Source organism: Mesorhizobium sp. M0771 (assembly GCF_040320155.1).
Taxonomy (GTDB): Bacteria; Pseudomonadota; Alphaproteobacteria; order Rhizobiales; family Rhizobiaceae; genus Mesorhizobium.
Window position 1 is genome coordinate 1 of record NZ_JAMYPC010000035.1, and the last position, 40,557, is coordinate 40,557.

Sequence of the window (40,557 nt, forward strand, 5' to 3'; positions counted from 1 at the left end):
CAACCAATCCGCTTGGCGCTGCGGCGGACGCATAGGGGGAGAGAAGTGTCACCTATGTATCCGGTTCAAAGTGTTACCCATCTATCGGCTGGACATCGTGAAGCGAGGCGGGTGGGGTCGCCTCAACTGCCTCAACGTGAGTTGAGCTGCCTCGACTTGTAAAGAAATAGCGTCGAGCGTGTCACCGCGGACCCCACCCGGCCCTTCGGGCCACCCTCCCCTCAAGGGGGAGGGATATCCGAGCTACTCGAACACGATGTTCGGCACCGCCGCTTCGGCCGCGCCGCGTTCTTCGTTGACCCGGTCCCAGACCTTCGAAGCAATGCCGCGATAGATCTTCGCCTCGGCGCTGTCTGGCTTCGACGCCACCACCGGAGCACCTTCATCAGAACTTTCGCGAATGCCCATTTCCAGCGGCACTTCGCCGAGGAAGGTCACGCCGAGTCGCTCGGCCTCGCGCCGCGCCCCGCCATGGCCAAAGATGTCGTAGCGCTTGCCGGTATCGGGGGCTATGAAATAGCTCATGTTCTCCACGATGCCGAGCAGCGGCACGTCGACCTTCTTGAACATATTCAATCCTTTGCGGGCGTCGATCAGCGCCAGGTCCTGCGGCGTCGAGACGATGACGGCGCCGGCCAGCGGCACCTGCTGGGCCATGGTCAGCTGGGCGTCGCCGGTGCCGGGCGGCATGTCGACGACGAGCACGTCGAGGCGGCCCCATTCGACCTCGCGCAGCATCTGCGTCAGCGCCGACATCACCATCGGACCGCGCCAGATCATCGGCGTCTCCTCGTCGACGAGGAAGCCCATCGACATCACCTTAAGGCCGTAATTCTCCATCGGTTTCAGGATCTTGCCGTCGACGGTCTGCGGCCGGCCATGGATGTTGAGCAGCCTGGGCATGGACGGGCCATAAATATCGGCATCGAGCACGCCGACACGCAAACCGTTGGCGGCGAGGCCAAGCGCGATGTTGACAGCGGTGGTCGACTTGCCGACGCCGCCCTTGCCGGACGCCACCGCGATGATCGCCTCGATGCCGGGCACGCCGCGCTTGCCCGAGCTTTGCGAGGCCGGGGCGTGCGGGGCTGGGGAGTGTGGAGCTGGGCGCGGCGCGGCGGGCGCGGCCGTCGGTGCCGGCCTGGGCGCGGGGTGCGATGCAACCGGAGCCTCCATGCCGCCGCCCTTCTTCTCCGCCGTCAGCGCGACGACGGCGCCGGCGACACCAGGGATCGCCTTGACGACACGCTCGGCTGCGGCGCGCAGCGGCTCCATCTCCTGTGCGCGGGCGGCGGGAACGGTGATCGAGAAAAACACTTTCGAATCGGCGATGAAAATCTCCGAAACCATGCCGAGGTCGACGATGTTGCCGGTGAAGTCCGGCCCGTTGACCGTCTTCAGACGCTCGGTGACGATTTCCTTGGTGACGGACATGCATTATTCCCTAAGGCGTTTGGCTGCGGCTCAGATAGTGCAGATTGGCAGCGACTCCAAGCACCACGGTGTCCACCTCACCTTGCCAGGCCAACCGCAAGGTAGGTGAGCGCCGAAATTGCAGCCGTGGCCGGCAAGGTGACGATCCAGGCGATGACGATGTTGCCGGCAATGCCCCAGCGCACGGCCGAGACGCGGCGGGCGGCGCCGACACCGATGATGGCCCCGGTGATGGTATGGGTGGTCGACACGGGGACGCCGAGCCAGGTGGCGGCAAACAGGGTGATGGCGCCGCCGGTCTCGGCGCAGAAGCCCTGCATCGGATTCAGCCGGGTGATCTTCGAGCCCATCGTGTGAACGATGCGCCAGCCGCCGAACAAAGTGCCGAGCGCCAGTGCTGTCTGACAGGTGAGGACGACCCACAGCGGCACGTAGAACGTCCCGCCGAGCATACCTTGCGAATAGAGCAGCACGGCGATGATGCCCATGGTTTTCTGGGCGTCGTTGCCGCCGTGCCCTAGCGAATAAAGCGAGGCCGAAAAGAACTGCATGACGCGGAAGGTGCTGTCGACGGCGAACGGTGTCTGGCGCACGAACAGCCAGGAAACGGCCAGGATCAGGACCAGCGCCAGAACAAACCCTGTCGCCGGCGACACGACGATTGCGGCGACCGTCTTGCCAAGCCCGGTCCAGACGATGGCGCCGGGCCCAGCCTTTGCAACGCCGGCGCCGACGAGCCCGCCGATCAGGGCATGCGAACTGCTGGACGGGATGCCGGCAATCCAGGTGACGATGTTCCAGACGATGGCGCCAACGAGCGCCGAGAAGATCACCGCCGGCGTGACGATGCTGACGTCGACGATACCTTTTCCCACAGTTTCAGCCACGTGAAGGCCGAAGAACATGAAGGCGATGAAATTGAAGAAAGCCGCCCACAGGACCGCATATTGCGGTCTCAGCACGCGGGTGGAGACGATGGTGGCGATGGAGTTCGCTGCATCGTGCAGGCCGTTGAGAAAATCGAAAAACAGCGCGACGGCGACAAGGCCGATCAGCACGGGAAAGGCGATGGTGGCTTCCATTGCCTAAACGTTCTCGATGACGATGCCGCTGATCTCGTTGGCGACGTCCTCAAAGCGGTCGACCACCTTCTCCAGCTGGCCGTAGATCTCCGAGCCGATCAGGTAGGCCATCGGATCGCTGCGGCCATGCCGCTTGAACAGGTCCTTCAATCCCTGCTCATGCAGATCGTCGGCGCGGCTTTCGACGCGCATCACCTCTTCGGCGATGGCGTTGAGGCGTACCGTGTGCGTGCCGACCTTGCTGAGCAGCGGGATTGCTTCGGCAACCAGCCTGGAGGCGGCAACGATGACGCCGCCCATCTCCTGCATCAGCGGGTCGAATTCCTTCTTTTCGAACAGCTTCACCGTCTTGACGGTCTTGTGCATCATGTCGATGGCGTCATCCATCGACTGGATCAGGTCCTTGATGTCGCCGCGATCGAAGGGCGTGATGAAGGAACGCCGCACCGCCAGCAGCACTTCGGCCGTGATATGATCGGCCTCGTCCTCGAGATCGATGATCTTCTGGCACCAACGATCGATGTCCTTGCCCTGCAGGAGCTGCTCCAGCGCCTCGGCGCCGCCGACCACGGTGCGGGAATGCCGTTCAAAGAGGTCGAAGAAGCGATCTTCGCGCGGCAAAAGCTTGCGGAACCAGCCCAGCATGTCCGATCTCCTCGTATTCCATCCAACCACATAGCGCCGTGTTCGGCCGGGGGAAACAGCCAGCCGGCCCAAAGATGTGGATGCATGGCCAATTGCGGGTAGAGCTTGCGGCGAAAGGCAATTTCCCCGACCTTGCGCGCAACGAACGGACGGATGGTATGATCGACAAGCTCGAATTCTTCATCGCGCTGGCCAAGGAGGAGCATTTCGGCCGGGCGGCGGAAGCGTGCGGCGTCACGCAGCCGACCTTGTCGGCCGGGATCAAGCAGCTGGAGGGCCAGCTCGGCGTCATGCTGGTCAATCGCGGTTCGCGCTTTCAGGGGCTGACGCCGGAAGGCAAGCAGGTGCTGGTGTGGGCGCGTCGCATCGTCGGCGATTCCAGGACCATGCGCGAAGAGATGCGGGCGGCGCGACATGGCCTGTCCGGGCGTATCCGTATTGCCGCCATCCCAACCGCCCTCGCCATGGTGGCGCGGCTTACGACGCCATTTCGCGAGAAGCATCCGGGCGTCACCTTCTCTATCCTGTCGCGCACCTCGATCGAGGTGTTGTCGCTGCTCGGCAATTTCGACGTCGATGCCGGCATCACCTATCTCGACAACGAGCCTCTCGGACGGGTGACCAGCGTGCCGCTCTATGACGAGCGCTACCAGCTGATCACGGCGGTCGGAAATCCCTATTCGGATCGCGACAAAGTGACATGGGCCGAAATCAGCCAGCTGCCGCTCTGCTTGTTGACGCCGGACATGCAGAACCGCCGCATCATCGACCAGCATCTGGCCGAGGCCGGCGTGCAGGTGCGGCCGACACTGGAATCCAACTCGATGATCGTGCTGTTCTCCCACATACGGACAGGCAAATGGTCGTCGATCATGCCGCTCAACCTGGCGGAAACATTCGGTTTTTCCGAGCCGATCCGGGCCATTCCGATCGTCGAACCGGATGCCAGCCACACGGTCGGGCTGGTCGCCGCGCCGCGCGAACCGCACACGCCGCTGGTGCAGGCGCTGCTGGACGAGGCGATGGCGCTGGCAGAGGATTTCCGCGCCAATCGCTGAGCTAGTCATAACTGGTCAATCGGCGCGATAGAAATTTTCTATCGTGCAACGAAACCGCTTTATTGATTTCAGAGGTTTTCTCTGATTTCTTAAGCACTTAGCGATTAAGCGGCGTAGGCATGTCGTTGTTCCAAAACTGCTTCATGCTTTTGGACGATTATATGCATCGATCGCTACGATAGGGAGGGCGCTGCGTGACGATGCAGCCTGCAAGTACCGAGATACAGTCGCGCACGGCGGCGATCATCCAGGAGTTGAAGGGCCTCGAAGGCCCCCTGCTGCCGATCCTGCACGAGATCCAGGAAGAATTTGGCCACGTGCCGCAGGACGCCGTGCCCGTCATCGCCGATGGGCTGAACCTGTCGAGGGCCGAAGTGCATGGCGTCGTGACCTTCTATCATGATTTCCGTGCCCGGCCGGCTGGCCGGCATGTGCTCAAGCTTTGCCAGGCGGAAGCCTGCCAGTCGATGGGTTCGGATGCGATCGCCGCAAAGGTCAAGCAGTTGCTCGGCATCGATTTCCATGAGACCACCCGCGACGGATCGGTTACGCTTGAGCCTGTCTATTGCCTCGGGCTGTGCGCCTGTTCACCGTCGGCGATGCTGGATGGTGAGGTGATCGGGCGGCTCGATGACGAGAAGATCGAAGAGATCGTCGCGGAGGTACGCTCATGATCCCGCGCATCTACATTCCAGGTGACTCCGGCGCGCTGGCGCTCGGCGCCGAAAAAGTCGCCAAGGCTGTTCGTGCGGAACTGGCCGAACGGGGTGTCGAGGCCAAGATCGTCCGCAACGGCTCGCGCGGCGCCTATTTCCTCGAACCGATGGTCGAGGTCGCGACCGAAAAGGGCCGCGTCGCTTACGGGCCGGTCAAGCCATCGGACGTCAAGAGCCTGTTCGACAGCGGCTTTCTCACCGGCGGGCATCACAAGCGCTGGCTGGGCGCGCCCGACAAAATCCCGTTCCTGGCCAAGCAGACGCGCCTGACCTTTGCGCGTTGCGGCATCAACGACCCGCTATCGCTCGATGCCTACAAGTCACTGGGCGGGCTCAAGGGCCTGCAGAACGCGGTGGCCATGGCGCCGCTCGACATCGTCAAACAGGTCACGGAATCGGGCTTGCGCGGCCGAGGAGGCGCCGGCTTCCCGACCGGCATCAAGTGGAAGACGGTGCTCGATACGACATCTGACCGCAAATACATCGTCTGCAATGCCGACGAGGGCGACAGCGCCACCTTTGCCGACCGCATGATTATGGAGGGCGACCCCTTCGTGCTCATCGAAGGCATGACGATTGCCGGCATCGCCACCGGCGCGACCAAGGGGTTCGTCTATATCCGCTCGGAATATCCGCATGCGGTGGCTGTCATGAACAAGGCTGTCGAGGTCGCCCGCAAGGCAGGCGTGCTCGGCGTCAGCGTGCTGGGTTCGCCCAACGCCTTCGACATGGAAATCCGCGTCGGCGCCGGCGCCTATGTCTGCGGCGAGGAAACTTCGCTGCTGAACAGCCTTGAAGGCAAGCGCGGCGTGGTGCGAGCCAAGCCACCGCTGCCGGCAATCCAGGGTCTGTTCGGGAAGCCGACGGTGATCAACAACGTCATCAGCCTGGCCTCCGTGCCCATCATCATGGACAAGGGTGCTGCCTTCTACAAGGATTTCGGCATGGGCCGCTCGCGCGGCACGATCCCGATACAGATCGCCGGCAACGTCAAGTTCGGCGGCCTGTTCGAGGCGGCGTTCGGCATGACGCTGGGCGAGATCGTCGACGATATCGGCGGCGGTACGGCCACAGGTCGCCCGGTGAAGGCGGTGCAGGTCGGCGGCCCGCTCGGCGCCTATTTCCCGCGCGGCCTGTTCGACACGCCGTTCGACTACGAAGAGTTCGCGAAGCGCGACGGGCTGATCGGCCATGCCGGCATCACCGTGTTCGACGACACGGCCGACATGCTGAAGCAGGCGCGCTTTGCCATGGAGTTCTGCGCCATCGAAAGCTGCGGCAAGTGCACGCCCTGCCGCATCGGCTCGATACGCGGGGTGGAGACCATCGACCGGCTTGCCGCCGGCATCGAGCCGGAGAAGAACCTGGCACTGGTCACCGATCTCTGCAACACGATGAAGTTCGGATCGCTCTGCGCGCTGGGCGGCTTCACGCCCTATCCGGTGATGAGCTCGATCACCCATTTCCCCGAAGATTTCAAGCCCGCGCCGGCGCGCGTGGCTGCTGAATAGGAGCTGGCAGATGAATATCAAGGCCGACTTCCCGACACTCATCGAAGAACTCGATTACGGAACCCCGGAATCGAAGGCGCAAAAGCAGGTTACGCTGATCGTCGACGGCCGCAGCATCAGCGTGCCGGAGGGTACGTCGATCATGCGCGCGGCGATGGAAGGCGGGGTCGAGATCCCAAAACTCTGCGCCACGGACATGCTGGACTCGTTCGGCTCCTGCCGCGTCTGCCTGGTCGAGATCGACGGGCGCGGCGGCACGCCGGCATCCTGCACGACCCCCGTCGGCGAAGGCATGGTGGTGCGCACGCAATCCGAGCGGCTCGACGCCATCCGCCGCGGTGTCATGGAGCTTTACGTCTCCGACCACCCGACCGGCTGGAACGAGAAGGCCGGCACCGGCGCCAGCGAGTTCGACGTTGTGGCGAAATCGGTCGGCCTGACCGAGAACCGCTTCGGCATTGAGGGCCGCAACCACGTCAAGCAGGAAAACGGCGTCGCGCCCGGCCATGGCTCGCTGGCGGTCGACTACATCGCCCGCGACGAGTCCAACCCCTATTTCACCTATGATCCGGCGCAATGTATCGTCTGCTCGCGCTGCGTGCGGGCCTGCGAGGAGGTGCAGGGCACCTTCGCGCTGACGATCGAGGGCCGCGGTTTCGAATCGCGCATGGTCGCCGGCATGCACGAGGATTTCATCGCCTCCGAATGCGTGTCCTGCGGCGCCTGCGTGCAGGCCTGTCCGACCGATGCGCTGCGTGAAAAGACCGTGCTTGAGAAAGGCATGCCCGAGCGTTCCGCTGTCACCACCTGCGCCTATTGCGGCGTCGGCTGCTCGTTCAAGGCAGAAGTGAAGGACGACGAAGTCATTCGCATGATGCCCTACAAGGACGGCAAGGCGAACCACGGCCACTCCTGCGTGAAGGGCCGTTTCGCCTATGGCTATGCCACCCACAAGGACCGCATCCTGTCGCCTATGATCCGGGAAAAGGTCAGCGATCCCTGGCGCGAGGTGAGTTGGGAAGAGGCCATCGCCCATACGGCCAAGGAATTCCGCCGTATCCAGTATCAATACGGCCGCACCTCGATCGGCGGTATCACGTCCTCGCGCTGCACGAATGAAGAGACCTATCTCGTCCAGAAGCTGGTGCGCCAAGGCTTCCGCAACAACAATGTCGACACTTGCGCGCGCGTCTGCCACTCGCCGACCGGCTACGGCCTCGGCCAGACCTATGGCACCTCGGCCGGCACGCAGGATTTCGATTCCGTCGATTTCACCGATGTCGCCGTCATCATCGGCGCCAATCCGGCTTCCGCGCACCCGGTGTTCGCCTCGCGGCTGAAAAAGCGGCTGCGCCAGGGCGCCAAGCTGATCGTGCTCGATCCGCGCCGCACCGAAATGGTCAAGTCGGCGCATATCGAGGCCGACTATCACCTGCCGCTGAAGCCCGGCACCAACGTGGCGGTGCTGACGGCGCTGGCGCATGTCATCGTTACCGAAGGGCTTTTCGACGAAGCCTTCATCCGCGATCGCTGCGACTGGGCGGAGTTCCAGGATTGGGCTTCTTTCGTCGCCTTGCCGGAAAACAGCCCCGAAATCGTGGGCAAGCTGTCCGGCGTCGATCCCGAACTGATCCGAGGTGCTGCACGGCTCTATGCCAAGGGCGGCAATGGCGCGATTTATTACGGCCTCGGCGTGACCGAACACAGCCAGGGTTCGACCACGGTTATGGCTATCGCCAACCTTGCCATGGCGACCGGCAATATCGGCCGCCCGGGCGTCGGGGTGAATCCGCTGCGCGGCCAGAACAACGTGCAGGGTTCCTGCGACATGGGCTCGTTCCCGCATGAACTGCCGGGCTACCGCCACATCTCCGGCGAGGCGGTGCGCGACATCTATGAGACGTTGTGGGGGGTGAAGCTCGACGACGAACCGGGCCTGCGCATCCCCAACATGCTGGATGCCGCCGTCGACGGATCCTTCAAGGGCATCTACATCCAGGGCGAGGACATCCTGCAATCCGACCCTGATACCAAGCATGTCGCGGCCGGCCTGGCGGCGATGGAATGCGTCGTCGTGCACGACCTGTTCCTCAACGAGACAGCTAACTACGCGCATGTCTTCCTGCCGGGCTCGACCTTCCTGGAAAAGGACGGCACCTTCACCAATGCCGAGCGCCGCATCAACATGGTGCGCAAGGTGCTGGAGCCGAAGGCGCGCTATGCCGACTGGGAAGCGACACAGGAGCTTGCCCGCGCGATCGGGCTGGATTGGAACTACCAGCATCCCTCCGAAATCATGGACGAGATCGCCAAAACGACGCCAAGCTTCGCCGGCGTCTCTTTCGATCTGCTCGACCGTGTCGGATCGGTGCAATGGCCCTGCAACGAGAAGGCGCCGCTCGGCACGCCGATCATGCATATCGACGGCTTCGTGCGCGGCAAGGGCAAGTTCATCCGCACAGAATATGTGGCGACCGACGAGCGGACCGGGCCGCGTTTCCCGTTGCTGCTGACCACCGGTCGCATCCTCAGCCAGTACAATGTCGGTGCACAGACAAGGCGCACCGAAAACGTCATGTGGCACTCGGAGGACCGGCTGGAGATCCATCCGCACGATGCCGAGAACCGCGGCCTGCGCGATGGCGACTGGGTGCGGCTGACCAGCCGTTCGGGTGAGACGACGCTGCGTGCGCTGATCACCGACCGGGTGTCGCCAGGTGTGGTCTACACAACGTTCCACCATCCCGACACGCAGGCCAACGTCATCACCACCGACTTCTCGGACTGGGCGACCAACTGCCCGGAGTACAAGGTGACCGCGGTGCAGGTCGGCGCCTCCAACGGGCCTTCGGACTGGCAGCGCGATTATAACGAGCAGGCCGAGCAGAGCCGCCGCATCGCAAAGCTGGAAGCGGCGGAGTAGTCTTGCCACGGCGTTCGACAATAAGAGCTTCAATCTTGACGGTTGGTCGACCCCTACTCCGTCAGGAAGGACGCGAGCTTATGCCGCCTGGCGCCTTTCTTCTCCCTCCGGAGGGGGGAGAGGTGGCGCCGCGAAGCGGCGACGGAGTGGGGGAAGCCGGCCCCGCAACACGCAGCCGTCGAAAGTCGCGCACAACCCAAAGAGCAGGCAAACCAACCTATCTGGCGAGCAGTCGACCTCCACTCCGTCAAGCTTCGCTTGACACCTCTCCCCCGGTCGACGGGGGAGAGGAAAGGCGCGAGCCTCCACAGCTACTGCTAAGGACGAACAGGGCAGAGGGGCGCGCCTCGTGACCCGCAAACGCCAAGCCACCACCCAAATCTCTCGCCTTGCCCACCGCGCCAGCGGCACGACATCGGCCAACCGCATGGTGCCGGAGGAGACGCCGGTGGCGTTCTCCTTTGCCGGCACCACCCATGCGGTGATGATGGCGAGCCCGGCCGATTTCGAGGATTTCGCGCTCGGCTTCTCGCTGACCGAAGGCATCATCGCGTTGCCTGACGAGATAGAGGCGATCGAGGTCGAGGACCATGGCGCCGGGATCGATATCCAGATCCGGTTGAAGGACCAGGCCAATACGCGCTTCGAGGCGCGACGCAGGCGATTGGCCGGTCCGGTCGGCTGTGGGCTATGCGGCATCGAATCGATCGAGGAAGCGATGCGCTCGGTCGACAAGGTTGGTGCGTCCAAGCTTACGCTTGAAGCCGACGATATCACCCGTTCGGTAAAGCTTTTGTCCAAGGTGCAGCCTCTGCATTCAGAAACCGGCGCCGTGCATGCAGCGGGCTTCTACATTCCCGGCAAAGGCATCGTCATGGCGCGCGAGGATGTCGGCCGGCACAATGCGCTGGACAAACTGGCCGGCGCGCTGGCCAAGGCCGGCATTGACGGTGCATCGGGCGCGGTGGTGGTGACATCACGCGTCTCGGTGGAGATGGTGCAGAAAACGGCGACGATCGGCTCCGCCTTCATCATCGCCGTGTCGGCGCCGACAGCGCTCGCCATCCGCACCGCTGATGAGGCCGGCATGACGCTGGTAGCGCTGGTGCGCGGCGATGATTTCGATGTTTTCACCCACCCGGAACGGGTGGTCTTGGGAGTTGCCCAGCATGTCGCATAACGAAGAACACATCACGAGCACCGGGGAAAAGCTGGTGCGCATGGCCAACCAGATCGCCGCCTTCTTCCATTCAAGGCCCCGCGAGGAAGGTGTGGCGGGCGTGGCCGAGCACATCAACAAGTTCTGGGAGCCCAGGATGCGCCGGCAGTTCTTCGAGATGCTGGACAGCGGCGGCGAAGGTTTTGACGAACTCGTCGTCGTGGCCTCGGCCAGGATCAAGCGGCCGAAGACCGAGGAGCAGGCCGATGTGAGCATCGGCTACGTCCAACCCACGGGTGCAGAGAGCGCCGCTCCCCAGAAATAGCCTCCCCCAGAAATGGCGGGCGAACACGGCTCGCCGCGGGCTATATCTAAAGTTTGGCTGCCGCATCCGCCGGGCGTCTGCTATGGTCGGCGATCAGAAATCGTCTGGCCGGGCGGGATAGCAACGTGAGGCCGATCGAGACGCGATATGCCCTCAGCGGCGACGTGCGGATCGCCTATCAGGTGGTCGGCCAGGGATCGTTCGACCTGGTTTTCGTGCCCGGCTTCATCTCCAATCTCGACCTGCATTGGGAAGACGAGGGCTACGCCAGGCTCTTGAAACGGCTCTCGGCGTTCTCGCGGCTTATCCTGTTCGACAAGCGCGGCACCGGCCTGTCCGACCGCGTCGACCCACGCCACCTGCCCAGCCTCGAAACCCGCATGGACGATGTGCGCGCGGTGATGGATGCCACCGGCAGCGGCCGCGCGGCCTTGCTCGGCGCTTCGGAAGGCGCGCCGATGGCAATGTTGTTTGCCGCCACCTATCCGGAACGGACACGAGCGCTGGCGCTCTATGGCGGTTATGCGCATTTCCACAAATGGGTGATGTCGCCGGAGCGCCTCGAGGCCTTCATCGCGACGGCCGGCACGGAATGGGGCACGGGCGCCACACTGCCCAACTTCGCTCCCGGCCGGGTAGATGATGCGCATTTCACCCAGTGGTGGGCCCGCTTCGAGCGGCTGTCGGCCAGTCCGACGGCAGCGGCAGCCCTTGCCCGGATGAATGCCGGAATCGATGTGCGCGGCGTGCTTTCGGCGATCGGCGCACCGACACTGCTCATTCATCGCCGCAACGACGCGCGGGTCGACCCGGACGCCAGCCGCTTCCTGGCGAAAGAGATCGCCAATGCGCGATTGGTCGAGGTCCCCGGGCGCGACCACCCGATCTGGACCGGCGATGTCGACCGGGTGGCCGACCTGATCGAGGAATTCCTGACCGGCGAGCGTGCCGTGGCCGAAGCGGAGCGCGTGCTTGCCGCTCTTCTGGCGACACGCATCTACGACACGGCGCGGGTTGGCGACCGCATGTGGAGCGAACGTAGCGAGCGCTTCCAGGAGAGCTGGCAGCAGCTGGTCGGCCGTCATGGCGGACGCGTCGCCGGCATCCATGGCGAATTGATGATCTCGCGCTTCGACGGGCCGGCGCGGGCCATACGCTGCGCGGCGGCACTGCGCGATGCGGCGCAACATATGGGCATTGCAAGCGCCCAGGGCGCCCATGTCGGTGAGGTCGAAATGCGCGGGCCGCCGGTGGGGCTGATGGCACGGGTGACGATGCAGATCGCCGCCCATGCCGGGCGCGGCGATATTCTGGCGTCGCGGCTGGCCGCCGATCTGGCGGCGGGGTCCGGCCTGCATTTCATCGATGCCGGGCGTGTCACGGTGGATGAGCTGGACGAGCCGCTGGCGCTGGTCCAGGCAACGTCGGAACAGCACCTGGAGCCGGCCTGCCGCCCCAAGGCGAAACCCGCCGAGCCGGCTCAACTGACGGCGCGCGAAAGCGAGGTGGTGATCCTGATCGCCGACGGCAAGAGCAATGCCGCGATCGCCGCCGAGCTGAGGCTCAGCGAGCATACGGTCAAGCGTCATGTCGCCAACATATTGCTGAAGCTCGATTTGCCGTCACGGGCGGCGGCAGCGGCATTTTCCGCCAGGCAGGCTGGCCCGGACGGGCCATAGGGACCATGGCGCTTTCGGGCGAAGCGGCCAGGTGGGGTCGAGGCGTACCAATTCTCTCCATGCAGGCCAGGCGGATGTCGCCGGGAAAGGCACTGCGGATGGAGGATGCAATGCTGAAGTCAAACAGGTCGATCAAATCGCTGGTGATAGCGGCAGGCGTTGGCGCGTTGTTCACGATCGCTCCCGCCAGAGCCGAGGATGCCTCGGCGGCCGCCGCCTACAAGGACATCGAGGCGACGCTCGGCTCAGTGCCGGACATGTTCAAGACGCTGCCCGATGTCGCGGTTGCCGGCGCCTGGGCCGAGATCAAGGGTGTGCAGCTCAACCCCAAGACCGCGCTCGACGGCAAGACCAAGGAACTGCTGGGGCTGGCCGTCGCCTCGCAGATCCCCTGCCAGTACTGCATCTATTTCCACACCGAGGCCGCCAAGCTCAATGGCGCGACCGATGAGGAGATCAAGGAAGCGATCGCGATGGCGGCCATCGTGCGCCACTGGTCGACGATGCTCAACGGCAGCCAGGTCGACTTCGCGACCTTCAAACAACAGACCGACGGCGTGTTCGCAGCCGTCAAAGCCAAGTCGCAGTGAAAGACAAACGCCCGGCGGTGCGCGCCGGGCAGTGCTTGATCATCAACCGCCCGATCGACGGGCCATGGAGGAGAAGATGCTGACCAAGACGCAGAGCGTGGACGGCGCGGCGATCAAGAAAGCGATCGAAGGACGGGACGGCAGGATGCTCGCTAGCTTCTATGCCGACGACGCACTGGTGCGGGTGATCGACCGCAACAATCCGCCGAGCAAGCCGCGCGAGATCCGCGGCCGGGCGGCGATCAGCACCTTCTGGGACGACATCTGCAGCCGGGCGATGACCCACAAGGTCGACACCACCATCGCCGATGGCGACAATCTCGCCTTCACCCAGGCCTGCGCCTATCCGGACGGAACGAAAGTGTTCTGCGCGGCGATGCTGGAGCTGAAGAATGGGCGGATTGCACGACAGACCGTCGTGCAGGCCTGGGACGAGTAGTTCCACCGCGGAAAGATCAACCGCGGTTTGGGCCGCAAAACTGGAGGAGACAAAAATGTTCAGCGCCAGATGGCAGATCGACGCCAAGTTCGGGCACAAGCAGACCGTGCTCGACCTGTTGAAGAAATGGGAACGCGAGATCGGCTCTCAGGTCGGCATTGCCGATCTCGAGTTCCAGATCATGACCGGTTCGGTCGGAGCTCGGGAAGCGACGGTCGAATCGCATCATCAGGTCGAAAGCCTTGCCCAGCTGGAGGGATTCTTCGCCAGGATTGGCAAGATCGACGCGCACGCCAAATGGGGCAAGGAGATGGAGCCCTACGTCGTGTCGGGCACCAGCCTTTGGAACATCTACCGCATCGTGGAGTAGCCGTGGCAGGTGCAGCAGTTTTCGGCCATCAGTTGCGGCGGCCGAAACTCGTCCGCTGCCCGGAAAACCGCCCTTCCCTGGCCGATCCGGCAGCCGCGACACGTGCCGGGTGATTGGGCAATGTGGCCTGCTTGGCCAGGGCCGCCGCTATCAAGGCGTCGGCCTGGCGCGCGCGCTGGTCCGCGCCGGCATTTCCGGCAGGGTTGCCCGCCACGGCGGAGGTCGACATCCGCCGGCGGGGTTTGAAAGCAAGATAGAGAAGCAACGCGCCGAGCAGTCCAGCCCCAATGACGATCGTCAAACGCGTGCCGGTCATGCCGGTGCGTTCGATCTGGGTGGGGTTGGCGGGGTTCTGGACGACGGTGAGCTTGTCGCCGACCTGCGGTTCGCGGGCACCGTTCTTGTTCAGCTCCATCGTGGCCTCGACGGCATCGGCGCCGGTGCCGACGCACAAGGTGCCGGTGAATTTCTGGGTCACCTTCCACTCTTTGTCAGCATGAACCGTCTTGAACGCATCAACCAGTTCGCACGGGATCGTGGCGGTGCTGACGGTCTTGTAGACAATCTTGTGGGCGGTCGATTCCATGTCGCATTCGACATTGACCGCGAGGATTTCAGCAGGCGCCTCGGGCCAGCCGCTCTTCTTGATCATGTCCTTGCCGCCGAACACAGCGATCAGCAGACAGAAGCCGCCAATGAGTACCAGCTTGATCTTGGTCGTGTTCATGCGCAAACCCCTCGCCGCGCAGTTTCCCGGCAAGAGGCTGCTCGTTCAGGTTGAATATTCAGTAAATCGTGAACTCCCGCCGTACCGCAAAGGTAACTCACGCTTAATATACAGAAAACGCGGTGGCGAATATTTTAGAGATAGTGGCGGCCTCTACCCATGCGCCACCATCACATGACGAACGGCGGTATAATCCTCCAGCGCATAGAGAGACATGTCCTTGCCGTAGCCGGACTGCTTCAGCCCGCCATGCGGCATCTCGTTGGTCAGCATGAAATGGGTGTTGATCCAGGTGCAGCCATATTGCAGACGGGCGGCCGTCGCCATGGCGCGCGAGACGTTCTTGGTCCACACCGAGGATGCCAGGCCGTAGTCGCTGTCATTGGCCCAGTTCACGGCTTCATCGACTTCGGAGAAGCGGGTGATGGAGACGACCGGACCGAACACTTCGCGGCGCACGATCTCGTCTTCCTGCAGCGCGCCGGCAACCACCGTCGGCTGGTAATAGAAGCCGGAGCCTTCGCCGGGCTTGCCGCCGGTGGTGATCTCGACGTGCTTCAGTTCCGAAGCGCGCTCGACGAAGCTCGAGACGCGATCGCGCTGGCGGCGCGAGATCAGCGGCCCGATCTCGTTTTTGGTGTCATCGGGCTGGTTGTATTTGATGGTCGAGACGGCAGATGAGAGATCGGCGACGAGCTTGTCGTAGATCTTCTTGCCGGCATAGATGCGGCAGGCGGCTGTACAATCCTGCCCGGCATTGTAGTAGCCGAAAGCGCGCAGGCCGTTTACCACGGCGCCGAGGTCGGCGTCGTCGAAAACGATGACCGGCGCCTTGCCGCCGAGTTCCAGATGCGTGCGCTTGACCGACTTGGCGGCGGCCTGCAGCACCTTCTTGCCTGTGGCGACGTCGCCGGTGATCGAAATCATGTTGACCTTGGCGTGATTGATCAGCGTGTTGCCGACGCTGTCGCCGCGGCCGAGCACGACATTGACGACGCCCTCGGGCAGAACCTCGGCCAGGATCCTGGCCAGCTTCAGCGCCGTCAGCGGCGTCTGCTCCGACGGCTTGAAGACGACGGTGTTGCCGCCGGCAATGGCCGGCGCCAGCTTCCAGGCCATCATCATCAGTGGATAGTTCCACGGCGCGATGGAAGCGACGATGCCGATCGGGTCGCGCCGCACCATCGAGGTGTGGCCGGGCAGATATTCGCCGGCGACCACGCCCGGCATCGAACGTACCGCGCCGGCAAAGAAGCGATAGCAGTCGACGATCGCCGGGATTTCGTCATTGAGCACGGCGTTGATCGGCTTGCCGCAATTCAGCGCCTCGAGCGCCGCGAACTCCCGCGCGTTGGCCTCGATGCGGTCGGCGATCTTGAGGAGATAGCCGGAGCGCTGCGCCGGCGTTGTGCGTGACCACAAGACGAACGCTCGCCCGGCGGCAGTAACAGCCGCCTCGATCTGCGCCTGGCTGGCTTCAGGCAGGTTGAGAATGGTCGCCCCGGTCTTTGGATTCAGAATCGGCTCCTCGGTGTCGGTGCCGTTCTCGAACTTCGAGCCGATCAGCATCTGGGTGTCCATGCGGGTTCTCCTTGGTCAGGAGCGAGTAGCGAATAGCGAGTAGCGAATAGGGCTGGTCGTGCAATCTCCCTATTCGCTATTCGCTACTCCCTATTCGCTGTTCTTCATTTGCCCGAACCGGCGATCTGGTCGCCGTCGCGGGTCAGGTAATAGGCGGCAAGGATGGGCAGCAGCGTCACCAGCACCACGACCATGGCGACGACATTGGTGACCGGACGCTGGCGTGGGCGGATCAGCTCTTCCAGCATCCAGATCGGCACGGTCTGCTGCTGGCCGGCGGTGAAGGTGGTGACGATGACCTCGTCGAAGGAGAGCGCGAAGGCGAGCATCCCCCCGGCAAGCAGAGCGGTAGCGATGTTGGGCAGCACGACGTGCCGGAAGGTCTGGAAGCCGTCGGCGCCGAGATCCATCGAGGCCTCGATCATTGAGCCGGAAGTGCGGCGGAAACGGGCGACCGCATTGTTGTAGACGACGACAACGCAGAAGGTGGCGTGGCCGAGCACGATCGTCCAGAACGAGAACGGGATGTCGGCTAGCGAGAAGGCCGAGCGCAACGCGATGCCGGTGATGATGCCGGGCAGCGCGATCGGCAGGATGACGAGCAGCGAGATCGTCTCGCGGCCGAAGAATTTCGTCCGTGACACGGCGGCGGCGCACAGCGTGCCCAGTATCAAGGCAATCGCGGTCGAGATGGCGGCGACACGGACCGAAAGCGACAGCGCCTGCCAGACATCCGGCCGGTTCCAGGTGACGGCGAACCATTGTGTGGTCAGCCCCGGCGGCGGCCAGACGAAGCTCTTCTCTTCCGTGGTGAAGGCGTAGACGAAGATCAACAAGATCGGCAGATGCAGGAACAGCAGGCCGCAGGCGGCAGCGATCTTGAGGCCGAGCGGAGCGGATTGCGAACCGTCAGAGCGCATCGAAGGCCCCCATGCGCTTGGCGCCCCAGAGATAGAAACCCATGATGACGATGGGCACGACGGTGAAGGCGGCGGCGAGCGGGATGTTGCCGGCGGTGCCCTGCTGCGAATAGACGGCCTGGCCGATAAACAGCCGCGACGTGCCGATGATCTGCGGGATGATGTAGTCGCCCAGCGTCAGCGAGAAGGTGAAGATCGAGCCGGCGACGATGCCGGGCAGCGCCAGCGGGAACAGCACGTTGCGGAAGGTCTGGCCCGGCGATGCGCCGAGATCGGAGGACGCCTCGACCAGATTGCCGGGCACGCGCTCCAATGCCGCCTGCACCGGCAGGATCATGAACGGCAGCCAGACATAGACGAAGGCGATGAAGGTGCCGGTGGCGGAGACCGACAGCGAGTTGCCGCCGACGACCGGCAGCGACAGCCAGCCGTCGAGCGCCCAGAGCAGATGCAATTTGGCCAGCAGCCAGGTCAGAATGCCTTCCTTGGCGAGGATCAACTTCCAGGCGTAGATTTTCACCAGATAACTCGACCACAGCGGCAGCATGATTCCGAGATAAAACAGCGCCTTCCAGCGGCCCCGGGCATAGCGCGCCGCATAATAGGCGATCGGGAAGGCGATGGCGGCGGAGGCCAGCGTGACCAGCACCGCCATCGTCACCGTGCGCAGGATGATGTCGAGATTGGCGGGCTGGAACAGGTCGCCATAGGTCTTCAGCGTGAACTCATGGTTGATGAGGCCGGAAAATTCGTCGATCGAGAAGAAACTCTGTGCCAAGAGCGCGAACAGCGAACCGATATAGACGACGCCGAGCCACAGCACCGGCGGCGCCAACATGAGGAACAGCAGCAGTTGCGGCTTGCGCCAGAACAGGTCGGACAGCGCACCGCGCACGCCGCCGCTGCCGGGCAGGATGGCGGGGGCGGAGGTTGAGTTGAGCGCGGCGATGGTCATGGGGAGACCGCGTGCTGAAGGAACCCTGAGAAGCCGGGTTCTTTCACACCCCCCTCTGTCCTGCCGGACATCTCCCCCTCAAGGGGGGAGATCAGCAGTTTCGCTGCCTCGCCAAATCCCCAACGTTGAAGATTGGCGAAACCGGGAGGAACAGCCAATCTCCCCGCTTGAGGGGGAGATGTCCGGCAGGACAGAGGGGGGTGCTTGGCGCAAACCTCAATCATGCCGGCTCGTCCATCAAATGCAAATGCTCGCGGTTGAACGTCAGCACCACCGCTTCGCCTTCCGCCGGCAGCTTTGTCCCGGCCGGCACGATGGCGTGCAGCCTCAAGCCGTCGGCGTCGAGCGCCAGCCTGGTCGTGGCGCCGAGATAGTTGGTTCCGACCAGGCGCGCGGCAACCCCTTCGCCTTTCGCAATGCTGCCGATGCGGATCGATTCGGGGCGCAGGCTGCCCCAGCGGTCCTGGCCGGAATAACGCTGGACGAAATCCGGCGGCAACACATTGGAGGAGCCGACGAAATCGGCGACGAAGCGTGTCCTGGGCCGCTGGTAGATGTCTTCCGGCGTGCCGATCTGCATGATCTTGCCGTCATTGAAGACGGCAACGCGGTCGGCCATCGACAGCGCTTCGCCCTGATCATGGGTGACGAAGACGAAGGTGATGCCGAGCGCCTTCTGCAGCGACTTCAGCTCTTCCTGCATGTTCTCGCGCAGCTTGAGGTCGAGCGCGCCGAGCGGCTCGTCGAGCAAAAGCACCTTGGGCTGGTTGACCAGCGCACGGGCCAGCGCGACGCGCTGGCGTTGGCCGCCGGAGAGCTGGCCGGGACGGCGGGCGCCATAGCCGGGAAGCCGCACCAGTGACAATGCCTCTTCCGCCGCCTTCTGCCGCTGCGGCTTGGCGATGCCCTTGACCATCAGCCCGTAGGCGACATTGTCCAGCACGTTCAAATGCGGGAACAGCGCGTAGTCCTGGAACACCGTGTTGACGTTGCGGCGATAGGGCGGCACGCCCTCGGCGCGGTCGCCGAAGATCGAGATCGAGCCCGATGTCGGCTGCTCGAAGCCGGCGATGAGGCGCAGGCAGGTAGTCTTGCCGGACCCCGACGGACCGAGCATGGCGAAGAACTCGCCCGGCACGATGTCGAGATCGACCGCATCGACGGCGCGCACGCTGCCGAAATGGCGAGAGACTTTCTGGAAGGAAACGGCCGAGGTCATGGGCTGTCCTGATCTGTTGCCGGTTTGTGGTTCGTCGAAATAGCTCTTGCCGCCACCAATCAGGCCAGCGGGCACGGCACTTCACCTCCCCCTCGATGGGGAGGTCGCGGCGAAGCCGCGGGTGGGGGTGACTAGCACCGGACGTCAGCGCTGCCCCCACCCCGACGCTGCGCGTCGACCCTCCCCACAAGGGGGTGGGTTAAAGGGAGCTCAACGCCCGCCGATGACGCCGATATAGTCGGACACCCAGCGGTAGTAAGGCACGCACTGGTCGTTCTGGGTTGCGCACTTGGAGACCGGGGTCTTCCAGAACTTGATCTTGTCGAAGTTCTCGTAGCCGTTGGTCTTGCAGCCTTCCTCGCCGAGCAGCTCGTTGCCCTTGCAGGCAGCGGGCACCACGGGGAGCGAGCCGAACCAGGCCGAGACGTCGCCCTGGACCTTGGGCGACAGCGAATGCTCGAGCCACATATAGGCGCAGTTGGGATGCGCGGCGTCGGCCTCCATCATGGTGGTGTCGGCCCAGCCGGTGACGCCTTCTTCCGGCACGGTCGAGGCGACCGGCTTCTTGGCGGCAACCAGCGTGTTGACCTGGTAAGGCCACGAACCGGAAGCGACGACGCCTTCGTTCTGGAAATCGTCGACCTGGATGGCGGCGTCATGCCAGTAGCGACCGACCAGCGTCCGCTGAACACGCAGCAGTTCGAGTGCGGCCTTGTACTGGTCCTCGTTCAGTTCGTAGGGATCCTTGATGCCGAGTTCCGGCTTGTGGAACATCAAATAGTTGGCGGCGTCGGCGATGTGGATCGGGCCGTCATAGGCCTGGACGCGGCCCTTGTTGGACTTGCCGTCCGGCAGGTTCATTTCCTCGAAGACGACGTTCCAGCTCTTGGGCGCTTCCTTGAAGACATCGGTGTTGTACATCAGGATGTTCGGGCCCCACTGATAGGGAACGCCGTAATGCACCTTGTCGACGGTGAACCAGGGCGCATCCTTCAGACGGTCGTCTACCGCCTTCCAGCTCGGGATGAGATCGGTGTTGATCGGCTGCACGCGCTTGCCGGCAACGAGGCGCAGCGATGCGTCACCCGAAGCGGTGACTAGATCGAACCCACCCTCATTCATCAGCGAGACCATCTCGTCGGAGGTGTTCGCGGTCTTGACGTTGACCTTGCAGCCGCTCTCCTTCTCGAAGGAGGTCACCCAGTCATAGCCCTTGTCGGTTTCGCCGCGCTCGATGTACCCCGGCCAGGCAACGATGCTGACCTCCCCTTCGCCCTTGCCAAGTTCCTTGACCTGGGCGACGGCCTGACCGGAAAAGGTCAGCGCGACCGTCAAGGCGGTGCACGTCTTCAGGAATGAATTCATCGTCAATCTCCATTTGGCGCCTGACTGCGAAGCGAGTCGCCGCCGCGGTCAGCCGCAGGCTGAAAAGCGTCAGTTCATCCGATGGCACGTTGCCGCTCTGATGGCGGCTTTCGTCCCTGACATGAAAAGTGCTCGGAAAATTCCGGTTTCGCAAATTCATTTATCAGAAACGCGATATCGGTTTTTCCGATAGATAACCACGCACCCTATCAACGCTGCTGGCGTACCATACGCTGCGACTGGGCAAGGCCGATGAAGTCGCGCGACGCCTGCGGCAGACCGGAGCCGCGGCGCCAGACCATGCCGACCTGGACGACCGGCAGGGAACCCGAAATGTCGCGCGATTCGATGCGGTCGCCTTCCAGCGACCACGGCCGGTAGACTAGGTCGGGCAGCAACGCCACGCCCGCACCTGTGGCGACGAGGCTGCGAACGGCTTCGACCGAGCGGGTGCGAAAGGCGACATGCGGCCTGGCGCCGATCGCCGCCAGAAGCTTGCCGGTGTTCTCCTCGATCTCGTCGACGGTCAGCATGATCAGCGGCTCGCCGGCAATGTCGCCTATGCCGATAATGTCGGCGCTGGCCAGCTTGTGGCCGAGCGGGACCCACAGCCGGTAGGCCGAGACCTCGAGGATTTCCGACTGCAGCGCGGTGCGGTCGCGCAAATTGGAGGTGACCATGACGGCAATGTCGAGCTTGCCGCCGATCAGCAGATGTTCGAGATAGTCGCCATTGTCCTCGATGGCCGAGACATCGACGCCGGGATAGGCGCGGCGGTAGCGCGCCAGCAGATCGGACAGCACATAGCCCGCGACCAGCGAGGTGACGCCGAGCTGCAGCCGCCCGCCGGCCACCACCTGGTCGTCGGAAAAAGCGCGGCGCGCGTCGGAGACGTCGGCCAGGATCTTGGTCGCATGGCGCAGGAACTGGTGGCCTTTGTGGGTAATGTTGAGGCCACGCGGATGGCGCTCGAACAATTCGACGCCGAGATCGCTCTCCAGCTCCTTGATCGCCTCGGTGACCGAGGATTGCGAGATGGAGAGGTTTTGTGCGGCGCCCGACACCGTGCCTTGCTCGGCGACGGCAATGAAGAACTGCAGCTGGCGGATGGTGAAAGCCATGGCCGGACTAAACACCGGCGCGCCGGGGAAGGAAAGCCGAAGGCGGAGCTTATACCCATACTGCTTGAGGCGCCTCCTGGTCAGCCGAACCCGAGGCGCCGCCGGCAGGCAGGACCGTAGCGAAGCGCGAGCATAAACGCCGTCTCCAGCGCCATGACGATGATGATGATGCGAAAACCGATGGCATAGGAATCCCTGCCGCTGCCGCGCATAAGGTAGCCGGTGACGAGGAAGCCGGTGTTCCATAGCGTGGCGCCGAGCAGCGTCGCCGCCGCGAAGGGCAAGAGTGGAAGACGGAGCGCGCCGGCCGCGATCGGCAGATAGTTGCGAACCGTCGGGATGAACTGCGCCAGCAAGGAGACCCGGACATGATGGCGGCGATAGGCCTGACCAAGCTTGCTGTAGGTCGCATAGCGCAAGCAGACATATTTGCCGAAACGCTGGACCAGCCTGTCGGCACGATCCAAGCCAATCCGACGACCCAAACTATACCAGACAAGGCAGCCTGTGATGGCGGACAGCGTCGTTACCAGAAGCAGGATCGCCAGCGCCGGGAGATCGGGGGCTGCCGTCATGCCGAGGAACAGCAGCAGCACATGCGAGGGCGGCAGCGGCAGGATCTTTTCTGTGAAGGCGAGGCAGGCGACGCCGAGCAGGCCGAAGCCCAGGATCGCCGACAGTGGATCAGTCATGCGAAGCGCCAGTCATAGGTTTTGAGGTTCTTGATCCTGGACACCTTATACACCGTCATACACCGTCGCCGGCGGAAAGTTGCGGAATGTCCGGCCAAGCCGGGTCGGCTTCCAGGTCGGAGCGCGCAAGCGTCCAGGCCATGAGGAAAGACAAGGCATCGTTTGCAGCATGGTGGCCTCATTGCTGATGCGGGCGATTCGCCCGGCCCGCATTTCGACGAGGCGCTGTTTGCAGCTGCCAAGTTGCATGGACATTGCGAAGAGCGGGATGTGTGAAAAAGAAATTCTTCCCCCACAATGACATCTTCTGCGGCCGGGCGACGCGGCGCGCATGATGCACAACATCGCCTTCGCGGCTCGGGTGGCGGCATGGCCGGGATTGCGGCGCACCAGCCGCTGGTATTTGGCTAGGCGGCAGCGATGCTGAGGCGCGCTCCAGCCTCGGCAAGTGCCGAGGCAATGTCGCGCGGCGGCGGCTGGTCGGTGGCGAGTTCGGAAAAACCGTCGAAGCCGCAGACCTGGACTAGACCCTGGCGACCGAACTTGGTGTGGTCGGTGATGACCAGCGAGCGCTGGCCGCGCGACAGCACCATGCGGGCGAACTCCGCCTCTTCCAGATCGTAGTCGGCAAGGCCTGCGGCGGCATCGACGGCGCCGATCGAAATCACCGCATGGCTGACCGAGAAGCGGCTGACGAAATCGATCGCCGAGGCGCCGAAGGCGGCTCCGGAATCGCTGCGCAATTCGCCGCCGGCCATATAGACCTTGTTGCCATTGACGGTGGCCAGCGTGCGGGCGATATCGGACGAGTTGGTGACGACCGTCAGCCGCCGGTGGCCGAGCAGTTCGCGGGCCAGGAACGAGGTCGTGGTGCCGGTGTCCAGCATGACCGATTCACCGTCGCGAATGGTGGCAGCGACCATGCGGGCGATCAGCCGCTTGGCCTCGGCATTGTCGCGCATGCGCCGCTCGAAGGGCGCTTCGCCGGCCATCGACGGCAGGCCGATGGCGCCATGCATCTTGAGCACCGAGCCATTGCCGGTCAGTGGCTTGACATCCCGGCGCACCGTTTCAAGCGAAACCCCCAGCCGGTCGGCGAGGCTGGCAATGGTGACGGTGCCCTCTTCCTTGAGGAGGCGGAGGATTTCGCCATGCCGTTTCGAATGGATCATCTGGCTTCCTGAATTTTGCGGCCTGCCCGGTTTTAGGGCAATGCCGCCGTTTTTAAAGGAATTGCTCGTGGTTTCGGGCAAAACACCCAAAAAAAGTCACAACATTTCATTGACAGTTAGGTAGCACTGGCGTGACATTGACGGCGTGACAGCTTCGGAACTGCCACGGGAGGGTGATGGCAGAGCCGCAATTCACGGACCGGACCGTCTGGCCAGACCGTCTGGGTTTGAACTGGCACAAAAGTTTCTCAAATCCGCGGGGGCGGAGACCGGGTATCAAAACCTGGCCAGAGGGGCTCGTCGGTGCGGCGCGGGATAGGAGTTCCTGCGTCCCGCACCGACGAGATTTTTGCGTTTCCCAACGCTCGTTGCGCGGCGCATGGCGCCCAAGAAAGCTCCGCAAAAGTCAGGGATGGTCCCGTGACTGCTGAAGACCGCATCCGGGCCTTGCCCTGCTGGAACGGCAACATCGACATTGCGCCGCTGCCGGGCGGCCTCAGCAACGCCAATTATCTGGTCAAGGACGCAGCCGGGCGGCATGTCGTGCGCTTCGGCCAGGACTATCCATTTCACCACGTCTTTCGCGACCGCGAGGTGATGACGGCCCGCGCGGCGCACGCCGCAGGCTTCGCGCCGGCGGTCCGCCATTCCGAACCCGGCATTATGGTCACGGAATTCCTCGGCGCGAAAACCTTTGTCGCCGAGGATGTGCGCGCCAATATCGGCCGCGTCGCAGCCCTTATGCGCGGGTTCCATCGCGAGATGCCCAATCACATCTCCGGCGCCGGCTTCATGTTCTGGGTCTTCCATGTCATCCGCGACTATGCGCGAACGCTGAGCGAAGGCGGCAGCCGCAAGCGGGACGAGCTGCCCAGGCTGCTGGCGCTGGCCGACGAACTGGAGCGGGCGCAGAAGCTGCTGCCGATCGTGTTCGGCCACAATGATCTTTTGCCGGCAAATATCCTCGACGATGGCGACAGGTTGTGGCTCATCGATTTCGAATATGCCGGTTTCAACACCGCGATGTTCGATCTTGCCGGCGTTGCCTCCAACGCCGAGATGAGCGACGCGGAGTCCTTCACTTTCCTCACGGCGTATTTCATGCGCGAGCCGGATGAGGCGATCCGCCGCTCGCACGCGGCCATGCAATGCGCCTCGCTGCTGCGCGAGGCGATGTGGAGCATGGTTTCCGAACTTTACCTCGACGCGCCCGGCATCGACTACGTCGCCTACACCGCGGAGAACCTGACGCGGCTCGACGCGGCGCTGGACAATTACCGCACGAAGTACGGGACACAGTCATGACATTGCCTACACATGCCGGCATCGTCGTCATCGGCGGCGGCATTATCGGCTGTTCGACGGCCTATCACCTGGCGCGCGACCACAAGGCCGATGTCGTGCTGCTGGAACAGGGCAAGCTGACCTCGGGCTCGACCTGGCATGCGGCCGGGCTGGTCGGCCAGTTGCGCTCGTCGGCCTCGATCACCCGCGTGCTCAAATATTCGGTCGAGCTCTACAAGGGACTGGAAGCCGAAACCGGGCTCGCTACCGGCTGGAAGATGACCGGGTGCCTCAGGCTTGCGACCAATGCCGACCGCTGGACCGAATATAAACGGCTGGCGACGACGGCCAGGAGCTTCGGCATGGACATGCAGTTGCTGTCGCCAGGGGAGGTCAAAAAGGTGTGGCCGCTGCTGGAGACCAGCGACCTCGTCGGCGCCTCCTGGCTGCCGACCGATGGGCAGGCCAGCCCCTCCGACATCACGCAGTCGCTGGCCAAGGGCGCGCGCATGCATGGCGCGAAGCTGTTCGAGGATGTCCGCGTCACCGGATTTGACATGATGGACGGGCACATCACCGCGGTGAAGACCAACAAGGGCGACATTGCTTGCGACAAGGTGGTGAACTGCGCCGGGCAATGGTCACGCCAGGTCGGCGCGATGGCCGGCATTTGCGTGCCGCTGCAACCGGTCAAGCACCAGTACATCATCACCGAGAAGATCGACGGGCTGGCGACCGACGCGCCGACAATCCGCGATCCCGACCGCCGCACCTATTTCAAGGAAGAGGTCGGCGGGCTGGTGATGGGCGGCTATGAGCCGAACCCGCAGGCCTGGGCGACCGGCCTGCCCGGCGGCGATGTCCCCGATGACTGGGAGTTCCGCCTGTTCGACGACGACTACGATCATTTCGAACAGCATATGAGCCAGGCGATCGCGCGCGTGCCGGCGCTGGAGACGGTCGGCGTCAAGCAGATGATCAACGGGCCGGAGAGTTTTACGCCGGACGGCAATTTCATCCTCGGTGTCGCGCCCGAATGCGCCAACATGTTCGTCGGCGCCGGCTTCAACGCCTTCGGCATCGCTTCCGGCGGCGGCGCCGGCTGGGTGCTGGCGCAATGGGTGGTCGACGGTGAAGCGCCGCTCGACCTCTGGGTGGTCGACATCAGGCGCTTTTCCGGCCTGCATCGCGATCGGCAATGGGTCAGCGATCGCACGCTGGAAGCCTATGGCAAGCATTACACGATCGGCTTTCCACATGAGGAGTATTTGTCGGGCCGGCCGCGCATCGTCTCGCCGCTCTATGACCGGCTGAAAGAGCACCGCGCGGTGTTCGGCTCCAAGCTCGGCTGGGAACGGCCGAACTGGTTCGCACCGCAGGGCACCAAGCCCGAAGACGTCTATTCGATGGGCCGGCAGAACTGGTTCTCAGCCGTCGGCGACGAGCACCGGCATGTGCGCGAAAAGGTCGGCATCTTCGACCAGTCGTCCTTCGCCAAATACGAAATGACGGGTTCGGATGCGGCTAAGGCGCTGGACTGGATCTGCGCCAACGATGTCGCCAAGCCGGTGGGACGGCTGACCTACACGCAGCTTCTCAACACGCGCGGCGGCATCGAGGCCGATTTGACGGTGGCCAGGCTCGCCGAAGACAAATTCTACATCGTCACCGGCACCGGCTTCCGCACGCATGATCTCTCCTGGATCGGCGACCATGTCGGCAAGGGCCTCGACGTGACGTTGAAAGATGTCACCGAGGATTTCGGCACGCTGTCGCTGATGGGACCGCGCGCCCGCGATGTGCTTTCGGCCGTCACCGACGCGGATGTCTCAAATGCCGCCTTCCCATTCGGCCATGTCAGCGAGATCGCTATTGCCGGTCACACGGTGCGGGCGCTGCGCGTCACCTATGTCGGCGAGCTCGGCTGGGAATTGCATGTGCCAATCGCCGCCACCGGCGAAATCTTCGACACGCTGATGGCGGCAGGCAAGCCGCACGGCATCCGGCCGATCGGCTATCGGGCGCTGGAATCACTTCGGCTGGAGAAAGGCTACCGCGCCTGGGGCTCCGACATCACCCCCAACGACACGCCTCAGGAGGCCGGCCTCGGCTGGGCGGTGAAGCTGAGGAAGAACACCGATTTCGTCGGCCGGCGGGCGCTCGAAAAGATCAGCGGCGCCGACCTGAAGAAACGCTTTGCCGGCTTCACGGTCGACGATCCCGATATCGTGCTGGTCGGGCGCGAGACGATTTTGCGCAATGGCGAACCGGTCGGCTATCTCACCAGCGGCGGTTATGGCTACACGCTGGCTAAGAACATCGGCTATGGCTATGTCCGCAACGCCGATGGCGTCAGCGACGATTTTCTCAGCTCAGGCGACTATGAGCTGGTGGTGGCGATGGAACGGACGCCGGCCAAGATCCATCTCGAGCCGATGTACGATCCGGCGATGAGCAAGATCAAAGCGTAGACGAAACCTGGATTAGCTCACACGAAGCACGAGGCCGCGGCTGGGCACGGTATCCGACTCGCCCGGCATCGAGACATAGGGCGCCGTCTCCTCGGCGCGGACAACCCTGCCCTCAGCCTCGAGCGCAGCGATGCGTTCGGCGAAGCCGGCGTTCCACAGCGTGTTCTTGACCGTCAGCACGATGATGCCGTCCGGCCGGCAGATGCGGATCAGTTCGTCCAGTCCCTCGGCGCCGACATGCCCGGAGGTGAAAACGCCGGCCGAGACGATGCCGGCATAGGCATTGTCGGCAAAGGGGAGCGGCCCGCCGAGCGCCAGGCAATGCAGTGCCGAATAGACGCCCTTTGCCGCCGCCTTGGCCAGCATGCCTTGCGAAATATCGAGCGCTTCGACCTGGGGATAGCCGGTAATGGCCAGCCACTCGCTGATCAGCCCGGTGCCGGCCCCGGCGTCGAGAAGCGGGGCCGCGCCGCGCGGCAGATGCCGTGCGAGCAGGGCCAGGCAGATCGTCGGATGGCGGTAGCCGGCGGCCGACATATCGGCATCGTAGGTTTCCGACCAATTGTCATAGATCGCGGCGACGTCCTCGGGCCGTTGCGCTGAATAGGCGGCGCCAAGCCCGCCATGATCCTTGTTGCCCGCCATGGCTGTTTCTCCGCCAGCTCGCTGCTCACCCTCGATCGGGATGATAGCCAAACGGCGAAAACTGTGGAACCGTTGTCGCAAGAAATAACACGCCAGGGGCAACAGGCATGGGGACCGACGAGGCACGCGCAACACTTGCAGCGATTCCGGCATTAGCGGGCTATGACGGACCGCTTGAGCGGCTGGGCGGGATGACCAATCTCGTCTTTCGGGCCGGCGATATCTGCCTGCGTATCCCCGGCAAAGGCACGGAGGAGTATATCAACCGCGCCAATGAAGCGGTGGCGGCGCGTGAGGCGGCCAAGGCCGGCGTCAGTCCCGAGGTGCTGCATGTCGACCCTGCGACAGGCGTGATGGCGAGCCGCTTCGTTGCCGGCGCCGAGACAATGTCGCCGGAGAAGTTCAAGCTGCGCGACGGCAGCCCGGCCCGCGCCGGCGAGGCCTTCCGCAAGCTGCACTCGTCAGGCGCGGTGTTCCCGTTCCGCTTCGAGCTGTTTGCGATGATCGACGACTATCTCAAGGTCTTGTCGACCAAGGACGTCGCCTTGCCGCCGGGCTACCACGACGTGGTGCGCGAATCCGCCACCGTGCGTGCGTCCCTTGCCGCGCATAGACTGCCGCTTGCCGCCTGCCATTGCGATCCGCTGTGCGAGAATTTGCTCGATACGGGCGAGCGGATGTGGATCGTCGACTGGGAATATTCGGGGATGAATGACCCGCTCTGGGATCTCGGCGACCTCTCGGTCGAAGGCCGGTTCGACACCGCGCAGGAGGAAGTGATGATGCGCGCCTATTTCGGCGGCGAGGCAAAACCGGCCGAGCGCGGCCGCGTCGTCACCTACAAGGCGATGTGCGACCTGTTGTGGACGCTCTGGGGCCTTATCCAGCTTGCCAACAACAACCCGGTCGAGGATTTCCGCGCCTATGCCGACGGCCGCTTCGCCCGTTGCAAGGCGCTGATGGAAACGCCTGAGTTTTCACGGCATCTGGCGGCGGTGCGCCAAGGTTAGGTCAATTCACGCCTTTCGGCACGTTCTCCGGCGGCACGCCTGTTTCGACCACCTTCTGGCGGTGGAAGATGAACAGGCCGGCGAGCACGACGATGGCCGAGCCGATCAGGATGCGCGGTCCCGGCACGTCGCCGAAGAAGGCCAGGCCGAAGATCACCGCCCATAGAAGCAGGCTGTAGTGCAGCGGCGCCAGCGTCGAGGCAGGGGCCAGTTTCAGCGCCCTGGTAATCATCAGATGCGCGCTGCAGGAGACGATGCCGAGCAGGAGCATGGCGCCGAAATCGAGTGCCGAGGGCGTCTGCCAGGCGCCTATGGTCATCACGCCGCCGACCAGCAGCGTGCCGATAGTCTGCCAGGTGACCAGCGTTGTGTCGCTGGTGCCGCGCAGGCGGCGGCTGAGGATGATGGCGAAGGCGAAGGCAATGCTGCCGACCAGTGCGAACAGCGAGGACTGCGAGAACGCCGCCGAAGACGGCTTCAAGATGATCAGCACGCCGCAGAAGCCGACCAGGATGGCGGCCCAGCGGCGCCAGCCGACCTTTTCGCCGAGCAGGAAATGCGACAGCGCCGCCACATAGATCGGCCCGGCCATGTAGAAGCTCATCACGTCGGCAAGCGGAAGATAGACGACGGCGGCATAGAACAGCGCCGTGTCCGCCGTGGTCGCCAGCACGCGCAGAATCTGGAGGACCGGCCGCTCCATCCGGAACAGTCTGCCGGCGCCCTGGTTGGCGATCATCGGGCCGAGCACGATGAAGGCGCCGATCGATCGGATCAGCACCACCTGACCGACCGAGAAGCTGGCGACCAGCCATTTGCCCATCGCGTCGTTCAGCGCGAACATGAAGTCGCCGGCCAGCATCAACAGGATGCCGGCCAGGAGCGCGTTCCTGATGGTGAAGGTGCGGACGAGCGACTGGGCCATGCGGCTCCCTAGCTGCAAGCGGCCGCTTTGACGAGGCAAATCGGTAAGACCAGCGGCGGAAATCGGCTGTTTCTACGCAGTTTTGTGCCGCCGGTTTACCTGTCCGGGACGGCCGGCGATCGACAGCCGTGTCTCCTGCTTCGTGCGCTCGGCCACCACCTTGCCCCTGGCGACGACGCACAGCCGTTCGGCACGCAGCCTCAAGGCCTCGATCGGGTTGCCGGCATCGAGAATGACGAAGCTGGCGCGCTTGCCCACGGCAAGGCCGAGATGATCGAGGCCCATGATGGCGGCGTTGACGTTGGTGACCATGTCGAAGCAGCGTGCCATGTCGGCAGGGCTCGACATCTGAGCGACGTGAAGCCCCATGAAGGCGACGTCGAGCATGTCGGCGGTGCCCAGCGAATACCAGGGGTCGAGAACGCAATCCTGGCCCCAACCGACCCGGATGCCGAGCGCCAGCATCTCCTTGACCCGGGTCATCCCGCGGCGTTTGGGAAACGTGTCGTGGCGGCCCTGCAGCATGATGTTGATCAACGGATTGGGGATCGCCGAGACACCGGCCTCGGCGATCAGCGGCAGCAGCTTGGAGACGTAATAATTGTCCATCGAGTGCATCGAGGTGAGGTGCGAGCCGGCCACCTTGCCCTGCAGGCCAAGGCGCTGCGTCTCATAGGCAAGCTGCTCGATGTGGCGCGACAGCGGATCGTCGGTCTCGTCGCAATGCAGGTCGACCATCAGCCCGCGCTTCGCCGCGATTTCGCACAATTCGGTCACCGAGCGCGTGCCGTCGGCCATGGTGCGTTCGAAATGCGGGATGCCGCCGACGATGTCGACGCCCATGTCGAGCGCGCGCAGCGTGTTCTGGCGCGCCGTCGGCGAACGGTAGAAGCCATCCTGCGGGAAAGCGACCAGTTGCAGATCGATATAGGGCGCGACAATCTTCTTGACGTCGAGCAGCGCCTCGACCGCCAGCAGCCGGTCGTCGCAGACATCGACATGGGTACGGATGGCGAGCAGGCCCATCGAGACCGCCCAGTCGCAATAGGCGAGCGCCCGCTCGTGAACCGCGTCATGCGTCAGGAGCGGCTTCAGCTCGCCCCATAGCGAAATGCCCTCCAGCAGCGTACCCGAAGCGTTGATGCGTGGAATGCCGTAGGACAGCGTCGCGTCCATATGGAAATGCGGATCGACGAAGGGCGGCGAGATCAGATTGCCACGGGCGTCGATCGCCGTGCCGGCGCTGACATGCAGTTCGGACTCGATGGCGACGATCGTCTCGCCGATGATGCCGAGGTCGGCGACGGTGCCGTCGGGCAGCGTTCCGCCACGCACAACAAGATCGAAATCCATCTGTCGTCATCTCCCTGCAGATCAGTCGCCGCAATCGTGGCGCAAAAGACACCGTGCCGCAGCCGATTGTCTCCGCGACAGCGAAAGGTTCCATCCGGCCACAACTCGCTCTATAAGCCGCCTTTCGCCCCGGTGGCGAATCCGAAATTCGTCAGTCAGGCATGGGATCGGCCATTTGTTTCGCTTCTTCCGTTCGACGGAAAACCAGCGCCTTATCGCAAGGCTTTTGCGGGAATCCTTTCACGCACATAGATTTGGCTACGCTGCGGCCATTCTGTCGATGCTGGTGGTGGCGGCAACGACAGCAGCCAGCGCCTATATGCTGCGCGAAATCACCAATGAATTCGTGGTTTACAAGAGGATTGGGCAGGTCAATCTGATCGCGGCGGCGACCGGAGCGATTTTCATTCTCAAGGGCTTCGCAAACTTCATCCAGGCCTACTTCATGAGCAGGGTCGGCAATGCCATCATCGCAGACCGGCAGCGCAAGATCTATGACAGCATTCTGGCACAAGGCATCGAATTCTATCATTCGACCTCTTCGTCCGAACTGATTTCGCGCATGACGAACAATGCCCAGGCCGCGCGCAGCGTGCTCGACCAAATCGTCACGTCCTATGTTCGCGACCTGGTGACGCTGGCTGCGCTGGTGGGTGTGATGGTCTGGCAGCAGCCGGCGCTGTCCCTCATCTGTCTGGTGATCGGGCCGATCGCCATTTACGGCGTCAATCGTATCCTCAAGCGCGTCCGAAAAATTGCCTCGCAAGAATTCCGTTCGCTCGGCCAGATCGTGCAGGTGATGCAGGAAACGGCGATCGGCGTGCGCGTCGTCAAATCCTTCGGTCTCGAAGGCGCCATGCGCGAGCGCATGTACAAGGCCGTGTCGGACGTGGAGAGCCGCGCCAACAACATCGCCACGCTGGAGGCCGCCACCAGCCCGGTGATGGAAACGCTTGCGGGGCTGGCCATCGCTGGCGCCGTTTTTGTCAGCGGCTTCCTGGTTCTGGGCGGCGGCGGTCAGATGCCGGGCAACATCATGGCCTTCATCGCGGCGCTGCTGTTGGCCTATGAGCCGGCCAAGCGCCTGGCCCGCGTACGCATCTCGCTTGAAACCGGCATTGTCGGCGTGCGCATGATGTTCCAGCTCGCCGACCGGCCGCTGACGCTGGCCGAAAAGCCGGATGCAAAGCCGCTGCGGGCCGGGCCGGGCGAGATCCATTTCGACAATGTCAGCTTCGCCTACCCCGAAAGCGCGCCGGTGTTCGAGGGACTGGACCTGACGCTTGCCGCAGGCAAAATGACGGCGCTCGTCGGACCCTCGGGCAGTGGCAAGTCGACCATCCTCAACCTGATCATGCGCATGTACGACCCGCAGAGCGGCAGGGTGATGTTCGACGGGCAGGACATTTCTTGTGCCACGCTCACCTCGGTCAGGGAAAAGATCGCCTATGTCAGCCAGGACACGTTCCTGTTTGCCGGCACGATCATGCACAACATCAGGCTCGGGCGCGAGGGCGCCACGGACGAGGAAGTAATGGCCGCCGCAAGGGCCGCCAATGCACATGACTTCATCAGCGCCCAGGCGAAAGGCTACGACACGGATGTCGGCGAGAATGGCGCGCTGCTGTCAGGCGGCCAGCGCCAGCGCATCTCGATCGCACGCGCCATGCTGCGCAATGCCGAAATCCTGCTTCTGGACGAGGCGACCAGCGCACTCGACGCCGAATCCGAGGCGCTGTTCCGCGACGCGCTGCAGCAGCTGACGGTCGGGCGCACCACCATCGTCATTGCCCACCGCCTGTCGACCGTGCACCAGGCCGACACGATCGTGGTGCTGGAGGCCGGCAAGGTGGTGGAAAGCGGCGCGCATCGCACGCTGCTCAACCAGGGCGGGCTGTATCAGAAGCTTTACGAATATCAGCTGATGCCGTGAGCTTTACCCTCCCCCTTGTGGGGAGGGTCGCTGCGCAGCAGCGGGGTGGGGGTCGGCGCCGCACCCCCTCACTGCGGCACGTGCCTCACCGCGCCCTTGTCTGCGCTGGTGGCGAAGGCTGCGTAAGCGCGCAGCGCGGTCGTCACCTTGCGCTTGCGCTTTTCCTCGGGCTTCCAGGCCATGGCGCCCTTTGCCTCCATGGCCGCGCGGCGCGCATCTAGCTCGGCGTCACTGACCGCCAGACGTATGGTGCGGTTGGGGATGTCGATCTCGATCGTGTCGCCCTCTTGCACCAGCCCGATCAATCCGCCTTCGGCCGCCTCCGGTGAGGCATGGCCGATCGACAGGCCTGATGTGCCGCCCGAGAAGCGGCCGTCGGTGACCAGCGCGCAGGCTTTGCCGAGGCCTTTCGACTTCAGATAGCTGGTGGGGTAGAGCATTTCCTGCATGCCGGGGCCGCCACGCGGCCCTTCATAGCGGATGACGACGACATCGCCGGCCTTGATCTCGTTGGACAGGATCGCTTTGACGGAAGCGTCCTGGCTTTCGAACACGCGGGCCGGGCCGGTGAACTTCAGGATCGACTCGTCGACCCCGGCGGTCTTCACGATGCAGCCGTCGAGCGCGAGATTGCCTTTCAGAACCGCAAGCCCGCCGTCTCTGGAGAACGGCGTTTCGGCCGAACGGATGACGCCCTTCTCGCGGTCGAGGTCGAGCTCGTCCCAGCGGCGGTCCTGGCTGAAGGCGACCTGTGTCGGCACGCCACCCGGAGCGGCGAGAAAGAAGTCGCGGACGCTCTGGCTCGAGGTGCGGGAGATGTCCCAATGGTCAAGCGCTTCGCCGAGGCTTGCCGTATGCACCGTGGGCAGGTTGCGGTTGAGCAGCCCGGCATTGTCGAGCTGGCCGAGGATCGCCATGATGCCGCCGGCGCGGTGGACGTCTTCCATATGCACGTCGGACTTGGCCGGTGCGACCTTGCATAGCACCGGAACCCGCCGTGACAGCCGGTCGATGTCTTCCATGGTGAAGTCGACTTCTCCCTCGTGCGCGGCGGCAAGGATATGCAGCACGGTGTTGGTCGAGCCGCCCATGGCGATGTCGAGCGTCATGGCGTTCTCGAAGGCGCCCTTCGACGCGATGCTGCGCGGCAGCGCCGTCTCATCATTCTGCTCATAATAGCGCTGGGCGAGATCGACGATAAGGTGACCCGCCTCGACGAACAGCCGCTTGCGGTCGGCGTGGGTTGCCAGCGTCGAGCCGTTGCCCGGCAGCGAGAGCCCCAGTGCTTCGGTCAGGCAGTTCATCGAATTGGCGGTGAACATGCCCGAGCACGAGCCGCAGGTCGGGCAGGCCGAGCGCTCGATGACCTTGACGTCCTCGTCGGAGATCTTGTCATCGGCGGCGGCAACCATGGCGTCGACCAGGTCGAGCGCTTGTGTCTTGCCGGCGAGCACCACCTTGCCGGCTTCCATCGGCCCCCCGGAGACGAAGACGCTTGGGATATTGAGGCGCAAGGAGGCCATCAGCATGCCGGGCGTGATCTTGTCGCAATTGGAGATGCAGACCATGGCATCGGCGCAATGCGCGTTGACCATATATTCGACCGAGTCCGCGATCAGCTCGCGCGACGGCAGCGAATAGAGCATGCCGTCATGGCCCATGGCGATGCCGTCATCGACGGCGATGGTGTTGAATTCCTTGGCGACGCCGCCGGCCTTCTCGATCTCGCGCGCCACCAGCTGGCCAAGGTCTTTCAGATGGACATGACCCGGCACAAACTGGGTGAAGGAATTGACCACCGCGATGATCGGCTTGCCGAAGTCCGAATCCTTCATGCCGGTGGCGCGCCACAGGCCGCGGGCGCCGGCCATGTTGCGGCCGTGGGTGGTGGTGCGGGAGCGATAGGCAGGCATGAATTTTCCTTGGCTGGCTGGCTGCGCTCAACGCGGAGCGTGGCGGCGCTGGATTTGGATCGCAGGGTTTATAGACCGGCAAGTATGGTCTGGCCACATTTTTGCAATGCGCCAGAGTCTCGCTGAAATCAGGGTTTCGAAAAAGATTGCCGGCCAGTGTCGGATCGCTAGCCCGGCATCCGTCCTTGGGACGACGGCAAGGGAATGGCACCATTTCAATAAGTCAGCCGCTTCACCTGTAACCGCAACCAAACACCCGAGGAGCATGACATGCAAAAGATCACCACCTGCCTGTGGTTCGATGGCCAGGCCGAAGAGGCGATGAATTTCTACGTCTCCATCTTCAAGAATTCGAAGGTGCTGAGCGTGCTGCGTTGGCCCGACGGCCATGCCGATGCCGGCAAGGCGCTGGTGACCACGTTCGAACTCGACGGCGTGCAGTTCCAGGCACTCAACGGCGGACCGCAATTCAAGTTCAACGAGGCGATGTCACAGTCGATCGACTGCAAGACCCAGGAAGAGGTCGATTATTTCTGGGACAAGCTCATCGAAGGCGGCGGCGAACCGTCGCAATGCAGCTGGCTGAAGGACAAGTTCGGCGTCTCCTGGCAAGTCGTGCCGGAGCAACTGCCGCGCCTGCTTCTGGATCCGGACCGGGCCAAGGCCGGGCGGGTGATGTCGGCGATGATGCAGATGAGCAAGATCGATATTGCGAAGATCGAGGAAGCTGCGGAGGGGTGAGAAGGGGTCCGCGTAGCGGACGAAAAGCCAATTGCTTGGCTTTTCGAGCTTCGAACGCCCTGAGCCATGCGAAGGGCCGGCGCGCGTTGGAGCCAATTGACCCTTCAACGTCGGCGCTGCCCCTCATCCGCCCTTCGGGCACCTTCTCCCCGTAAGCGGGCAGAAGGAAAAGGGGCGCCTTAGGCCGCCTTGTCGCGGACCTGGTAGTCCTTGACGGTTGCGAAGCGGATCGCCTTCCAGCGTTCGGCTTCGTAGTTCAGCGAGAAGGCGTGCTGGGCCAGAAACACCGGGTCGTTGTCGAGGTCGCGGGCGATGTCGCCGCGATGCGCCTCAATGAAGCGAAGCGTTTCGGCCTTGTCGTCGGCAGAGATCCAGCGGCAGACCGAGAAGCGCGACATTTCGAATTCGACCGGCAGCGTGTATTCGAAATTCAGCCTTTCCTTCAAGACGTCGAGCTGCAGCGCGCCGACAACGCCGACGATGGCCGGCGAGCCGTCTTCCGGCGAAAACAGCTGCACGACGCCTTCCTCGGCCATCTGGTGCAGCGCTTCCTTGAGTTTTTTCGCCTTCATCGCGTCGCCGAGGCGCACACGGCGCAGGATTTCCGGCGCGAAGTTAGGTACGCCGCGGAACAGTATCTCCTCGCCTTCGGTCAGCGTATCGCCGATACGCAGCGTGCCGTGGTTGGGAATGCCGACGACATCGCCGGCAAACGCTTCGTCGGCGGTGACGCGGGTGCGAGCGAAGAAGAACTGCGGTGCCGACAGGCTCATCGGCTTGCCGGTGCGCACCAGCTTGGCCTTCATGCCGCGCTCGAGCTTGCCCGAACAGACGCGCACGAAGGCGATGCGGTCGCGATGGTTGGGGTCCATATTGGCCTGGATCTTGAACACGAAGGACGTCATCTTCTCCTCCGTCGCCTCGACCTTGCGGGTGTCTGCCTCCTGCGCGCGCGGCGGCGGGCCGAAGGCGCCGAGCGCCTCGATCAGGTCGCGCACGCCGTAATTGCGCAGCGCCGAGCCGAAATAGACCGGCGTCAGATGGCCTTCGCGGAAGGCGTCGATGTCGAGCGGGCGGCAGGCTTCGCGCGCGAGTTCCAGCTCCTCGATGAAGGCTTCGCGCTCGTTTTCCGGCAGCAGGCCGGCGACGCGGTTGGAGTCGGGGCCGTTGACCGGCGTGCGGTCTTTCTCTGCATCGCCCCTGCGCACAGCGTTGAGCGCCAGGTGGTAGGTGCCGGCAAAAGTCTTGCCGCGGCCGATCGGCCAGGTGATGGGGGCAGTGTCCAGCGCCAGCTTCTGCTCGATCTCGTCCAAAATCTCGAAGGGGTCGCGGCTTTCGCGGTCCATCTTGTTGATGAAGGTGATGATGGGGATATCGCGCAGCCGGCAGACCTCGAACAGCTTCAGCGTGCGCGGCTCGATGCCCTTGGCGGCGTCGATGACCATGACGGCCGAGTCCACCGCCGACAGCGTGCGGTAGGTGTCGTCGGCAAAATCCTCGTGGCCGGGCGTATCGAGCAGGTTGAAGACATTGTCCTCGTATTCGAAGGTCATCACCGAGGTGACGACCGAAATGCCGCGCTCGCGCTCGATCTTCATCCAGTCGGACCGCGTCTGGATGCGGTCCTTCTTGGCCTTGACCTCGCCCGCAAGCTGGATGGCGCCGCCGAACAGCAGCAGCTTTTCGGTGAGCGTCGTCTTGCCGGCGTCTGGGTGGGCGATGATCGCGAAAGTGCGGCGGCGCGATACCGCCTGTTCGATGTCTTCAGCCAATTTCTGGAATCCTGTCTGTGGCGCGGGCTTCTAGCAGCGCATTGCTGGCCTGTCGACAGTTTCGGGCCGGCAGGCCGACCACACTTGAGCTTGAATCGTTACGGTGGCATCAGAGGAGCCCATTCTGAGAGGTCCGGTATGAGCAGCGCTAAAGAAGTCATCGTCATTGGCGCCGGCATTATCGGGGCGTCCATCGTCTGGCACCTGACCAAGGCCGGGGCGCGGGTGACTGTGATTTCCGATAGTGGTGCCGGCGGCGTCGCCACGCCAAACTCCTTTGCCTGGATCAACGCCAGCTGGGGCAATCCCGAAATCTATTTCCGGCTGCGCATCCGTGCGATGGCCGAATGGAAGCGGCTGGCAAACGAGCTGCCCGGCCTGCCGCTCGCCTGGTGCGGCGGGCTGTGCTGGGATCTGCCGGCCGACAGGCTCGAAGCCTACGCGGCTGAGCACGCTTGCTGGGGTTACGGCATCGAACGCGTCGACGCCGGGCGGGCAGCGCAAATCGAGCCCAATCTCGTCGAGCCGCCGGAATTCGCTGTCTATGTCGCGGAGGAAGGCGTGGCCGAACCGGTCGCAGCGGCCAAGGCGCTGCTGGCCCACGCAGAACGGCAAGGTGCGCGCGTTCTCTCCAGTTCTGTAACCGCACTTGTCCAGACCGATGGCAGGATTGCCGGTGTCGATACATCGCATGGGCTGATGCCAGCCGAAGAGGTGGTGATCGCAGCCGGTGTCGGGGCGCCCGATATTGCCGCTACCGCCGGCATCAAGCTGCCAATCGAGACGCCGCCCGGTCTGATCGTCCACTCGCAGCCCTACAAGAAGCTCCTCAACGGGCTGGTGCATGCCGAAAAGCTGCATATGCGCCAGACGGCGGAGGGCCGCATCATCGCCGGCTCGGATTTCGCGGGGAGCGATCCCGGTGAGAATCCCGACGCCACGGCGCGCGAGCTGTTTGCAGCAATGAAGGCGGCTTTGCGCGGCGCCGACGAACTGGAATTCGATTTCCACACGGTTGGCTACCGGCCGACGCCGATCGACGGCTTTCCGATCATCGGCCGCGCCGAGGGCACGGAAGGTCTCTATGTCGCCGTCATGCATTCCGGCATAACGCTGGCGCCCGCGGTCGGGCTGTTCGCCACGCGCGAAATTCTCGACGGCGAGCGTGATCCGCTGCTGACGCCTTATGGGTTGGGTCGGTTTGCTCAGTAGCCCGGCGGACGCTTGAAGCCGCCGGTCAGCGCTTCGATCGCCTTGGCGATGCCGAGCAGCCGCGATTCCGACCAGCGCTTGCCGACCAGTTGCAGGCCGATAGGCAGGCCGTCGCGGTCTTGCCCGCAGGGCAGCGAGAGTGCCGGATGGCCGGAATAATTGAAGACCGCGCCATAGGCCGGTAGCATCCAATAGCTTTGCTCCTTGCCGTCGACTTCGATCGGCGTGCCGGGCTCACAATGCGCGAAGGCCGTGGTCATGGCGACCGGGCACAGCAAGGCATCGCAGGTTTCGAAGAACCTGTCCCAGGCCAGGATCGAGCGGTCGCGGCGAGCGAGCGCCTCGAACCAATTGGTGATCGGCGTTGGCTGCTCCGGCGGTTCGGGCTGCGCTGCCTCCAGCATCATGCCGATCAGATCGCCGCCCTGCTCCAGATCGTCATGCAGATCGATCTCAGGCAAGTTCGCTTCTTCCACAATCACCCCTGCTGATTGCAACCGCTTGGCCAGGCTTTCGACCGCGGCAGCGATTTTACCAGCCACCGGAAAGCCGGGGAAGGAGGGCGCGACGGCGATGCGCAATGTCTTGAGGTCGAGCCTGGGCATGGCCTCTACGGGGACCGGCGCGAGGTCGGTGTCTGCTCCGTCCGGGCCGGCGATGATTTTGTAGATCAGCGCAAGATCCTCCACGCTGCGCGCCAGCGGGCCGAGGCAGGACATCAGCCGCACGCTACGCGCCGCGCCGTTCGGATCGGGGAAGGCGCCGGCCAGGGACACGCGGTGCTCGGTCGGTTTCAACCCGTAGACGCCGCAAAAAGCCGACGGCAGGCGGATCGAATCCTGCATGTCGGTGCCGACATCGAACGGCGTCATGCCGGTCGCCACCGCTGCCGCTGCGCCACCGCTGGACCCGCCTGACGTGCGCGATCGGTTCCACGGATTGCTGGTGCGACCGAACAGCGGATTGTCCGATTGCCAGTCGCCCAGCATCGTCGCGACATTGGTCTTTCCAATCAGGATGCCGCCTGCGGCTTTCAATCGGGCGACGACCGGGCTGTCTGCCTTTGCCACATAGTCGGCGAATGGTGCGAAACCAACCGTGGTCTTCATGTCGGCCGTTTCGTGCGTATCCTTCAGGGTGAAGGGCACGCCATGCAGCGAGCCGAGCGCATCGCCATGCGCCAATGCCACGTCGGCGTTTTCAGCGCGCTCACGGGCGCCTTCGAGGTCGAGATTGACGATGGCGTTGACGGCCTCGTTGTGTCGGTCGATTTGGACCAGATGGGCGTCCAGAGCTTCGACGGCGGAGATCTTTCGCGCCGCGATTGCGGCGGCGAGATCGATGGTAGAGGAAAAGGCGAGGTCCATGATTGCTCCGGCTGCTGCCAAACGTATCGCGGTTTAAAACCAAGTTCAGCATTCGGAGATCATCGGCGCTTGATCAAAATTGCGCTTGCCGGTCGGTTGAGGTTGGCGCTCTACGGCGCCCCCCTCTGTCCTGCCGGACATCTCCCCCACTTTGGCATAGGCGCTAAGATAGCTTTGGCATGGACTGAAATTTGCGCTTTCGTGGTGGTTCGCGCCAGCGATATCGCAAGGCATGGAGATTTTGACGC

General features: G+C 63.6%; 35 protein-coding genes. 16 read left to right on the top strand and 19 right to left on the bottom strand.

The window, feature by feature from the left end; all coding sequences use genetic code 11:
- Positions 1-243: 243 nt before the first annotated feature.
- The 3 genes from NKI05_RS30590 to NKI05_RS30600 all read right to left on the bottom strand — a co-directional run bounded on the left by NKI05_RS30590 (position 244) and on the right by NKI05_RS30600 (position 3,161).
- Complete coding sequence (locus tag NKI05_RS30590; RefSeq protein ID WP_286455680.1) at positions 244-1,434, bottom strand: Mrp/NBP35 family ATP-binding protein; 1,191 nt, start codon at positions 1,432-1,434, stop codon at positions 244-246.
- 77 nt (positions 1,435-1,511) lie between these two features.
- Complete coding sequence (locus NKI05_RS30595) at positions 1,512-2,516, bottom strand: inorganic phosphate transporter (RefSeq protein WP_023688789.1); 1,005 nt, start codon at positions 2,514-2,516, stop codon at positions 1,512-1,514.
- A 3-nt stretch (positions 2,517-2,519) separates the two neighbouring features.
- Positions 2,520-3,161, bottom strand: a complete 642-nt coding sequence (locus tag NKI05_RS30600; protein ID WP_023673429.1) for a DUF47 domain-containing protein — start codon at positions 3,159-3,161, stop codon at positions 2,520-2,522.
- A 158-nt stretch (positions 3,162-3,319) separates the two neighbouring features.
- Between NKI05_RS30600 and NKI05_RS30605 the strand changes: the two genes are divergently transcribed.
- The 10 genes from NKI05_RS30605 (at position 3,320) to NKI05_RS30650 (ending at position 13,931) form a co-directional block, all read left to right on the top strand.
- Positions 3,320-4,219, top strand: a complete 900-nt coding sequence (locus tag NKI05_RS30605) for a LysR family transcriptional regulator (RefSeq protein ID WP_031206262.1) — start codon at positions 3,320-3,322, stop codon at positions 4,217-4,219.
- A gap of 194 nt (positions 4,220-4,413) precedes the next feature.
- Positions 4,414-4,893, top strand: coding sequence for a formate dehydrogenase subunit gamma (locus NKI05_RS30610; protein WP_023738147.1), 480 nt, complete (start codon positions 4,414-4,416; stop codon positions 4,891-4,893).
- Positions 4,890-6,446, top strand: coding sequence for a formate dehydrogenase beta subunit (locus NKI05_RS30615; RefSeq protein WP_023673426.1), 1,557 nt, complete (start codon positions 4,890-4,892; stop codon positions 6,444-6,446). Before NKI05_RS30610 ends, NKI05_RS30615 begins: the two co-directional genes overlap by 4 nt.
- Before the next feature lie 10 nt (positions 6,447-6,456).
- Entirely contained in the window at positions 6,457-9,369 is a 2,913-nt protein-coding gene (gene fdhF, locus NKI05_RS30620) for a formate dehydrogenase subunit alpha (RefSeq protein ID WP_023673425.1), read from the top strand.
- A 349-nt stretch (positions 9,370-9,718) separates the two neighbouring features.
- A complete protein-coding gene (fdhD, locus tag NKI05_RS30625) occupies positions 9,719-10,549 on the top strand; it encodes a formate dehydrogenase accessory sulfurtransferase FdhD (RefSeq protein WP_031204309.1) in 831 nt (276 codons plus the stop codon).
- Positions 10,539-10,853, top strand: a complete 315-nt coding sequence (locus NKI05_RS30630; RefSeq protein ID WP_023673423.1) for a formate dehydrogenase subunit delta — start codon at positions 10,539-10,541, stop codon at positions 10,851-10,853. The genes fdhD and NKI05_RS30630 overlap by 11 nt, the downstream gene beginning before the upstream one ends.
- A 125-nt stretch (positions 10,854-10,978) precedes the next feature.
- Positions 10,979-12,532 (top strand): alpha/beta fold hydrolase, encoded by a 1,554-nt coding sequence (locus tag NKI05_RS30635; protein ID WP_023673422.1) that lies wholly within the window; start codon positions 10,979-10,981, stop codon positions 12,530-12,532.
- Between the two features lie 110 nt (positions 12,533-12,642).
- Positions 12,643-13,122, top strand: coding sequence for a carboxymuconolactone decarboxylase family protein (locus NKI05_RS30640; protein WP_023688798.1), 480 nt, complete (start codon positions 12,643-12,645; stop codon positions 13,120-13,122).
- A gap of 76 nt (positions 13,123-13,198) precedes the next feature.
- A complete protein-coding gene (locus NKI05_RS30645) occupies positions 13,199-13,561 on the top strand; it encodes a nuclear transport factor 2 family protein (protein WP_023688799.1) in 363 nt (120 codons plus the stop codon).
- Positions 13,562-13,616: 55 nt separating this feature from the next.
- Positions 13,617-13,931: a hypothetical protein gene (locus tag NKI05_RS30650; RefSeq protein ID WP_023738143.1), complete on the top strand. Its 315-nt coding sequence runs from the start codon at positions 13,617-13,619 to the stop codon at positions 13,929-13,931.
- A 28-nt stretch (positions 13,932-13,959) separates the two neighbouring features.
- On the opposite strand, the gene NKI05_RS30655 is transcribed toward NKI05_RS30650, so the two are convergent.
- From NKI05_RS30655 to NKI05_RS30695, 9 genes are all read right to left on the bottom strand, one after another.
- Positions 13,960-14,583 carry a hypothetical protein gene (locus NKI05_RS30655; RefSeq protein ID WP_352794024.1) on the bottom strand — a complete coding sequence of 208 codons (624 nt, stop codon included), beginning with the start codon at positions 14,581-14,583 and terminating at the stop codon, positions 13,960-13,962.
- A 228-nt stretch (positions 14,584-14,811) separates the two neighbouring features.
- Positions 14,812-16,239, bottom strand: coding sequence for a gamma-aminobutyraldehyde dehydrogenase (locus tag NKI05_RS30660; RefSeq protein ID WP_023685098.1), 1,428 nt, complete (start codon positions 16,237-16,239; stop codon positions 14,812-14,814).
- A 104-nt stretch (positions 16,240-16,343) separates the two neighbouring features.
- The gene (locus NKI05_RS30665) at positions 16,344-17,159 is read right to left on the bottom strand and encodes an ABC transporter permease (RefSeq protein ID WP_023673416.1); all 816 of its coding nucleotides are present in this window, start codon (positions 17,157-17,159) and stop codon (positions 16,344-16,346) included.
- Positions 17,149-18,114, bottom strand: a complete 966-nt coding sequence (locus NKI05_RS30670) for an ABC transporter permease (protein WP_023698925.1) — start codon at positions 18,112-18,114, stop codon at positions 17,149-17,151. Before NKI05_RS30670 ends, NKI05_RS30665 begins: the two co-directional genes overlap by 11 nt.
- Positions 18,115-18,334: 220 nt before the next feature.
- Complete coding sequence (locus NKI05_RS30675) at positions 18,335-19,333, bottom strand: ABC transporter ATP-binding protein (protein WP_023692631.1); 999 nt, start codon at positions 19,331-19,333, stop codon at positions 18,335-18,337.
- Positions 19,334-19,543: 210 nt separating this feature from the next.
- Positions 19,544-20,698 (bottom strand): ABC transporter substrate-binding protein, encoded by a 1,155-nt coding sequence (locus tag NKI05_RS30680; protein ID WP_023692632.1) that lies wholly within the window; start codon positions 20,696-20,698, stop codon positions 19,544-19,546.
- 209 nt (positions 20,699-20,907) lie between these two features.
- Positions 20,908-21,819: a LysR family transcriptional regulator gene (locus tag NKI05_RS30685; protein WP_023673412.1), complete on the bottom strand. Its 912-nt coding sequence runs from the start codon at positions 21,817-21,819 to the stop codon at positions 20,908-20,910.
- Positions 21,820-21,899: 80 nt separating this feature from the next.
- The gene (locus NKI05_RS30690) at positions 21,900-22,511 is read right to left on the bottom strand and encodes a DedA family protein (RefSeq protein WP_023816928.1); all 612 of its coding nucleotides are present in this window, start codon (positions 22,509-22,511) and stop codon (positions 21,900-21,902) included.
- Positions 22,512-22,918: 407 nt separating this feature from the next.
- Positions 22,919-23,683: a DeoR/GlpR family DNA-binding transcription regulator gene (locus tag NKI05_RS30695; protein ID WP_023685103.1), complete on the bottom strand. Its 765-nt coding sequence runs from the start codon at positions 23,681-23,683 to the stop codon at positions 22,919-22,921.
- A gap of 420 nt (positions 23,684-24,103) precedes the next feature.
- Between NKI05_RS30695 and NKI05_RS30700 the strand changes: the two genes are divergently transcribed.
- On the top strand, positions 24,104-24,988 hold the full coding sequence (locus NKI05_RS30700; protein WP_023736174.1) for a phosphotransferase family protein: 885 nt from the start codon (positions 24,104-24,106) through the stop codon (positions 24,986-24,988).
- Positions 24,985-27,438 (top strand): GcvT family protein, encoded by a 2,454-nt coding sequence (locus tag NKI05_RS30705; RefSeq protein WP_023816927.1) that lies wholly within the window; start codon positions 24,985-24,987, stop codon positions 27,436-27,438. The genes NKI05_RS30700 and NKI05_RS30705 overlap by 4 nt, the downstream gene beginning before the upstream one ends.
- A gap of 12 nt (positions 27,439-27,450) precedes the next feature.
- On the opposite strand, the gene NKI05_RS30710 is transcribed toward NKI05_RS30705, so the two are convergent.
- Complete coding sequence (locus NKI05_RS30710; protein WP_023688807.1) at positions 27,451-28,083, bottom strand: class I SAM-dependent DNA methyltransferase; 633 nt, start codon at positions 28,081-28,083, stop codon at positions 27,451-27,453.
- Positions 28,084-28,190: 107 nt separating this feature from the next.
- On the opposite strand from NKI05_RS30710, the gene NKI05_RS30715 reads away from it, so the two are divergent.
- The gene (locus NKI05_RS30715) at positions 28,191-29,093 is read left to right on the top strand and encodes a phosphotransferase family protein (protein ID WP_023823791.1); all 903 of its coding nucleotides are present in this window, start codon (positions 28,191-28,193) and stop codon (positions 29,091-29,093) included.
- Position 29,094: 1 nt separating this feature from the next.
- On the opposite strand, the gene NKI05_RS30720 is transcribed toward NKI05_RS30715, so the two are convergent.
- Entirely contained in the window at positions 29,095-30,018 is a 924-nt protein-coding gene (locus NKI05_RS30720; RefSeq protein WP_023816925.1) for a DMT family transporter, read from the bottom strand.
- Between the two features lie 72 nt (positions 30,019-30,090).
- Positions 30,091-31,371, bottom strand: a complete 1,281-nt coding sequence (locus tag NKI05_RS30725; RefSeq protein ID WP_023816924.1) for an amidohydrolase family protein — start codon at positions 31,369-31,371, stop codon at positions 30,091-30,093.
- Between the two features lie 175 nt (positions 31,372-31,546).
- On the opposite strand from NKI05_RS30725, the gene NKI05_RS30730 reads away from it, so the two are divergent.
- Positions 31,547-33,304 (top strand): ABC transporter ATP-binding protein, encoded by a 1,758-nt coding sequence (locus NKI05_RS30730; protein ID WP_023816923.1) that lies wholly within the window; start codon positions 31,547-31,549, stop codon positions 33,302-33,304.
- A 68-nt stretch (positions 33,305-33,372) separates the two neighbouring features.
- Here the strand turns inward: NKI05_RS30730 and ilvD are convergent, their stop codons facing one another.
- Entirely contained in the window at positions 33,373-35,217 is a 1,845-nt protein-coding gene (gene ilvD / locus NKI05_RS30735; RefSeq protein WP_023806963.1) for a dihydroxy-acid dehydratase, read from the bottom strand.
- A 270-nt stretch (positions 35,218-35,487) separates the two neighbouring features.
- Between ilvD and NKI05_RS30740 the strand changes: the two genes are divergently transcribed.
- Positions 35,488-35,958 carry a VOC family protein gene (locus tag NKI05_RS30740; protein ID WP_023816922.1) on the top strand — a complete coding sequence of 157 codons (471 nt, stop codon included), beginning with the start codon at positions 35,488-35,490 and terminating at the stop codon, positions 35,956-35,958.
- A gap of 179 nt (positions 35,959-36,137) precedes the next feature.
- Here NKI05_RS30740 and NKI05_RS30745 read toward each other — a convergent pair whose 3' ends face one another.
- The gene (locus NKI05_RS30745; protein WP_023755673.1) at positions 36,138-37,730 is read right to left on the bottom strand and encodes a peptide chain release factor 3; all 1,593 of its coding nucleotides are present in this window, start codon (positions 37,728-37,730) and stop codon (positions 36,138-36,140) included.
- 138 nt (positions 37,731-37,868) lie between these two features.
- Here NKI05_RS30745 and NKI05_RS30750 point away from each other — a divergent pair, with 138 nt between their 5' ends.
- Positions 37,869-38,942, top strand: coding sequence for an NAD(P)/FAD-dependent oxidoreductase (locus tag NKI05_RS30750; RefSeq protein WP_352794031.1), 1,074 nt, complete (start codon positions 37,869-37,871; stop codon positions 38,940-38,942).
- Here NKI05_RS30750 and NKI05_RS30755 read toward each other — a convergent pair.
- Positions 38,936-40,309 (bottom strand): amidase, encoded by a 1,374-nt coding sequence (locus NKI05_RS30755; protein WP_023816919.1) that lies wholly within the window; start codon positions 40,307-40,309, stop codon positions 38,936-38,938. The genes NKI05_RS30750 and NKI05_RS30755 overlap by 7 nt on opposite strands.
- Positions 40,310-40,354: 45 nt before the next feature.
- A partial coding sequence (locus NKI05_RS30760; protein ID WP_352794034.1) for a hypothetical protein occupies positions 40,355-40,557 on the bottom strand: 203 nt, incomplete at its 5' end.

Coding starts and splice junctions, on each gene's coding strand:
- NKI05_RS30590 (WP_286455680.1), bottom strand. CDS start 1,434: ATGTCCGTCACCAAGGAAATCGTCACCGAGCGTCTGAAGACGGTCAAC.
- NKI05_RS30595 (WP_023688789.1), bottom strand. CDS start 2,516: ATGGAAGCCACCATCGCCTTTCCCGTGCTGATCGGCCTTGTCGCCGTC.
- NKI05_RS30600 (WP_023673429.1), bottom strand. CDS start 3,161: ATGCTGGGCTGGTTCCGCAAGCTTTTGCCGCGCGAAGATCGCTTCTTC.
- NKI05_RS30605 (WP_031206262.1), top strand. CDS start 3,320: ATGATCGACAAGCTCGAATTCTTCATCGCGCTGGCCAAGGAGGAGCAT.
- NKI05_RS30615 (WP_023673426.1), top strand. CDS start 4,890: ATGATCCCGCGCATCTACATTCCAGGTGACTCCGGCGCGCTGGCGCTC.
- fdhF (WP_023673425.1), top strand. CDS start 6,457: ATGAATATCAAGGCCGACTTCCCGACACTCATCGAAGAACTCGATTAC.
- NKI05_RS30630 (WP_023673423.1), top strand. CDS start 10,539: ATGTCGCATAACGAAGAACACATCACGAGCACCGGGGAAAAGCTGGTG.
- NKI05_RS30640 (WP_023688798.1), top strand. CDS start 12,643: ATGCTGAAGTCAAACAGGTCGATCAAATCGCTGGTGATAGCGGCAGGC.
- NKI05_RS30645 (WP_023688799.1), top strand. CDS start 13,199: ATGCTGACCAAGACGCAGAGCGTGGACGGCGCGGCGATCAAGAAAGCG.
- NKI05_RS30650 (WP_023738143.1), top strand. CDS start 13,617: ATGTTCAGCGCCAGATGGCAGATCGACGCCAAGTTCGGGCACAAGCAG.
- NKI05_RS30655 (WP_352794024.1), bottom strand. CDS start 14,583: ATGATCAAGAAGAGCGGCTGGCCCGAGGCGCCTGCTGAAATCCTCGCG.
- NKI05_RS30660 (WP_023685098.1), bottom strand. CDS start 16,239: ATGGACACCCAGATGCTGATCGGCTCGAAGTTCGAGAACGGCACCGAC.
- NKI05_RS30665 (WP_023673416.1), bottom strand. CDS start 17,159: ATGCGCTCTGACGGTTCGCAATCCGCTCCGCTCGGCCTCAAGATCGCT.
- NKI05_RS30670 (WP_023698925.1), bottom strand. CDS start 18,114: ATGACCATCGCCGCGCTCAACTCAACCTCCGCCCCCGCCATCCTGCCC.
- NKI05_RS30675 (WP_023692631.1), bottom strand. CDS start 19,333: ATGACCTCGGCCGTTTCCTTCCAGAAAGTCTCTCGCCATTTCGGCAGC.
- NKI05_RS30680 (WP_023692632.1), bottom strand. CDS start 20,698: ATGAATTCATTCCTGAAGACGTGCACCGCCTTGACGGTCGCGCTGACC.
- NKI05_RS30685 (WP_023673412.1), bottom strand. CDS start 21,819: ATGGCTTTCACCATCCGCCAGCTGCAGTTCTTCATTGCCGTCGCCGAG.
- NKI05_RS30690 (WP_023816928.1), bottom strand. CDS start 22,511: ATGACTGATCCACTGTCGGCGATCCTGGGCTTCGGCCTGCTCGGCGTC.
- NKI05_RS30695 (WP_023685103.1), bottom strand. CDS start 23,683: ATGATCCATTCGAAACGGCATGGCGAAATCCTCCGCCTCCTCAAGGAA.
- NKI05_RS30705 (WP_023816927.1), top strand. CDS start 24,985: ATGACATTGCCTACACATGCCGGCATCGTCGTCATCGGCGGCGGCATT.
- NKI05_RS30710 (WP_023688807.1), bottom strand. CDS start 28,083: ATGGCGGGCAACAAGGATCATGGCGGGCTTGGCGCCGCCTATTCAGCG.
- NKI05_RS30715 (WP_023823791.1), top strand. CDS start 28,191: ATGGGGACCGACGAGGCACGCGCAACACTTGCAGCGATTCCGGCATTA.
- NKI05_RS30720 (WP_023816925.1), bottom strand. CDS start 30,018: ATGGCCCAGTCGCTCGTCCGCACCTTCACCATCAGGAACGCGCTCCTG.
- NKI05_RS30725 (WP_023816924.1), bottom strand. CDS start 31,371: ATGGATTTCGATCTTGTTGTGCGTGGCGGAACGCTGCCCGACGGCACC.
- ilvD (WP_023806963.1), bottom strand. CDS start 35,217: ATGCCTGCCTATCGCTCCCGCACCACCACCCACGGCCGCAACATGGCC.
- NKI05_RS30740 (WP_023816922.1), top strand. CDS start 35,488: ATGCAAAAGATCACCACCTGCCTGTGGTTCGATGGCCAGGCCGAAGAG.
- NKI05_RS30750 (WP_352794031.1), top strand. CDS start 37,869: ATGAGCAGCGCTAAAGAAGTCATCGTCATTGGCGCCGGCATTATCGGG.
- NKI05_RS30755 (WP_023816919.1), bottom strand. CDS start 40,309: ATGGACCTCGCCTTTTCCTCTACCATCGATCTCGCCGCCGCAATCGCG.